General features: G+C 66.0%; 49 protein-coding genes and 3 pseudogenes. 23 read left to right on the top strand and 29 right to left on the bottom strand.

Features of this window, described 5'->3' with window-relative positions; all coding sequences use genetic code 11:
• Positions 1-64 precede the first annotated feature (64 nt).
• Positions 65-880, bottom strand: coding sequence for an RNA polymerase sigma factor SigF (locus NU1_RS13425; RefSeq protein ID WP_067521080.1), 816 nt, complete (start codon positions 878-880; stop codon positions 65-67).
• 491 nt (positions 881-1371) lie between these two features.
• On the opposite strand from NU1_RS13425, the gene NU1_RS43795 reads away from it, so the two are divergent.
• Together NU1_RS43795 and NU1_RS43790 are read left to right on the top strand one after the other, a co-directional pair.
• Complete coding sequence (locus tag NU1_RS43795; RefSeq protein WP_281221113.1) at positions 1372-1506, top strand: hypothetical protein; 135 nt, start codon at positions 1372-1374, stop codon at positions 1504-1506.
• A gap of 45 nt (positions 1507-1551) precedes the next feature.
• The gene (locus NU1_RS43790) at positions 1552-1686 is read left to right on the top strand and encodes a hypothetical protein (RefSeq protein WP_281221112.1); all 135 of its coding nucleotides are present in this window, start codon (positions 1552-1554) and stop codon (positions 1684-1686) included.
• 942 nt (positions 1687-2628) lie between these two features.
• Here the strand turns inward: NU1_RS43790 and NU1_RS13410 are convergent.
• On the bottom strand, positions 2629-3852 hold the full coding sequence (locus NU1_RS13410) for an RNA-guided endonuclease InsQ/TnpB family protein (protein ID WP_067521072.1): 1224 nt from the start codon (positions 3850-3852) through the stop codon (positions 2629-2631).
• Between the two features lie 108 nt (positions 3853-3960).
• Between NU1_RS13410 and NU1_RS40275 the strand changes: the two are divergent.
• A pseudogene (locus NU1_RS40275) lies at positions 3961-4196 on the top strand (IS200/IS605 family transposase); the annotation flags it as partial.
• 66 nt (positions 4197-4262) lie between these two features.
• On the opposite strand, the gene NU1_RS13405 reads toward NU1_RS40275, so the two are convergent.
• From NU1_RS13405 to NU1_RS13395, 3 genes are all read right to left on the bottom strand, one after another.
• Positions 4263-5225: an acyl-ACP desaturase gene (locus tag NU1_RS13405; protein ID WP_067521069.1), complete on the bottom strand. Its 963-nt coding sequence runs from the start codon at positions 5223-5225 to the stop codon at positions 4263-4265.
• 175 nt (positions 5226-5400) lie between these two features.
• Entirely contained in the window at positions 5401-7392 is a 1992-nt protein-coding gene (gene ligA / locus NU1_RS13400; RefSeq protein ID WP_157552186.1) for an NAD-dependent DNA ligase LigA, read from the bottom strand.
• A gap of 311 nt (positions 7393-7703) precedes the next feature.
• Positions 7704-9125, bottom strand: a complete 1422-nt coding sequence (locus tag NU1_RS13395) for a glyceraldehyde-3-phosphate dehydrogenase (RefSeq protein ID WP_371859788.1) — start codon at positions 9123-9125, stop codon at positions 7704-7706.
• Positions 9126-9387: 262 nt separating this feature from the next.
• Between NU1_RS13395 and NU1_RS13390 the strand changes: the two genes are divergently transcribed.
• From NU1_RS13390 to NU1_RS13380, 3 genes are read left to right on the top strand one after another with little or no spacing between them, the layout of a single operon-like run.
• Complete coding sequence (locus tag NU1_RS13390) at positions 9388-13395, top strand: non-ribosomal peptide synthetase (RefSeq protein ID WP_084521254.1); 4008 nt, start codon at positions 9388-9390, stop codon at positions 13393-13395.
• On the top strand, positions 13392-14090 hold the full coding sequence (locus NU1_RS13385; RefSeq protein ID WP_067521064.1) for a DUF6875 domain-containing protein: 699 nt from the start codon (positions 13392-13394) through the stop codon (positions 14088-14090). The genes NU1_RS13390 and NU1_RS13385 overlap by 4 nt, the downstream gene beginning before the upstream one ends.
• 38 nt (positions 14091-14128) lie before the next feature.
• On the top strand, positions 14129-15103 hold the full coding sequence (locus tag NU1_RS13380; RefSeq protein ID WP_067521061.1) for an alpha/beta hydrolase: 975 nt from the start codon (positions 14129-14131) through the stop codon (positions 15101-15103).
• A gap of 98 nt (positions 15104-15201) precedes the next feature.
• On the opposite strand, the gene NU1_RS13375 is transcribed toward NU1_RS13380, so the two are convergent.
• Entirely contained in the window at positions 15202-16038 is an 837-nt protein-coding gene (locus tag NU1_RS13375) for a PRC and DUF2382 domain-containing protein (RefSeq protein ID WP_245720104.1), read from the bottom strand.
• Positions 16039-16161: 123 nt separating this feature from the next.
• A complete protein-coding gene (locus NU1_RS13370) occupies positions 16162-17787 on the bottom strand; it encodes an MFS transporter (RefSeq protein ID WP_245720103.1) in 1626 nt (541 codons plus the stop codon).
• Positions 17788-17954: 167 nt separating this feature from the next.
• On the opposite strand from NU1_RS13370, the gene NU1_RS13365 reads away from it, so the two are divergent.
• Positions 17955-18341 (top strand): Rv0313 family protein, encoded by a 387-nt coding sequence (locus NU1_RS13365; RefSeq protein WP_067521058.1) that lies wholly within the window; start codon positions 17955-17957, stop codon positions 18339-18341.
• A gap of 198 nt (positions 18342-18539) precedes the next feature.
• On the opposite strand, the gene NU1_RS13360 is transcribed toward NU1_RS13365, so the two are convergent.
• A complete protein-coding gene (locus tag NU1_RS13360; RefSeq protein ID WP_067521056.1) occupies positions 18540-19151 on the bottom strand; it encodes a methyltransferase family protein in 612 nt (203 codons plus the stop codon).
• Positions 19152-19386: 235 nt separating this feature from the next.
• Here NU1_RS13360 and NU1_RS13355 point away from each other — a divergent pair, with 235 nt between their 5' ends.
• Positions 19387-19881, top strand: a complete 495-nt coding sequence (locus NU1_RS13355) for a DUF1579 domain-containing protein (RefSeq protein WP_067521054.1) — start codon at positions 19387-19389, stop codon at positions 19879-19881.
• A gap of 51 nt (positions 19882-19932) precedes the next feature.
• On the opposite strand, the gene NU1_RS13350 is transcribed toward NU1_RS13355, so the two are convergent.
• From NU1_RS13350 to NU1_RS13320, 7 genes are all read right to left on the bottom strand, one after another.
• Positions 19933-20133, bottom strand: coding sequence for a DUF6186 family protein (locus NU1_RS13350; protein WP_067521051.1), 201 nt, complete (start codon positions 20131-20133; stop codon positions 19933-19935).
• Positions 20130-20513 carry a hypothetical protein gene (locus NU1_RS13345; RefSeq protein WP_157552184.1) on the bottom strand — a complete coding sequence of 128 codons (384 nt, stop codon included), beginning with the start codon at positions 20511-20513 and terminating at the stop codon, positions 20130-20132. The genes NU1_RS13350 and NU1_RS13345 overlap by 4 nt, the downstream gene beginning before the upstream one ends.
• Before the next feature lie 45 nt (positions 20514-20558).
• Entirely contained in the window at positions 20559-21230 is a 672-nt protein-coding gene (locus NU1_RS13340) for a PAS and ANTAR domain-containing protein (protein WP_084521306.1), read from the bottom strand.
• A 105-nt stretch (positions 21231-21335) separates the two neighbouring features.
• Positions 21336-21593, bottom strand: coding sequence for an HPr family phosphocarrier protein (locus NU1_RS13335; protein ID WP_067521041.1), 258 nt, complete (start codon positions 21591-21593; stop codon positions 21336-21338).
• A 26-nt stretch (positions 21594-21619) separates the two neighbouring features.
• On the bottom strand, positions 21620-23692 hold the full coding sequence (locus NU1_RS13330; protein WP_067521039.1) for a PTS fructose transporter subunit IIABC: 2073 nt from the start codon (positions 23690-23692) through the stop codon (positions 21620-21622).
• Between the two features lie 11 nt (positions 23693-23703).
• On the bottom strand, positions 23704-24654 hold the full coding sequence (locus NU1_RS13325) for a 1-phosphofructokinase family hexose kinase (protein ID WP_067521036.1): 951 nt from the start codon (positions 24652-24654) through the stop codon (positions 23704-23706).
• Complete coding sequence (locus NU1_RS13320) at positions 24651-25418, bottom strand: DeoR/GlpR family DNA-binding transcription regulator (RefSeq protein ID WP_067521033.1); 768 nt, start codon at positions 25416-25418, stop codon at positions 24651-24653. Before NU1_RS13320 ends, NU1_RS13325 begins: the two co-directional genes overlap by 4 nt.
• A 145-nt stretch (positions 25419-25563) precedes the next feature.
• On the opposite strand from NU1_RS13320, the gene NU1_RS13315 reads away from it, so the two are divergent.
• A complete protein-coding gene (locus NU1_RS13315) occupies positions 25564-27270 on the top strand; it encodes a putative PEP-binding protein (RefSeq protein ID WP_067521031.1) in 1707 nt (568 codons plus the stop codon).
• 455 nt (positions 27271-27725) lie between these two features.
• On the opposite strand, the gene NU1_RS13310 is transcribed toward NU1_RS13315, so the two are convergent.
• Positions 27726-28490, bottom strand: a complete 765-nt coding sequence (locus NU1_RS13310) for an SDR family NAD(P)-dependent oxidoreductase (RefSeq protein ID WP_067521029.1) — start codon at positions 28488-28490, stop codon at positions 27726-27728.
• Between the two features lie 53 nt (positions 28491-28543).
• Between NU1_RS13310 and NU1_RS13305 the strand changes: the two genes are divergently transcribed.
• Genes NU1_RS13305 through NU1_RS13295 form a run of 3 tightly spaced genes read left to right on the top strand, consistent with a single transcriptional unit; the run spans position 28544 to position 30168 of the window.
• Positions 28544-28897 (top strand): ArsR/SmtB family transcription factor, encoded by a 354-nt coding sequence (locus tag NU1_RS13305; RefSeq protein ID WP_212761553.1) that lies wholly within the window; start codon positions 28544-28546, stop codon positions 28895-28897.
• Between the two features lie 51 nt (positions 28898-28948).
• Positions 28949-29812: a class I SAM-dependent methyltransferase gene (locus NU1_RS13300; RefSeq protein WP_212761552.1), complete on the top strand. Its 864-nt coding sequence runs from the start codon at positions 28949-28951 to the stop codon at positions 29810-29812.
• Entirely contained in the window at positions 29809-30168 is a 360-nt protein-coding gene (locus NU1_RS13295; RefSeq protein WP_067521025.1) for a PGPGW domain-containing protein, read from the top strand. The genes NU1_RS13300 and NU1_RS13295 overlap by 4 nt, the downstream gene beginning before the upstream one ends.
• On the opposite strand, the gene NU1_RS13290 is transcribed toward NU1_RS13295, so the two are convergent.
• Positions 30101-33235: an AfsR/SARP family transcriptional regulator gene (locus NU1_RS13290; RefSeq protein WP_067521023.1), complete on the bottom strand. Its 3135-nt coding sequence runs from the start codon at positions 33233-33235 to the stop codon at positions 30101-30103. The two genes, NU1_RS13295 and NU1_RS13290, sit on opposite strands and share 68 nt — an antisense overlap.
• Before the next feature lie 290 nt (positions 33236-33525).
• Between NU1_RS13290 and NU1_RS13285 the strand changes: the two genes are divergently transcribed.
• The 3 genes from NU1_RS13285 (at position 33526) to NU1_RS13275 (ending at position 36129) form a co-directional block, all read left to right on the top strand.
• Positions 33526-34725, top strand: coding sequence for a sensor histidine kinase (locus NU1_RS13285; protein WP_067521020.1), 1200 nt, complete (start codon positions 33526-33528; stop codon positions 34723-34725).
• Positions 34722-35381: a response regulator transcription factor gene (locus NU1_RS13280; RefSeq protein ID WP_245720117.1), complete on the top strand. Its 660-nt coding sequence runs from the start codon at positions 34722-34724 to the stop codon at positions 35379-35381. The genes NU1_RS13285 and NU1_RS13280 overlap by 4 nt, the downstream gene beginning before the upstream one ends.
• A gap of 136 nt (positions 35382-35517) precedes the next feature.
• A complete protein-coding gene (locus NU1_RS13275; RefSeq protein WP_067521015.1) occupies positions 35518-36129 on the top strand; it encodes a class I SAM-dependent methyltransferase in 612 nt (203 codons plus the stop codon).
• Positions 36130-36205: 76 nt separating this feature from the next.
• Here NU1_RS13275 and thpD read toward each other — a convergent pair whose 3' ends face one another.
• The 3 genes from thpD to NU1_RS13260 form a co-directional block, all read right to left on the bottom strand.
• Complete coding sequence (gene thpD, locus NU1_RS13270; RefSeq protein WP_067521012.1) at positions 36206-37090, bottom strand: ectoine hydroxylase; 885 nt, start codon at positions 37088-37090, stop codon at positions 36206-36208.
• Positions 37091-37226: 136 nt separating this feature from the next.
• On the bottom strand, positions 37227-38531 hold the full coding sequence (locus NU1_RS13265) for a sensor histidine kinase (protein WP_245720102.1): 1305 nt from the start codon (positions 38529-38531) through the stop codon (positions 37227-37229).
• Positions 38532-38602: 71 nt separating this feature from the next.
• Positions 38603-39328, bottom strand: coding sequence for a response regulator transcription factor (locus NU1_RS13260; protein ID WP_067521009.1), 726 nt, complete (start codon positions 39326-39328; stop codon positions 38603-38605).
• A 472-nt stretch (positions 39329-39800) separates the two neighbouring features.
• Between NU1_RS13260 and NU1_RS13255 the strand changes: the two genes are divergently transcribed.
• A complete protein-coding gene (locus tag NU1_RS13255) occupies positions 39801-40001 on the top strand; it encodes a hypothetical protein (RefSeq protein WP_067521006.1) in 201 nt (66 codons plus the stop codon).
• 16 nt (positions 40002-40017) lie between these two features.
• Here the strand turns inward: NU1_RS13255 and ehuA are convergent, their stop codons facing one another.
• From ehuA to NU1_RS42730, 5 genes and pseudogenes are all read right to left on the bottom strand, one after another.
• Positions 40018-40782, bottom strand: coding sequence for an ectoine/hydroxyectoine ABC transporter ATP-binding protein EhuA (gene ehuA / locus NU1_RS13250; protein WP_067521375.1), 765 nt, complete (start codon positions 40780-40782; stop codon positions 40018-40020).
• A 67-nt stretch (positions 40783-40849) separates the two neighbouring features.
• On the bottom strand, positions 40850-41527 hold the full coding sequence (locus NU1_RS13245; RefSeq protein WP_067521003.1) for an amino acid ABC transporter permease: 678 nt from the start codon (positions 41525-41527) through the stop codon (positions 40850-40852).
• Positions 41527-42249, bottom strand: a complete 723-nt coding sequence (locus NU1_RS13240) for an amino acid ABC transporter permease (protein WP_067521000.1) — start codon at positions 42247-42249, stop codon at positions 41527-41529. Before NU1_RS13240 ends, NU1_RS13245 begins: the two co-directional genes overlap by 1 nt.
• A 17-nt stretch (positions 42250-42266) precedes the next feature.
• On the bottom strand, positions 42267-43085 hold the full coding sequence (ehuB, locus tag NU1_RS13235) for an ectoine/hydroxyectoine ABC transporter substrate-binding protein EhuB (protein ID WP_169815054.1): 819 nt from the start codon (positions 43083-43085) through the stop codon (positions 42267-42269).
• Positions 43086-43435: 350 nt separating this feature from the next.
• Positions 43436-43639 (bottom strand): annotated as a pseudogene (locus NU1_RS42730) (hypothetical protein); the annotation flags it as partial.
• On the opposite strand from NU1_RS42730, the pseudogene NU1_RS44210 reads away from it, so the two are divergent.
• A pseudogene (locus NU1_RS44210) lies at positions 43589-43927 on the top strand (TetR/AcrR family transcriptional regulator); the annotation flags it as partial. The pseudogenes NU1_RS42730 and NU1_RS44210 sit on opposite strands and share 51 nt — an antisense overlap.
• Before the next feature lie 219 nt (positions 43928-44146).
• On the opposite strand, the gene NU1_RS43210 reads toward NU1_RS44210, so the two are convergent.
• A complete protein-coding gene (locus NU1_RS43210) occupies positions 44147-44686 on the bottom strand; it encodes a hypothetical protein (protein ID WP_157552180.1) in 540 nt (179 codons plus the stop codon).
• Positions 44687-45035: 349 nt separating this feature from the next.
• Here NU1_RS43210 and NU1_RS13220 point away from each other — a divergent pair, with 349 nt between their 5' ends.
• Entirely contained in the window at positions 45036-46211 is a 1176-nt protein-coding gene (locus NU1_RS13220; RefSeq protein WP_067520989.1) for a baeRF3 domain-containing protein, read from the top strand.
• Here the strand turns inward: NU1_RS13220 and NU1_RS13215 are convergent.
• On the bottom strand, positions 46205-47755 hold the full coding sequence (locus tag NU1_RS13215) for a PucR family transcriptional regulator (protein WP_067520986.1): 1551 nt from the start codon (positions 47753-47755) through the stop codon (positions 46205-46207). The genes NU1_RS13220 and NU1_RS13215 overlap by 7 nt on opposite strands.
• Positions 47756-48043: 288 nt before the next feature.
• On the opposite strand from NU1_RS13215, the gene NU1_RS13210 reads away from it, so the two are divergent.
• Positions 48044-48517 carry a (2Fe-2S)-binding protein gene (locus NU1_RS13210; RefSeq protein ID WP_067520984.1) on the top strand — a complete coding sequence of 158 codons (474 nt, stop codon included), beginning with the start codon at positions 48044-48046 and terminating at the stop codon, positions 48515-48517.
• Between the two features lie 56 nt (positions 48518-48573).
• On the opposite strand, the gene pucD is transcribed toward NU1_RS13210, so the two are convergent.
• The gene (gene pucD / locus NU1_RS13205) at positions 48574-50955 is read right to left on the bottom strand and encodes a xanthine dehydrogenase subunit D (RefSeq protein WP_084521250.1); all 2382 of its coding nucleotides are present in this window, start codon (positions 50953-50955) and stop codon (positions 48574-48576) included.
• Positions 50956-51159: 204 nt separating this feature from the next.
• Between pucD and NU1_RS13200 the strand changes: the two genes are divergently transcribed.
• A complete protein-coding gene (locus tag NU1_RS13200; protein ID WP_067520981.1) occupies positions 51160-51954 on the top strand; it encodes a GntR family transcriptional regulator in 795 nt (264 codons plus the stop codon).
• Between the two features lie 3 nt (positions 51955-51957).
• On the opposite strand, the gene NU1_RS13195 is transcribed toward NU1_RS13200, so the two are convergent.
• A complete protein-coding gene (locus NU1_RS13195; protein ID WP_067520978.1) occupies positions 51958-52956 on the bottom strand; it encodes an amidohydrolase family protein in 999 nt (332 codons plus the stop codon).
• Between the two features lie 434 nt (positions 52957-53390).
• On the opposite strand from NU1_RS13195, the gene NU1_RS13190 reads away from it, so the two are divergent.
• Genes NU1_RS13190 through NU1_RS13180 form a run of 3 tightly spaced genes read left to right on the top strand, consistent with a single transcriptional unit; the run spans position 53391 to position 57660 of the window.
• Positions 53391-54857, top strand: coding sequence for an amidohydrolase family protein (locus NU1_RS13190; protein WP_067520975.1), 1467 nt, complete (start codon positions 53391-53393; stop codon positions 54855-54857).
• A gap of 10 nt (positions 54858-54867) precedes the next feature.
• On the top strand, positions 54868-56292 hold the full coding sequence (locus NU1_RS13185) for a nucleobase:cation symporter-2 family protein (RefSeq protein WP_067520971.1): 1425 nt from the start codon (positions 54868-54870) through the stop codon (positions 56290-56292).
• Between the two features lie 6 nt (positions 56293-56298).
• Entirely contained in the window at positions 56299-57660 is a 1362-nt protein-coding gene (locus tag NU1_RS13180; protein ID WP_067520968.1) for a nucleobase:cation symporter-2 family protein, read from the top strand.
• The last annotated feature ends 11 nt before the right edge of the window (positions 57661-57671 follow it).

The following is a 57671-nucleotide window of genomic DNA, read 5'->3' as shown; positions in this document are numbered from 1 at the left end:
ATTTCATTTTCTCCTGGATAGTTGGATGTCGGGCTGTTCGCCGCGCTCAGCAGCGCCGCAATGTTCAGTCGAGTAACGCCTGCTCGCGCAACGCATTGAGAGTTCGAGCCAAGACGCGCGAAACCTGCATCTGGGAGACGCCGAGTCGTTCCGCGATATCGATTTGGCGCTGGGATTCGAAGAACCGCAGGATCAGCACTTCGCGTTCCCGTTCAGCGAGGGCTTTGATCAGGGGCCGCACAGTCAGGCGGTCCTCGATGACGCCATAGTCCGGCTCGTCGGCACCGAGGCTGTCGCGGACGGAGATCGGCGCGGAGTCGGCGTCATTGCCGACCGGCTCCTCGAGCGAGCAGGTGCGGTAGGCATTGCGAGCCACCAGCGCCCGGGTTACTTCGACACGATCGATGCCGAGCTCGTCGGCGATCTCCGTGGCGGTGGGCATGCGGCCGAGCTGTTGACACAGCAGATCGACGGCGGGGCCGATCGCCTGGTGAATCTCCTTGAGTCGCCGCGGTATTCGCACTGCCCAGGTGAAGTCGCGGAAGTGTCTGCGGACCTCGCCCATGATCGTCGGCACCGCGAAGGCCAGAAAGGGCGCACCGTAATCGGGATCGAATCGATCGACGGCGAGCACCACCCCCACCCGGGCGCACTGCAGTAGGTCCTCGGCATTCTCACCGCGCTGGGCGAACTTGCGGGCGATATGTTCGGCCAGCGGTAGACAGCGGCCGATCAGCTCCTCCCGCAACGCGATTCGATGCGGGTCGGTGGGGTCCAACGCGGCGAGTCGAGCGAACGATGGCTCGATATTGTCGTAGCTATCATTGCCACCGCGTGCATATCTCGGTCGAGTGGGCGTCGTTGTCGATGGAGTACTCATCGGTTCTGCCTCTAATCCAGCTGCAGTCGACAGGGTGGGTACACCGAACACCGGCGATGGTGAACGGGATCGGGGCCGCCGCGTATCGGGTGGCCCGGTTACGTGAAAGGCGAGGCCGACCATTGTCCGGCCGCCGATCGGCGCCGCGATATCGAGGCGGGGATCGGGCCCCGGACCGGGCCCGGCCACATTGCCGGGTGCGGCTGCTGCTGCGACGTCGCGGAGATGGCGGAGGTGTGCAGGTGAGGTCCCTGCGTCGACATGCGGCAGTTCGCGTGGGCGGTATTGCGACTCGAGTCGGTGTGGAGCACGAGTAGCTCGATGGTGACGATCATCGCGATCCTCGAAGCCTTCGCGCGGAACTGCTGCTGCTCTCAGTAGACACTGTTCGGGACATTGTGTCAACGCTGTAGGTCTACACTTGGGATCTACAGGATTACGGCTTCACCTCCGAAGACAAACCAGCGCAACAAGATCGGACACGGTCCGTCATGGCGACCTACCTGGACTCCCCCAACCTGCCCTTCAGCCTGCACTTCCCCGATGCCGAATCGCCCGCGGTCGCGGCCGCCGCCCGTGACTGGATCGCGCGCGGACAGATCTTCACCGTCACCCTCACCACGTAGACGGACACGGTCGAAAACCGCTACCTGATAGTGAATTTCGGTGCGGTGAGTTGCCTTACCGTGCACAACACCGATGCCCGCGACGATTCACAGGAACGGCGCATCACCTACGGCGCGGCCCTCACCGCCACCGGCGGCCTCGAGATCGAAACCCGAGCACTGTCCGCCCATACCGGTTGACGCGCATGATTACCGATGTCCGCCCCGCCAGCCCGGCGGGGTATCGATCGGACATCCCGGATCGGCCACGCCCATTAGGCCACGCCCCCGCAGGCCTCGCGTGGACACTCATATTCGCCTACATACTCGCCGGAATCGAGTCCAAGATTGCGGTGACGTGGTCGACGAATACCAAATGCCCCGGCGCCTAAACGACGACGAGCTCGGCGTTCGGGGGAGCGGCCGCGAGCCGTCGAGCATCCGCAACCGGCACGTTGGCGTAGGCCGCACCATGCCAAATATGTACGGGTACAGCAATATCAGCGAGGTCGAACCCCTACGGTCGAGCGAACATCACCGTCAAATCCCCGCGCCTCCCCGGCTGCCCTGTGTGAAAGCCACCCCGATATTGGCCACGATCTTCGCCGCCAACTCCTCATCCCGGCCGGACGATTGCGATCAGCCGCCGACATCTGCGCAATCAGCCCGGCGAGACCGCGCGGCTCCCGAACCACCCCCCCATCCGCGCCGCGACCGGGCGCGCCAGCAATGGAAACCGGCGCAATACCCGCAACCCTCCCCCACGCTTGCCATCACTCTCGTCCGCACTGGACACGCGCTTCTCGAACGAGGGCGGGCGAGCTGACCACCGCCGCACGGGTCACCCTGTCGGGCAAGCGATACGCGCACGCCAACGCATGGACCACCACCGGAAACACCGAGCATCGCGAACTGATCCAGCCGGAGCCGTCCGCCACCGCGCTCACGGTATCGACCCAATCCACGATCCGCCGACGCGGCAACATCGACGACACCCTATCCCGGCCGATCGATCGTAGTAACGCGCAACCCCGCCGCCATTGCGGCAGCATCGGCGAAATGCACAGCCTCCCATATGTGATCCGGACATCATCGTCCATGGCATGGGGTTGACTTCCTCCTGGTCCTGAAGGGCCGGGATTCCTACGCAGCCTCACCATGTCCGGTGGGGTCTGTTCGGGGGGTTCCTGCTTCACCGGCAACCGCTCCGGCGAGCCGGAGTCTCACATCGCCTCCACAAGCGTTTAACGACTCCGCAAGCCCTGCGGCGTCGATAATGTTCACCGCGGCGTTGTAGTCCCGATCCAGGACCACCCCACACACGCACACCCACTGCCGAACACACAACGGTTGACGGTCCCCGACCACGCCACACACGCAGCAGGTGCGGGTAGACGGGAACCATCGGTCGATCGTGGCGACAGTCCGCCCATACCGGGCGGCTTTCTCCTCCAACAACCGAACCAGGGTGGACCAGCCGGCATCATGGACCGACTTCGCCAACCTGGTGCGGGCCATACCCGCCACCGCCAAATCCTCCACGGCTACCGTTTGGTTCTCACGGATTAGCCGGAGGGCGAGTTTGTGGTGGTGGTCGAGCCGTGTTTCCCGCACCTTCCGGTGCAACACCGCGACCCGGACTCGTGCCTTTGCCCGGTTGGCCGACCCTTTCCGCTTGCGCGACAACGCTTTCTGGGCTCTGCTGAGACGACGTTGTTTGGCGCCGAGGTGCCGTGGGTTGGGGATCTTCTCCCGGGTGCCGTCCGACCGGGCGATCGTCGCCAAGTCGGTGAGCCCCAGGTCGATACCGGCGACAGTCGGTGAGGCCGGTAGCGGCGTCTGTTCGACCTCCACGACGAACGACACGTAGAAGCGGCCGTCCGGTTCGCGGAGCACCGTGACACTCGTCGGCTCCGACGGGAGCTCCCGTGACCACGCGAGTTTCACGTCCCCGATCTTCGCCAGGCGTACGCCCCGGTCGGTGACACCGAATCCGGTGCGGGTGAACCGAATCGACTGCCGATTGTTCTTGCGCGACCGGAACCGGGGTGCCCCTATCTTGCGGCCTCGTCGTTTTCCGGACAGGGAGTCGAAGAAGTTGCGGTAGGCGCGACGCGCGTCCTGGCAGGCCTGCACCAGCACCACCGAGGACACCTCCGCCAGCCACGCACGTTCCGGTGTCGATTTGGCGATCGTAACGACCCGCCTCTGCACATCGGTGTCGCTGATCTTCACACCTGCGGTATGGGCGACTTGCCGAGCACGTACCGCATCGTTGAACACCGTCCGCGCGCACCCGAACGACCGGGACAGCATCTTCTGCTGATCCCCGTCCGGGTAGGCGCGGTAACGGTATCGAACAAGCATTCGAATACCGTAGCAAGTAGGGCTATGGACCGTGGCTGTTTTCACGCTGCACGCACCCTTGGTCGTCGTTGTCGGCGCTCTTCGATATCGAAGCGCGCTGACAGTCGTCAACTGTCGAAGCTGGTGAACTCACGCAAGGGTGTCTCCTCGCGGCAGTTGCGCAACTGCGATACCGGATGCAGACTCACCGTGAGCACCTGTGGTCGCCGTCGTACTTCGCAGCCTCTTGCGGTGGCGCGCCCCTCTCGATCATCGCCCAGTATGCGCAACAGCAACGCCGCCCCGATCTAAAGGGGATCGGCTATCCCGACCCTGAAGAACCGGGCTTGCGCCGAAAATCATAGGTCAACTGGCCGAATAAGGAATCCGGCCAGTTGGCCCCTCGGTTCCCGATAGTCCTCGGTCCCCGATTACCCAGCGGCCGTGAGGGCACGCTCGGCTTTGGCCGCTTCGCGAGCCAGCAGGCGGTCGCGCTGTTCCTCGAACCGGATGACATCGCGTTCGAGTTTCTCGAGATATTCACCGAGTTCCTCGCGGCTTTGTTCGCCGCGTGCGGTGAAATCGGTGCGCTCGAACACCTTCCACGTTCGCAGGACCGGCCAGAGGACGTCGTCGAGGTGCTGCCGCAGGTCGTAGATGCCGTGTTTGACCATCAGCACGCCGTTGCGACGCCAATTGGGCATGCCGTGGCCGGGCATCGCGAAGTTCTGCACGACCTTGGTGATGGCTTCGATTGTCTGGTCGGGGGTGAGGTCGAACGCCGCGGCGGTCAGGTTGCGGTAGAAGATCATGTGCAGGTTCTCGTCCGCGGCGATACGCGCCAGCATGCGGTCGGCCACGGGGTCGGCGCACACCCGGCCGGTGCTGCGGTGGCTGACACGGGTGGCGAGTTCCTGGAACGTGACATAGGCGACCTGATCGAGCACACCGCCGTAGCCCTCGGGTGTGTTCACACCCTTGGTCATGTGGAGCATCCGGTCGCTCTCCAGGGCCACCGGGTCGACGCTCCGGGTGACCACGAGGTAGTCGCGCATGGCGATGCCGTGGCGGTTCTCCTCAGCGGTCCAGCGCCCGACCCAGGTTCCCCACGCGCCGTCCATGCAGAAGTTCTCGGCGATGGTGCGGTGATAGGAGGGCAGGTTGTCCTCGGTGAGCAGATTGGTGATCATCGCCACCCTCGCAACCTCCGACAGCCGCGATTGCGTTGGGTCCCAATCGATCCCGCCCATCGCAGCGAAGTTGCTACCCTCGTCCCACGGCACGTAATCGTGCGGATTCCAGTCCTTGGCCGTCGCTAGGTGCCGGTCGATATTCTGGCCGACGACCGGCTCCAGCGCGGTCAGCAGCTCCAATTGGGTCAAATCTTTCGCCATGCAAAGCCCTCCGATGTCGGTGAGAACAACTGCATATCCACAAACCGCTCAACCTAACGAGATCCCCCGCACCGCAGCGGCCGACGAGCACCCCTCGACACGACACGACGGTCTCGGCCACGGCCGTCACGCCCAACAATAGCCAGACCGGTCGTGTCCGCACGTGATAACAGGCCTAGATAACCTTGGCCGCTATCAGCAGGTTCCAGATCTCGCCCTGGTCGACGACCTCGACGCCGAGCTTCTCCGCCTTGGTCAGCTTGCTCTCGCCGACACCCGCACCGGTAATGAGCAGGTCGGTATTCGCGGAGACCGAGGACGCCGCTGTCGCGCCCGCCTTCTCGCACAGGCGTTGAAATGTTGGGCGGGCGACCTTTTCACCGGAGCGCGGGTCGCTGATCGCGCCGGTGATGACTACCGATTTGCCAGCCAGGGGCGCACCGGCCGCCACCACCGGGGGCAGGTCCTCCTCGCGCACATCCAGACTGACGCCCGCCGCTCGCAGCCGCTCCAGCTCCGGCCGTAGGCGATCCAGATGTGCGGCCAGGGAGGCGGCGACCTTCGGTCCGATATCCTCCACCGCCACGAGCCGTTCCTCGCCCGCGTCGGCGACCTCCTCCAGGGAGCCGAATCCCGCCCGGGCCAGGCGTGCGGCGGTGCCGTCGGAGGCCATCGGGATGGCCAGACCGATCAGCGCGCGGCGCAGGCCGACCTGACGGCTGGCGTCGATGGAGTCGATCATCCGCGCGGCCGAGACCTCGCCCATGCGGTCGAATTCGAGCAGCCGCTCCTTGGTCAGCGTGTAGAAGTCCGACGGATGCTCCAGAATGCCCGCCTCGGCGAGGCGTTCGATCCACACCTGCCCGATGGCGTCGATATCCGCCGCGGCCCGCGACGCCCAGTGGATCAACCTGCGCACCGTCTGTGCCGGGCAGGAAACGTTGGTGCAGAACAACTCTCGACTATTGCCCTGCTCGGTCACCGGCTGCGCGCACGAGGGGCAGGCGGTGGGCGGCACGATCTCGCGCTCCTCGCCCGTGCGTTTGGCGGCGTCGAGCACGCCCGCCACGAACGGGATCACATCACCCGCGCGGCGCACCAGGACGGTGTCACCGATCTTGATGTCGCGGGCGCGGATCACCTCCTGGTTGGCCAGTGTCGCCTTGGTGACCGTGGTGCCGCCGACGAATACCGGCTCGAGCCACGCGACCGGGACGATCTTGCCCGTCTTGCCGACGTCCCAGACCACATCGGCCAGCAATGTGGTCTTCTCCTCGGCGGCGAACTTGAACGCCAGCGCGCCACGCGGCGAATTCGAGCGGGTGCCCGCCGCGGCATAGGCATCACGGTCGGCCAGTCGCAACACCGCGCCGTCGAGGTCGTAGTCCAATTGATTGCGACCCTGCTCGATCGCGGTGATCGCCGCCTGCGCCTGCTCGGCGTCGGCGCAGTGCCGCATCTGCGCGCCCGTAATCCCGAGCGCCCCCAGGCTTTCCTCCAGATCGAGCGCGGTGCCGCCCTCGGAGGTGTCCAGGTCGAAACCGAAGAACTGCAGGCGTCGCTCGGCGACGGTGGCCGGGTCCTTCGCGCGCAGGGTGCCCGCGGCGGCGTTGCGCGGATTGATCAGCGGCTTGTCCGGGTGCGCGGTGTTGTAGGCGGTGAAGGTCGAGCGCAGCATTACCGCCTCGCCACGCACCTCCACCCGGCCCGGGACGTCGATCCGCTCGGGAACTCCATCGACCAGGGCACGAACCAGCATGGTCACATCGTCACCGGTGGTGCCATCACCGCGGGTCACCGCGCGCATCAGCCGCCCGTCCTCGAAGACCAGGGCCAGCGATAGGCCGTCGAGCTTCGGCATCACCACCACCGACTGGCCGGGGAAGCGATCGAAGAACGCCGCGACCTGTGCGGGCTTGGTCGCCTTCTCGAGTGACAGCATCGGACGCGAGTGCCGGATCGGCGCGTGCAGCACCGCGGGCGCACCGACCTGACCCAGCGGATTCGGGTCGGGCGCGAGGTCGGGATGCGCCTCGACGAGCCCCCGGAGCTCGTCCTCGATCGCGTCGTACTCGGCATCCGCGACCAGCGGCGAACCCTGGTAGTAGGCCTCGCGCAGCGCCACAATCCGGTCCGCGAGCTCTTGAATCTGTTCCCCAGTTTCCACGACCCAGACGCTACCGATACCGACCGACATCCACGTGAATGTCGACGCGGGCAGCGGTCGATTCGCCGACGCGGCGAAGGCCCCTGCCGAGCAGGGGCCTTCAGCGTTCAGGTGCCGACCTACTTCTCGGCCACGCGGGGCCGAGCGGGTAGCCGGGAAACCACCACACGTTCCGCGACCGAAGCACCCGTCATTCCGGCGCGCTTCTCGGCCGGGATCCACACTGCGCGGCGTCCGAGTGTGGATTCCGGCCAAAAGCATGCCGGAATGACGAGGATCATTGCGTGCGGGACTTCTGCCCGGGCGCTTGGTTACCCCCGCGCGGACGTTGTGAGCACCGGAGCGGCGGTGCGGTCCGGCCGCGGGTAGGTCGGGTATTCGATCCCCGAGATGTACTGCACCGTCCGGACCACCTGGCAGGAGTAGCCGAATTCGTTGTCGTACCAGACATAGAGGATGGCGGTGTCGCCCTCGACAATGGTGGCGTTGGCGTCGATGATCGACGCCGCGCGGGAGCCGATGAAATCGCTGGAGACCGCGTCCGTGGCGGCGGTGTAGTCGAGGTTTCGGCTCAGCGGACCGGCGAGGGAAACCTGACGCAGGTACGCGAGGACATCGGTCTTCGTGGTCTCCTGCCGCAGTTGCAGATTCAGGATGGCGACCGAGACGTCGGGGGTGGGGACGCGGATCGAATTGCCGGTGATCTTGGCCTTGAAGTCGGGCATGGCCTTCGCGACGGCGGAGGCGGCACCGGTTTCGGTGAGTACCAGGTTGAACGGCGCGGATCGGCCGCGGCGGTCGGCCTTGTGGTAGTTGTCCAGCAGGTTCTGGTCATTGGTGAACGAGTGCACCGTCTCCACGTGACCGCGGACGATGCCGAACTCGTCATCCATGGCCTTGAGCGGCGGGACGATCGCGTTGGTTGTGCACGAGGCGCACGAGAAGATCTGCTGCGACAGGTCCAGGTCGCGGTGGTTGACGCCGTGCACGATATTGGGCACGTCGCCCTTGCCGGGCGCGGTGAGAACGACTTTCGCGATACCGGGGCGCAGGTGCTGCGCGAGGCCGTCACGGTCGCGCCACCGACCGGTGTTATCGATCAGGATCGCGTCCTTGATCCCGTACTCGGTGTAGTCGACGGTCGTCGGATCATCGCTGTAGATGAACTTGATGACATTGCCGTTCGCGATGATCGTGTCATTGGCGGTATCGACCTTGATCGTGCCGTTGAACTGGCCGTGCACCGAATCCCGGCGCAGCAGCGACGCGCGCTTGGTCAGATCGTCATCGCCGCCCCTGCGTACCACCACGGCACGCAGGTTCAGCCCATTGCCGGAGCCGACCTTCTCGATGAGCAGGCGGGTGACCAGACGACCGATGCGGCCGAAACCATAGAGCACGACATCTCGGGGCCCCTGGGGCTCTGCCTTATTGCCGTTGGTCACGTCATCCAGGACCGTGACAGTGAAGTCGCGGATCGACAGTCCGCGGTCATCGGCGCGATAGGCCGCGACCAATTGACCGAGATCGATCTTGCAGGGTCCCAGATCCAGTTCGCTGAGCACCCGCAGAATGGGCAGCGTCTCGTGCACCGACAGCTCTTCGCCCTCGATCTGACGCGCGAAGCGGTGCGTGCGCAGGATGCTGATCACCGACTTGTTCACCAGTGACCGGCTGTGCAGCAGGATCGTGACGCCCTTGCGCCGATACAACGTGCCGATGATGGGAATCATCGCCTCCGCGTCGGCTTCCTGAGCGTTCCAGCGGTCAAGTTGTTCGGTAGTCAACACACGTCCTCGGGTTTCCTGGATTCGTTCGCCGTAGTGATGCTAATGAGGGCCGCGATATCACCGAGACCGGCCACCCGGTCGTGAGGTCGACGGCGGTGTGTGCTGACGGCCGGGCCCCGGCGGTTCATCCCTGATCGGGCTCGGCGGATGAAGTAGGTTGCAACGGACAGTTCGATCAACGCTGTTCGGGGGGTAAGGAGGCACGGTGCCGCGGGCCGATACAGACCCGGTCGAGTCACGATCCGCGGTGCGGACGGCACCCGCCACCGCTGCCGCGGAGACCGGCCTGCCACTGTCGGCTACGCAATTGCGCTGGTGGGTCGCCCAGCAGCTGTATCCGGAAGTGCCGAATACCGTCGCCATGTATCTGGAGCTGCGCGGTCCGCTGCGTGTGGACCTCATGCGGGAGTGCACCGCGCGGGCCGCGTGGGAGTTGCAGTCCCCGCATCTTCGGTTCCGACTCTCCGGTGGGTATCCCGAACAGTTCCTGGACCCCGACGCGTTCGCCCCGATGGGTTATGAGGATCTCACCGCCCGCCCCGGTCCGGCCGCCGTCGCGATCGCGCTCGAATGGATGGAGCGCGACCACAGCTCGCCGCTGAACCTGCTCACCGACCGGCTGACCGCCGCCACCGCTTTCCACGTCGGACCAGATATCCATCTGCTGTACCTGCGCAGCCATCACATTGTGGTGGATGGCATCGGCGCCGCGGTGGTACTGCGGCGCACCGTCGAGTTGTACACCGCCGCACTGGGTTCGGTGGCCGAACCAGCAGAGGATGGCGAGTCGGGGACCTCGTCGCGGAGCCCGTTGACGATCGCCGAACTACTCGCAGAGGAGCGCGCCTACTCCGATTCGGTGCGGGCGCGGTCCGATCGCGAGTACTGGTCGGAGCAGCTGGCGGGTATTACCGAGCCGGTACGACTGGCCGGACGATCGGCGGTCCGCCCCCGCCCGCCGCACCGGGTGGCGGCGACACTGCCGGAACGGACCGCCGATCGCCTGAGCGCCTGGCGGCACGACGGCGGTCATACGTTTCCGGAACTGACCATCGCGGCTTTCGCCTGCTACCTGGCCGCGATGGCCGATACCGACGAGATACTGCTGTCGCTGCCGGTGGCGGCACGACCGACGGCGGCGTTGCGGCGGTCGGCGGGCTCGGTATCGAATGTGGTCCCGCTGCGGCTGCGCGGTCTTCGCGATGCCACCGCGGCGGAGGTGGTCGAGCAGGTGCGGGCCCGGGTGGTCGGCGCACTGCGGCATCAGCGCTGCCGGTATGAGGACATCCTGCAGGATCGAGGTGAAACCCTCACCGCGCGAGGCAGTTTCGGCCCGGTAGTGAATTTGCTCGGAGCCGTAGAACCATTGCGCATGGGGACCCTCACCGCGCACGTGCACCTGCTGGCATTGGGACCGGTAGAAGATCTGCTGGTCAACGGCTATCAGCTCGGGCCCGACGAGCAATCGATCACCATAGGCATGCAAGCCAACTCGGAGCTGTACTCCGAGGCTGCGCTCGCCGCACATCACCGGCAATTTCTGGCCTACCTCGATCGCTTCCTCGCCGAGCCGCGACAGCCGGTACGGACATTGGATCCCGATCGCGTCCTGCCGGTCACGAAGGCGTCGCGAACCGACCGACTACTACCGGATCTCTTGCGCACCAGGCTGACCGGTGACCACAGCGCCGACTCCCCCGTCGGTCCGCAGTTGGCCCTCGACCGGGTCGCGGTCCAGGATGGCGTCCACACCTGGACCTATCGCGAACTGGACGAAATGTCATCACGGTGGGCGCGCGAGCTGATCGAATCGGGGGCAGGGCCGGGCACTTTCGTGCTGGTGGCGGTGCCACGGTCGGCCGAATCTGTACTCGCGATGTGGGCGGTGGCGAAGACCGGGGCCGCCTTCGTGCCGGTCGATCCCGCCGATCCGGCCCGACGAGCGGCAACGGTCGCCACGAACTCCGGCGCGCGCTGGGGTTTGACCGTGGCCACCGTCCGCGGTGAACTCCCACCGCAACCAGTCTGGCGGTCCCTCGATGATCCGGGGACCCTCGCGCGGGTACAACGACGGTCCGGCGCGCCGATCCGGGACGACGAGCGGATCCGGCCGCTGCACCCCGATCATCCGGCCTATCTCATCTACACCTCGGGCACCACCGGCACCCCGAAGGGTGTGGTCGTCAGTCACCGCGGACTCGGTCCGCTCACCGACCACATTGTCGAACACTATGGGGTAGACCGGGATTCGCGGGTGCTGCACGCGCACGCTCCCTCCTTCGACGCGCATCTGCTCGAATTGCTCGCCGCCTTCGCGGGCGGGGCTCGGCTGATTGTCGAACCACCCTCGGTGGTGGCGGGAGCCGAGCTGGCCGGGTTGTTGAACGACGCCGCGATCACCCATTTCCTCACCACCCCCGCGGTATTGGCGACCCTGACCCCGGCGCAGGTGCTCCGATTGCGGGTCGCGGTGGTGGGCGGCGAGGCCTGCCCCGCCGACCTCGTCCGCCGCTGGGCCCCCGCGCTGCGATTGTTCAATGGGTACGGCCCCACCGAAACCACTGTCATGGCAACGCAATCACCGGCATTGACCACCGACGGACCGGTGCCGATCGGTCCGGCGCTGCCCGGGGTGCGGACACTGATTCTCGATAGCCGACTGCGCCCGCCGCCGCCGTGCGGACAGGGCGAGCTGTACCTGGGCGGTCCCGCTGTGGCACAGGGCTATCTACATCGGCCCGGTGCCACCGCTGAGCGCTTCGTCGCCGATCCCTTCGGCACCGGCGAACGCGTCTACCGCACCGGCGATCTCGTCCGCTCGGCGGCCGATCATGCCCTGGAATTCCTCGGTCGGGCCGACGATCAGCTGAGCGTGCGCGGCCGTCGTGCCGAACCAGCGGAGGTGGAGGCCGCGCTGACGACGCTGCCCGGGATAACGCATGCCGTCGTCACCACCCACGACGGACCGCACGGGCTCCGGCTTATCGGATATATCGTTGCCGCCCAGGGAAACAAGCTCGACCACGCCGATCTCACCCGCCGCCTGCGCGAACTGCTGCCCGCCACACTGGTGCCCGCGCAACTGGTCGAGCTGGAACGACTACCGGTCACCGCGCACGGCAAGATCGATCGAGCCGCCCTGCCCGCGCCACCGATCGTGCAGCGGCCCTATCGCGCCCCTGAATCCGAACCACAGCGCCTGGTCGCCGACCACTTCGCGGCACTGACCGAGACGACGCGCGTCGGCCTCGACGACGATTTCTTCGAACTGGGCGGCAATTCCCTGCTCGGCGTGGCGCTTTCGGCCGAGCTGGCCGCCGCGACCGGGCTGCCGGTGACGGTGCGCTGGCTCTACACCGCCCCGACCGTGCGAGAACTCGCCGCGCGCATCGCCGACCACGATGGCAGCACCGCCACCGATGACGCCCTCGGTGTTGTGCTCACACTGCGCCGCAAAGGATTCCGTCCGCCGCTGTTCTGCGTGCACTCGGCCGTCCCGCTGGCGTGGTGCTACGCGGGATTGGCCCGCCAGGTCACCGACCGGCCCGTCTACGGCCTGCAAGCCCTGACGTTGACGGGTGAACCGCGCGACGGCGCCAGCATCGACGATCTCGCCGACGGCTATGTCGAACAGATCCTGCGGGTGCAGCCCGACGGGCCCTATCATCTGCTGGGCTGGTCGCTGGGCGGGCAGATCGCCCACGCCATCGCCGTCCGGCTGCGCGAGCGCGGCGCGCGAGTCGCGACCCTGGCCATGCTCGACAGCGTCGTCTTCCCCGACTCCATGTCGCCCCCGTCGACACCGCGCATGCGGGATCTGCTCACCCACCTGCTCGGTGACGAACCCGAGGACGGTGACGCGCTCGCGGACCTCACCGCCGAGGCGGCGGCCGCCGAATTGGCGACCGCCGCAGCCTCCTTCGGCACCGGTCTGACCGCCGAGCAGCTGACTCGCCTGCATCGCTGCTACGCCGACGGGGTGCGCCTGTCGCACGGCTACCGCCCCGGTGTCTTCGACGGTGATCTGCTGTACTTCTCGGCCACCCGCGGCGTGACCGAACTGCTCGGAGCGCAGCTGTGGCGGCCCTACGTCACCGGCGCGCTCATCGAACATCCCGTCGAGACCGTCCACGCCCAGCTCGTCAATGCCGACGTCGTCGCCGTCATCGGTCCGGTTCTCGACGCGCACCTGCGGCGGGAGGACCTCCGATGAGGACCGGACCGCGCACCGGCGTGCACTGGTGGAATGTGTACGCGGACCCCGAGCAGTGGAAGCGGCAGGGGCGGGCGGCCGAAACGCTACTGCGGTGGATGGACGATTATCTGCCCCGCCCACATCCGGAGCTGGGGCGGCCGGGAGCGGTGTGCCCGTTCGTGCGCAACAGTGCGGCACAGCAGCTCATCTGGGCGGGATCGGCCGGGGGCGGCGACGCGTTGTCAGCGCAGCGCATCAACCACACCCTCGACGACGCGTTCGAGCTGTACTGCGGGCTTATGCGGGAAAGCCCCACGGACGCACGGCGTTTGACGCTTGTCACCGTCTTTCCGGAGCTGACCCGCTACGACATGATCGATGCCGTACACCGGGCGCGTAAGACCCAGGTGGTGGCGGAGGGACTGATGCTCGGTCAGTTCTATCCGGGCTGTCCGGTGCCGGGACTGTGGAATCGCGACTTCCATCCACTGGACGCCCCGGTGCCGATGCTGGTGCTGCGTCCGATGATGAGCACCGACTTCCCCTTCCTGGTCTCCCGCGCCGACTGGTTGTACGCGTATTTCACGCGGTTGGCACCGGACCTGCCCCGCAACCTGCGCTGGGCGATTGCCGACCGAATGCTGGTCGACGGCCCGGATGCGGATGCGATCACCGAACTCCGGGTGCATTCCGCCGACGAACACGCCCGCTGATCACCGAAAAGCGACCTCGGTCGGGGGATACTCCACTCATGCACCGGTTGCCACGCTGCCTGATCGTCCTGATCGCCGCATTCACTGTGCTGTTGCCTGCCCCGGCGACCGCGGAGCCCGGCGGTTCCGCGATTGTCGAGGTGCGCCCACTCGGTGGTCGCCAGTTCGAGGTGGTCGTCTACTCGGCGGCGATGAACCGGGCTTTTCCGGTGTGGGTATCGCATCCGGGTGGGCCCGCACCCGCGCTGTATCTGCTCAATGCGGTCGACGGCGGCGAAACGGGCGGTCCATGGACCAATCGCACCGATGTCGCGCAGTTCTTCGCCGATAAGCCGGTCAATGTCATCCAGCCGATCGGTGGCCGCGCCTCCTACTACAGCGACTGGGTGGCCGACGATCCGGCGCTCGGCCGGAACCGGTGGTCCACCTTCCTGACCGCCGAGCTGCCGCCGCTACTGGAAAACCATTTCGGTATGACCGGCCGCAATGCCATTGCCGGCACCTCGATGTCGGCGACCTCCGCACTCAATCTCGCGATCGAGGCACCCCACCTGTATCAGGCGGTGGGCTCCTACAGCGGATGCCCGCGCACCAGCGACCCGCTGGCCCGCGCCTACGTGCATTCCCAGCTGGGGTTCTTCGGCGCGAACGCGGGCAATATGTGGGGCGCGTCGGACAATCCGGCCTGGGCGGCACACGATCCGATCCTCAATGCCGACCGGCTGCGCGGCACGGCCCTGTATATCTCGGCCGGCAACGGTGCGGCGGGAATCCACGACACCCTCACCGACCCGTCGATCGGCGGTGATGTCGGTCGGCTGGCCGATCGGATGGCCGTGGGCGGCACCATGGAATCGATCGTGCGGGCGTGCACCGCCTCCCTCACCGACCGGCTGGCCGCACTCGGTATTCCGGCCCACGTGGTGCACCGCGACGGCACCCACGCGTGGCCGTACTGGCAGGACGATCTGCACGATTCGTGGCCAGTGTTCGCCGCCGCCCTCGGCGTCTAGAGCCGTAGTCGGGTTCGGCCAACGACAGTCGGGGTCGGACAACGACGGCGTCCACCGGGAGTTGAGACTGCCGGTGGACGCCTGCCGGGAGGACGCGACTACCGTTTGCCCTCGGGGTCCTCCTCGATACCTTCGGTTTCGAAGCGTTCCTTGCGCACGGTGCCCGACATGGTCTGAGTGTCCTCGACCTCGTCGACGGCCAGGCGGACCCGCTCGACCGGCACGGATTCCTTGCCGAGCGTCAGGTGGTCCTCGCGCAGTGTCACCTCGCGTTCCTCCTCACCGATATCGGCACGCCCGACCATGTCGGGGTCGGTGATCGGTTCGCGTTCGATGCGGACCTCCTCGTGCGTGGTCGGCACCGTGATGGTCTGCTCCTCGGTGACCGCGTACTTGCGCAGCCGCGCCTTACCGCTCGTGGTGCGCTCCCTGTTCACCTCGAGATGTTCCGCCGAGCGGATCATCTCCTCATCGGTCGTCATCGCCCGCTCGCCGCGACCCTGCTGGCCGGTGGTTTCGACGAAGGCGTCCCATCCGGCTCGGCGCGGGTCGACGCGATAGTGGGTGAACAGCTGCTCTTCCTCGTCGACGCTGATGTCGTGGTCCAGCGTGATGTGCGGGGCGGATTTCACCTCGTCCTTGTCGACCTGCAGTTTCAGCGCGTCGGACCCGGCGGCGTGTTGGGCGCCGACCAGCGGGACAAGGGAGTCGTCGTGGAAGAAGCCGGTCGATACCGCGGCCCAGGTCGGCGAGCCGGAGGTGTTGTCGATATAGATCTGCTTGACCTTGCCGATCTTGTCGCCACTGCGGTCGTACACGGCATTACCGATGATCTCGTCGAGTAGTCCGGTCAGGATTCCTCCTCGATACTTCGGTATTTGCTGAAGCGGATGTGGAACGACATCTCGCGCGATACGACCGCTCGGTGCGAACAATGGGACGATCGCGCGATTGCGGATGCCCGGCCGGTCCCGATGAGCAGAACCAGCTACACAGCGGCAACTACCCGCTGATATTTCCGGCAAACATCTCGCGAACCAGTTCTGGTTTGTTCGTCTTCATCGCCGCTCCGCCGATTCGGGCAGCGCTAACGTGAGCACACCCATGGCGATCGCCACCGCCGCGATCGCCGCGAACATGGTGACACTGCCTCCCAGGGTGTGCGCGCGGAAGAACACCGCACTCAGCAGCGCCAGCCCCAGCGCGTTTCCGATCTGCTCGATGGTCGGGAGCAGGCCCGACGCCGCGTCCATCTGCCGCTGCCTCAGGCCGGAGAGCATGATCGGTTGCAGTGGTACGAAGAACATTCCAACGCTCGACCCCGCCAGGAAGACCGGCCCGATGACCAGGGCGGTGGATACGACACCGTCGGTCAGATATAGATAACCGGCCCCGATCGCCACCCAGACGCCGTAGGTGGTGATACCCGCCGTCAGGGTGCGAACTCCCCAGCGCCGCACCAGTATCGGCGAGAGGAGCGCACCCGCACAGACGCCGACCGCGAAGGGCGTCATCATCAGCCCGGTACGCCAGGGCGAGAACCCCAGTTCGTCCTGCAGGGTGACCGAGATCGCGAATACGAAAGCGGTGAACAGGCCGAAGAATACGGTCACCAGCACGGAGCCGATGGCGAAACGGCGGTCGGCGAACAGGTCGAACCGCACCAGCGCACCACTGCCGTCGCGTGCCTTCCGACGCTGCTGGGCGCAGAACGCCGCCGCACCGCCGACGGCGACGCCGATCAATGCCAGAGCCCCTGGCCGCCAGCCATTCTGCTGGATATCGGTGAGAGCGTAGAGCAGGACGAACAGACTCACGGTGGACAGCGCCACCCCGCCGAGATCCAGCCGTTCTCGCTGCGCCGGACGGCCCAGCCGCAGATAGCGCAGCACCAGCGCGAACGCGATCAACCCGAGCGGCAGATTGATCAGGAAGATCGCATGCCAGCCGAGCCCGAAAAGATCGGCCGTGACCAGCGCTCCGCCGAGAATCGGCCCCAGCATTCCGGCGAACCCGGCCATGGCGCCGTAGATGGCGAAAACCTGCGGGTGTCGGCGGCGCGGAAAACTGGCGGTGGCAATGGCAATGGTCTGCGCCGCCATGCCGGCGGCGGCAATGCCCTGCAGCACCCGCGCGGTGACGAGTTCGACCGCGCTGCCCGACATCCCGCACCACACCGAGGCGACCGTGAAGGCCACCACCGAGGCCAGGAACATGGTGCGCCGCCCCACCAGCTCACCGATTCTGGCCGCGGTGAGCAGTGTGCACGCGAAAGCCAGCGCATAACCCGATACCACCAGCAACTGCGCCTGCCGCGATGCCGCCAGGTCCGCGCTGATACTGGGCAGCGCGGTAATCACGATCGTGCCATCGATCATCTGCATGAATACCGCGATCAGACAGCCGGTGAAGGACAGCCATGCGGCCCGCTCGCCGCCCGCGGTCTCGGCACCTGCCGCGTCCGCCTGGGCAAGATCCCGGCCATCGGCGACAGCGTCGTCGGCGACGAATTCCCCGGAACTCTGCGGTGAGTCGATTCCGCCAGCATAACGGCAGCGGAGACCGCTATCTGCGATCGAGCGCGCTGCGAGTCGAAGACGACGACGCCGCCGGGCCGGGTCGAGATCGATACCAGCGCAAGTACCCGGCCGCCATAGCCGTTGCGGCGACGCGAACAGTCCCAATCCGCGAAAACCTCACGCCGTCACGGGCATACGACCACTTCCGCAGTTGAGAGCCGCAAGATCGCGCGAGTGGGGGAATCTCTGCCGCCGAAGTCGACGTGGCGAAGTCGCGATTGGGCGAGGACACTGAGGGCGTAGCGCCCACTTCGTCCCCAGGAGCACATGAGATGGCAACCAACGGGCCTTTCGGGATCGATCCGGAGGAATTCGAACGCGCGCTGCGCGAGGCGGGGATCGAACTGCAGAACCTGATCGGTAAGGCCGGGGAGTACATCGACCGCGGCACGAGCGCCAATGCACTGGCATCGCTGCTCGGTCAGTTCGTGCAGCCGGAACGCCCGCACGCCACGCAGCCCGAAGGCGAGACCACCGGTGAGACCGGTAGCGGGGTGTGGGCGATCTACACCATCGAGGAGGACGGCGGAGCCAGGGTCGACCAGGTCTTCCCGAGTGAGATCGAGGCCTTGCGCGCGCACCGCGACAATACCGACGAGCGTCGCCGCGTGCGGTTTTTGCCCTACGGCGTCCCCGCGAGCGTGCTGGACGCGCCCTGACGGTTCGCCGTCATGAGCTGTGGCGTACGGACATCCGAGCACGCCTGACGCATCCGCACGTCACCTCGAGGATCGCCGCTGTCGCGCAGGCCGGGGAAACGGCTGCGAGATTCGTTCCGCCACCCTAGCTTTCGACCATCCCACCAATGCGGTGTGGCCGAGTGACCACTACGGCGTGGTCGTCGACGTCGGGATCGGTCAATAGATCACGGGGAAGAATCGTTTGGTGTGTCCGATGTAGATCGAATACCGGTCGCCGAACGCCGTTCGTAGCACGCCCTCCTCAGTTCGCGCTCGCCAATCGTGTGCCACCACGATAAGCAGGACCGCGACGATGAATCCGACCCTCGGAACGACCAATAGGGTGCTCGCGAAGGTGCCGATAACGCCGGTGTAGATCGGATGGCGAATCAAGGTGAACGGCCCACCGGTCATCAGTTCATGATCCGAGTCGATCTCGGCTCGCAACCGCCAGGATCCGAAGACCATGAATGTCCACACAATCAGCGCTATCGACGCCACCGCGAGCACGATCCCCGAGATCGCGGACCAAGGCGCCGGATCGATAATGAGAGGACCGGCGAGACTCGGGCGGACAACCCACGCGGTGAAGACCGCGTAGTAGACCACCATCGCGATGATCGCCGACGCGACCGCCGCGTCGGCGCGGGGCGCCGTGGTGACGGCCGATTCCACACGTGCCGGCGGACGTGTCCGTAGCCCGATCAGCATCCGTCCGAAGATCACCAGCAGCAGTACGGAATGAATCGCGCCGACGATCCCGATATCGATGGAACGGTTGAAGGCCATCGTTCCCCCTCAGACAATTACGATTCCCCCCGCCCGGATCAGATATTCCAGGGCAGATCAATCGATCGTCGCAGCGTTGTCGCGATCCTGTCAACGGCTGCAACATCTTCGAATGCCGGACCGGGTGGATCGGAAAGTGGAGATCATCGTGAGATTCCCGCACGGCAGGCCGGGCGGGAGGTGAAAGATGGGGGTCGGTAAGGCATCCGACAACTTTGACTCTTGTGAGGACGATATGAAAGAAGCCAAGCCGCAGGTCGAACACGAGTGGCTACATAAGCTCCTCGGTGACTGGACATTCGAAGGCCGGATGGATATGGGGCCGGGCAATCCGCCGAAGCAGGCCACCGGCACGGAGCGGTTCACATCGCTCGGCGATTTCTGGGTCCGTTCGGAGGGGTTTGGCCCGCCACCGGAGGGGGCTCCCTCGACCTGGAGTCTCACCCTCGGCTACGACCCGAAGCGCGAGAAATTCATCGGCACCTGGATCGGCTCGATGATGCCGAACATGTACGTGTACGAGGGGGTGCGCGACGGCGGCGGTAGGGTTTTGACCCTCGACGCCGCCGGGCCGTCCATGACCGACGAGAACAAGACGGCCCGGTATCAAGACATTATCGAGTTCGTCGACGACGACCACTGGGTGATGCGGTCACAGGTGCTCGGCGAGGACGGGGCCTGGAGCCAGTTCATGGAAACCCACTATCGGCGAGCGACATCCAGCCGTTGAGCCCGCTGCCTCCGGTAGGTTCTCGACCTACCGGGGGTGTCCGGTCGTCTCCTATCGCACCAGGAAGTGCCAGCCGAGCCAGGCCCACCCGAGCACAGCGACAATCCGCACCGTTCGAATTCCGATCACGTAGGTGATCGTCTCCGCCAACGACGCGACCGTCTCACGGCGCAGCCGCGCGAACACCAGCGCGCCGAGTGCGGCAGCCAGCAGCACCACGAATCCGGCAATGATTACCGTGCGCTCGCTCATCTCGACACCAGCCACCAGCCGACGCCCAGCCAGATCAGCCAGCCCACGAAGCGCAGCGGCAACTGCTCGAGCCCAGGATCCAGCAGCGTCGACAGGGTCGGGTGTTCATCGCTCGGATGCATCCAATCCGGTTGCCGTACATAGGCATACGCTTCCCAGGCGGCGAATGCGAGTAGTAGCGGCGACCAGAGGGCCAGACCCCGCCGCACCCGGGGCGTGCCGGGTGACCTCGTCGGGTTCCGCCGAATCGCCAACACCGATATCACGACGACGGTGACCAGCACCCAGGTCGCCGCCGCCGCGCTGAACGGCCGTGTGCTCGCGCCGCCCGCCGCCAGCAGCACACCGCAGACCACCAATGTCACCGACCGCCTGGTCACAATCACAGAATACGACCGGACGGGTGTGGCGGTGCTTCGACGAGCTCAGCGATGCAGATTGAGCAGCAATTGATCGAAGCGGGCGCGGGTGCCGCTGGAGACGGCCGGGGCAATCTCGCGCATGCGGTCGACCAGCCGGACCGCCAGCTCACGCACCTTGATCTGGGTTTCCTGTGACCGCCAGGTCAGCACCCGGAACGCCTGGTCGGCGGAGACCCCGTACACCAGCATGAGCATGCCCTTGGCCTGCTCGATCACCGCGCGATGCTCGACCAGCGACGGCACGATCTCGTCGAGCGCCCGTTGGCATTGACCGTCCAGGGCGTCGGTGACATCGATGAAGTAGCCCTCGGTGCCGATAACCTCGCCCGCATCGTCGGTCAGGGGCTGCGACACCACGATGACGTGATGGGTGTGCCCCTCACGGCCGGTGATGCGGTGGCGGCTGGAGAAGGGCGCGTGGTCACGCACGGAGGCGACGAGTTCCGCCTCGACCCGGCCACGGTCCTCCGGATGCTGGTGTGACAGCAGTAATTCCGTCGTCGGCCGCACCTCTCCCGGCGAATAGCCGTAGAGCGCGGCGACCGCGTCGGACCATTCCCAGCGTTGGTCGGCGAACCAGAACCGAAACGCACCGACGCTTTCGGGCACCCCGGCGCCCACCACCTGCTCGACACCGTCGAGCTCATCGGTCACAGGATCTTCTGGCTGGGCCACCGTTGCAGTATGCGCCGCCCGCCGTCTCAGTCCCAATAGTTCGCGATTTCGATGACCGTGCCGACCGGTACGGGCTGGCCATGGGCACGCGGGAAAGACCGGGTGTCAGGCGTCGAGGTCGTTGGCGACGAGTTCCGCGATCTTGTCGAGGGTGGGTTGGTCGTCGCAGCTGACAATGACCTCGGTGCCCTTGGCGGCTCCGAGGGTCATGAGCATGAGGGCCGACCCTGCGTTGACGGGGACACCGCCAGATACCGCGATGGTGACGGGGAAACCGGCGGCCTGCACGGCCTCCACGATGATGGCGGCGGGGCGGGCATGCAGACCTTCGGCGGAGCCGACGATGACGGTGACCTGAGGCATGGTGAATCTCCTTGTTCGCGAGAGGTTTATACGGTGACGGGGACGGCGGGAGTGGGGGCGGCGGTACGACCGATTGTCTTCGCCGCCGTGACGCATGCCGCCGCGGTGAGGGTGCCCGCGAGCAGGGCGAGAAGGAACCAGCCGATATGGCCGATGGCGAAGAAGACGAAGATGCCACCGTGCGGTGCGCTGAGGGTGGTGCCACCGGCCATGACGAGGGCGCCGGTGACCGCGCCGCCCGCCATCATGGCGGGGATGACGCGCAGCGGGTCGGCGGCGGCGAAGGGAATCGCACCTTCGGAGATGAAGGATGCGCCGAGTAGCCATGCGGCCTTGCCGTTCTCACGCTCGGCCATGGTGAACAGGCGCGGGCGAAGAACGGTGGCGAGGGCCATGGCCAGCGGCGGCACCATACCGGCGGCCATGACCGCGGCCATAATGCGCAGCGACGCCGGATCATTGACACTGAGACCGGCGGCGGCAAAAGAATAGGCCGCCTTGTTGACCGGGCCACCGAGATCGAAGCACATCATCAGGCCCAGGATGACGCCGAGGACGATCACCGAGGTGCCGGACAGACCATTGAGCCAGTCGGTGAGCCCATTGGTGACGGCCGCGAGTGGTTTGCCCAGGACAATGAACATGAGCATGCCCACCGTGAGCGAGGCGAACAGTGGGATGACCACCACCGGCATGAGGCCGCGCGCCCACTGCGGGACAGCGAGTTTCGAGATCCACAGGGCCGCGAATCCGGCGATCAGGCCGCCGACGAGGCCGCCGAGGAAGCCCGCGCCCACGAAGACGGCCACGGCTCCGGCGGTGAATCCCGGTGCGAGACCGGGCCGGTCGGCAATGGCGTAGGCGATGTACCCGGCGAGCGCGGGGACGAGGAAGCTGAACGCCAGTGACCCCAGCTGGAATAGCACAGCGCCGATATAGGTCGAAAGACCGCCGTCGGGCAGTGCGGTGAGCGAATTGTCCAGCACGATCGTCTTGGCATTGTCGGCGATCTCGTAGCCGCCGAAGAGGAAGCCGAGCGCGATGAGCAGGCCACCCGCCGCGACGAACGGGATCATGTAGCTCACGCCGGTGAGCAGGATCTGGCGCAGTCTGGTGCCCCAGCCGAGCGAACCGGATGATGATGCGGCGGAGGATGTCTCGCCGGGTGAACCGGAGACACGGGATGCGGCGGGGTCGGCGGCGGCGCGCAGGGCCTCGCCGATCATGACATCCGGTTCATTGATCGCGCGTTTGACACCGGATTCGACCACCGGTTTTCCGGCGAAGCGCTCGCGGCCTCGCACCCCGACATCGGTGGCGAAGACGACCGCGCTCGCGGTGGCGATGATTTCGGGATCCAGCGCGGTGCTGCCGGATGAGCCCTGGGTTTCGACATGCACGGTGATTCCGGCGCGTTCCCCGGCCGCGACGAGGGAGTCCGCCGCCATGTAGGTGTGCGCGATTCCGGTCGGGCAGGCCGTGACGGCCACAATGCCGCGGGGCTGCGGCCGATCCTTGGTTTCGGCCGATGGCGCGGCGGTTCCGGGAGATCGCGTCGGCCCGGAATCGGGTTGCGGTCCAGTAGATCCGGCGGCGGGGGAAGCCGCGCTGATACTCGGATCGGGCCGCGGCGATTCAGTGCTCTGCGGGGTCAGCACGCCGTCGATGAGCGCCAGAACCTCCTCGGTCGTGGCGGCCCCGCGCAGCGCCGCGACGAATTCCGGCCGCACCAGCGACCGCGCGAGCGTCGACAGCACCTTCATGTGCTCGGCCCCGCCGCCCTCCGGTGCGGCGATGAGGAAGACCAGGTCGGCGGGCCCGTCCGGAGCGCCGAAATCGACCTTGGGGTTCAGCCTCGCGAAGCCGAGCGAGGCGCTGGTGACCGCCGCCGACTTGCAGTGCGGAATGGCGATCCCACCCGGAAGCCCGGTGGCGGACTGGCTTTCGCGGGCGAGCGCCGCATCACGCAGGGCGACGGCGTCGCCCGCGCGGCCCGCGGCGGCCAGGCGCTCGGCCAGGGCGGCGATCACATCCCGCTTGGTGGTGCCGAGATCGGCATCGAGGGTGATCAGTTCGGCGGTGATGATCGGAGCGGCCATCGCGGTGTCCTTCAGCGGCGGGGCAGGGAGTTCAGGGCCGTGACGGACACGGCATCGAGATCGATATGTCCGGGACCGGGCAGGCCGGTGCCGGGCAGGGTGACGGCGGCGGTGCCGTAGGCGACGGCACGGCGCAGGCGATCGGCCGGAGCGTCGCCGTCGAGATCGGCGAGTAGGTAACCGGCGAGCGCGGAATCGCCCGCGCCGACGGTGCTGCACGGGGTGATATCCGGCGCGGTCGCGTGCCACGCCCCCTCCGCGGTGACCAGTACCGCGCCCGCCGCACCGAGGGTCGCGAGGACGGCGCCGACGCCGCGGTCGACAAGCTGCCCGGCGGCGCGGACCGCCTCGACCGGATCGTGCAGCCGTTCGACGTCGGCTCCGGTGAGCTGGGCCAGTTCGTCGCTGTTCGGTTTGATGAGCGCCGGTGCGGCCGAATCCACCTGTCGGGCAAGGGCCGCGAGCGGCGCGTCCGAGGTATCGACCGCGATCCGGGGGCCGCGCAGGCGCCGGAGCAGTTCGACATACCAGTCGGCGGGCACACCGGGTGGCAGCGAGCCGGACAGTACGAGCCACGTCGCGGTGGTGGACAATTCGGTGAGCAGTTCGGTCAGTGCCCACAGCCGTTCGGCATCGAGGGGTGCGCCCGGTTCGTTGACCTTGGTGGTGGTGCCGTCGATTTCGGTAATGGCGTAGTTGGTCCGGATGGGACCGCCACCCGGCGCTATGCGATGGTCGATCCCCGCCTCCGACAATGCGCGCGACACCGGATCGCCCGCGCTGCCGGGCAGTATCGCCACCGTCGCGACACCCGCCGCGGCAACTACGCGGGATACATTGACGCCCTTGCCACCGGCCTGCGTGGTAGCGGCCAGTGCGCGCTGCACTCCCCCGCGTCGCAATGGTTCGGCGAGGGTGACGGTGCGGTCCACGCTCGGATTGGCCGTGAGAGTTACGATCACGTCGTCACCACCTCGATGCCGTACTCGGATAGTTCATTTCGCACCGACGGCGGCACTTCCGTATCGGTGATCAGCACATCGAAGTCGTTGACCGAGGCGAAGCGCACGAAATCCTCGCGGCCGACCTTGGTGGAGTCGGCGACGACCACGACATGGTGGGCGGCGGCGACCATGGCGCGTTTGACCGCGGCCTCATCGGGATCCGGTGTGGACAGTCCGTGCCCGACGGTGAGCGCGTTGGTACCGATAAAGGCCACGTCGACCCGCAGTTCGCCGAGCATGCGCAGAGTTTCCGGACCGACCGCTGCCTGGGTGATACCGCGTACCCGGCCGCCGAGCAATTGCAACCGCACCGCGGCATAGCCGGATAGGCGGGCCGCGATCGGCACCGAATTGGTCACCGCGACGAGATCCTGGTCAGCGGGTAGATGCGCGGCGAGCCGTGCGGTGGTGGTACCCGCGTCGAACAGCACGCTGCCACCGGCGCGGGGCAGGAATTCCAAGGCCGCCTTCGCGATTCGGTCCTTCTCGGCCGCGCGGCTGTGTTCGCGCTCGCCGGTGCCCAACTCGATGGCGGTGAGCGCCGCGGCCGGTACCGCACCGCCGTGGACCCGGCGGACGAGCCCCATGCGGTCGAGTACCGCGAGGTCACGTCGCACGGTCTCGGTGGTGACGCCGTATTGCTCGGACAGGTCGGCGACCGAGACGCGACCGCGTTGCCCGACCAGTGCGGCGATGGCCCGCTGCCGCTCCTCGGCGTACATTCCAACCTCCAGAATCGATGTTGCTTTATGTTGTTTTATGCCTGTATGTGTTGTTTTGTCAAGGATATGTCGTAGCCTGGATAACAGCGCACCGGTCGGGCGGCCGATCGCGTTTCGCACGAAGACGGCGTGAAGGAGAAGTCCCGTGTCCCTATCACTGCAGGAGAATGCCGGATCCGTAGTGCTCACCGGTATACCGGCGGTGGCCGGGGTGGTCGCGGCGGTGACGATTCGGCCGGTGCCGCGCGTTCGGATCGCCACCCCATCGACGGTCATTCCGGAGTCCGATCGGGCATCGGAGGCCGATACTCTTCGCCGGGCCGCCGAGGTGGTGGCTCAGCGCTTGCGAGAACGCGCGGCCACGGCCACCGGTGCGGCGTCGGAGGTGCTGGCGGCTACTGCGGCCATGGCCGTCGACCGCGGCTGGCTCGAGTCGGCGGAGCGACTCATCGCGACCGGAACCCCCGCCGCCACGGCGGCCGACACGGCCTTCGATGAGTTCGCCGTGGTATTCACCCGGCTCGGCGGCATGATGGCCGAACGCGTGACGGATCTGCGCGATATCCGCGATCGGGTGGTGGCCGAATTGGCCGGGGCGCCCGAACCCGGCATCGCACTGCCCGACCGGCCGTCGATTCTGCTCGCCACCGACCTCGCCCCCGCCGATACCGCCGGGCTCGATCCGAATCTCATTGTCGGACTGGCCACTTCACTGGGCGGGCCGACCAGTCACACCGCTATTATCGCCCGGCAGCTGGGCATTCCCTGCGTTGTCGCGGTCACCGGACTCGACGATGTGCCCGCCGGGGTCGATGTCCTCCTCGACGGTGCGTCGGGCCGTATCGTGGTCGACCCGGACCCCGAGGTCGCCGCGGGTGCGGCCGCCGGACATCGTGCCGCCGCCGCGCGCGCCGCCGCCTGGTCCGGCCCCGGGGCCACCGCCGACGGGCATCGCGTCGAACTGCTGGCCAATGTGCAGGATGGCGCGAGCGCCCGCGCGGCGCGCCACACCCCCGCCGCGGGCATTGGCTTGTTCCGCACCGAATTGTGTTTCCTGGACCGCGAATCCGAGCCGAGCATCGACGAACAGGCGGCCATCTACCGCGAGGCCCTCGACGCCTACCCGAGTACGAAGGTCGTGATCCGCACCCTCGATGCCGGTTCCGACAAACCGCTGCGCTTCGCCGCCCACCCCGAAGAGGCCAACCCCGCCCTCGGTGTCCGCGGTATCCGCATCGCCGCCCGCGACAGCGGAATCCTCGATCGCCAACTCGACGCCATCGTCTCCGCCGCCTCCGGCCGCGACACCCCACCATGGGTCATGGCACCCATGATTTCCACTGCGGCGGAGGCGAAATCATTCGCCGCCGCCTGCCGCCTGCGCGGCCTGATCCCCGGCGCGATGATCGAAGTCCCCGCCGCCGCCCTACTCGCCGAATCCATCCTCGACCACGTCGACTTCGTCTCCCTCGGCACCAATGACCTGGCGCAATACACCATGGCCGCCGACCGCATGTCGCCCGACCTGGCCGCGCTCACAGACCCATGGCAGCCCGCGGTACTGCACCTGGTCGCCCGGGTGGCCGCAGCCGGACGCGCACTCGACAAACCGGTAGGCGTCTGCGGCGAGGCCGCCGCCGACCCGCTATTGGCTTGCGTACTCACCGGATTCGGCATCACGTCCCTATCCGCCGCCGCACCGGCGGTAGCCACCGTGGGCGCAACCCTCGCCACGGTCACCCGCGACGACTGCCGCCGCGCCGCCGCAGCCGTCCTGTCCACGTCGGATCCCGATGCGGCGCGTACCGCGGCACTGGAAGTCCTTGGTGCCCAACGCCATATCAACGGGTAGTTGCGCGATATCGACGATGGGGTGCACGGCCTACCAGATCAGCCCGCCAGCGCCCTGGCCGCCTGTAGGGGTGGACGCCGAAGCACCTGAGCACCTGAACGCCTGACCAGAGGCCCGCAGCGCAGCGCAGCTCCCCCGTCATTCGGGCATGCTTTAGAGCGCAGCGCAACTCCCCGGTCGGTCAGGCCGGTAGGCCCGTCGGCCGATAGGCCACGAGACGTGCGGTACTTCCGGCCACCCGCTCATGGAGCGTCGAAGGACGGGTTGTGGCGTTGAACTGCGTCAGCCCGGGCAGCGAGGTCGCTGGCAAGGTCGAACCAGCAACATACTCACGCACCTCGGCATCCTGTCCGGTTTGTTCGCGGAGTTCCGGGGCCGAGCACGCCTGGACGCTCAACGATCCCCGCCTGGCACACTTGTTACGAGACGCTCGCTCAGTCCTTCCTCTGGGGCGATCAGGTTAGTTCGAGGCCGCCATCGAGCGTGAGGACTTGGCCGGTGAGCCAGGTGGTGGCGGGATCGGCGAGGCGCAGGATCCAGGGGGCGATTTCTTCGGGCTCGCCGCGGCGACCGAGCGGAATGCGGTTGGTCTCTTGTTCTTTGATCTGGTCGACCATGGAGGTGGGAAGTCCGGCGGCGCTCAGGGCTTCGCTTTCGGTGGGGCCGGGAGCCAGCGCGTTGACTCGGATGCCGTCGGCGGCGAGTTCTACGGCCCAGCTGCGGGTCAACTGCTCGAGGGCGGCTTTGGACGCGGCGTAGTGGGCGGCGCCGGGGAGGGGGCGGTGGCCGTAGGTGCTGGAGATGTTGATGATCGAGCCGGTGGTGTGGCGGAGGTGGGGTAGAGCGGCGTGGGCGAGCAGGCTCGGTGCGGTCACGTTCAGGGCGAACAGGTCCGCGATGCCCTCGGCGGTGGTGTCGGACAGCGGCATCACCCGGGTTGCACCGGCATTGTTGACCAACACGTCGACGCGGCCCCAACGGTCGGTCGCGGTGTCGATGATGGCCTGCGGCACACGCGGGTCACGCAGATCGGCGGAGTGGGTGGCGATGGCGGGATGCGCTGCGGCCGTGGCATTCAGTGCGTCGCGGCGGCGTCCGACTCCTAGGACATGGGCTCCGGCGTGCGCGAAGGCGTGCGCGGTCGCGCGGCCGATACCCGAACCCGCGCCGGTGACGATGACAACCTTGCCGGTGAAGTGATCGCGTACCGGTGTAGCCATACCAACTCCTTGTTCGACGTTCGTAGAACATCGAACATACTAGGATGGTCACTATGAAGCAGGCGCGGCACCCGAAACCGGGCGAAATGGTGTTGACCGAGGTGACCGCGGCACTCAGCGACCCGATCCGCGTGGGATTGGTGCGCGTACTGGCCGATGGTCGCGAGCGCGGATGGGGCGAGCTACGGGCGCCGGTGGCGAAATCCACACTGAGTCATCACCTTCGGGTGCTGCGCGACGCGGGCATCACCCGCACTCGGCAGGAGGGCACCCGGTGCTTCGTGATGCTGCGGCGCGAGGATCTCGATGTACGGTTCCCGGGGCTGATGGCGGCGGTGCTGGCCGCAGCGATCGCCGATGATGTCGGCACCCAGGTCGGCGTGGGCGAGGGCGATTCCACCCGCTGACACTTCCCGGTGCGCCCGGCGCGGGAGCGCCGACAGGTTCGTGTGCGCGATATGACAGGTCCGGTGTGGATCGTCGACGGCATGAATACGGTCAATGTCGAACAGGATCGGGTCTGGAACGGCGACGACGGAATCCACTGGGCACAGTGGCATGAACGCTATGACGCCATGGCGGAACCGTCCAATACGCACCTCTTCGAGGCGGCCGAGATCGGTTCCGAGGACCGGGTACTCGATATCGGTTGCGGGACGGGGCAGACCACGCGATTGGCGGCCCGGCTGGCCCAGCGCGGCCACGCCGTCGGTATCGACCTGTCGGAGCCGATGCTGGTCCGTGCTCGACGCACAGCGGCCGAGGAGCAGATCGGCAGTATCACCTTCGAACAGGGCGATGCGCAGGTATTTCCGTTTCCTTCATCAGGATTCGAGGTGGCGATCAGCCGGGCGGGGGTGATGTTCTTCGACGATCCGGTCGCCGCCTTCGGCAATATCGGCAAGGCCCTCGTACCCGGTGGCAGGCTGGCATTCCTGTGTCATCGGGATATGGACCATGACGCGAATCCCGTCCTCGCCACGCTGGCCGAACACCTCCCGCTCCCGGATCTGGCCGAGCGGGCACCCGGCGTCGTGGCCTTCTCCGACCCAGAGCAGGTTTCGGACGTACTCGATGCGGCGGGCTTCGTCGCGGTGCGCGCCTATCCCATCACCTACCGGACCGCGCTGGGACGAGATGCTTTGGACGCCACCGATTTTCTGTTCCGAGCCCAGCTGCGCGCCTTCCTCACCGACATCGATGAGGGCGCACTGGCGCGGGCGCGAACGGCGCTCGTCGAGGCATTGCGCCCCTTCGAAACCGACGGTGCCGTACACCTGCCGGTCGGCGGCTGGATCTACACAGGAAGGACTTGCCGATGACACCGCTGGACACCGAACCGAACGAGGCAACCGCGCAGCGGGTCGTCGCACGCCGTGAACGGCATCGGCGACGGTCGCTGATCGTTCGGATACCCGTCGCTCTGGCCGGTGCGCTCCTGGGCATCGTCGGCGTGCCATTGCTGCTGATTCCGGAATTCGGGGTGCCCGCGGTGCTGTTGAGCCTGCGCCTGCTCGCGCTGGAATTCGCCTGGGCGACACGCGCGCAATCCTGGATCGAGCGGAAGTACAGCGCGTTTCGGCGCTGGTTCGCCGAGAGATCGATGACATTCAAGGTAGGTGTGACGCTGGCGGTGCTGGCAGTGGTGGTCCTGGCGGTGCTGGAGTTCGTTCGGTAGTTCCGAGCGCGATCGCGACGGCGCCCATGGCGGTATCGCGATCGCGCCCACGCGTGTAGGCAGCGGTGTAGCGCTGATCGCCGAGGGTGTCACGCAGGGTGTGCGTCAGTCCGGCTAGGTCGAGATCGCGGGCGTCGAGCGCGCCGTGGATGGTGTGCGCGATGGCAATGAGTTCGACCGCGCCGGTCGGATCGGCGGTCAGGGCACACCAGCGCGCCAGGCGGGCGGCGACAACCGCGCCGAGCGAGGTGCCCGATGCTGTCACAGCTACTTCGAAGGCAGCGGCGAGCTCGTCACGGACCGTGCCGAGATCACCGATGTCCATGGCGAGATCTGCTCGGGCACAAGCCAACCGAACCCGGTAGAGCGGTTCGATGCAGGGCATACCCGCGAATCCGGCGGCAGCCAGCCCCAACCGCAGATCCGCCTCATTCGGATCGCCGTCGCGGCGCGCCAGTTCGGCGAGAGCGAGTTGAGCGAAGGCGAGATAGTCGCTGCCGGACGCGGCTCCCACGCTGGCCAGTAATTCTTCCAAATCGGCTCTGGCCCTGCCGATATCACCCATGGTGCCGCGCAGTTCCGCGATCCGGGCCTGCTCCAGCACCGCCTTGTCACCGGGGTCGAGTTCCCGCGACAGGGCAATGACTTCGTTGAGATCGTGGATGGCGGAATCGAATTCGCCCGCGCCGGCCCGCAGGTCGGCCCGGATGGTGAGCGCCCACGAGAGTCCGGCGCGATCATCGACCGACCGGAATCCGGCAATGGCGGCCCGCACATGCGACCGCTGCCCGTCGAGGTCGCCCATCTCGCCGCACAGTGCCGCACGCAGCAATCGCAGCATGGCGTCGGTCCAGCCATCGGGGTGCGGTGCCCGTCGATCGAGCACGGCCAGACCCGACTCGGCGCCTTGACGAGCGGCGGCGAGGCAGGGCTCGATCAGGGCAACCAGCGGATGCTCCGCCGCCGCGAGCGCCTCGGCGGCGGCGTCGGCGATATCGATACCGGACCAGATCCCGGCCGCGAGCAGGCTCAGCGCCGTGGTGGCCGCGCGGGCGTCGGACGGCGCGGCCCCCGGTATTTCCAACGCCAGGCGTGGGCCGTCCATCATGGCCTGCCGATCGCCCCTGATCAGCCAGTACGTCCCGAGCGCCGCACACAGTCGGACGGCGGCCTCCGCGTCGCCGACGGCATGGGCGTAGCGCAGCGCGGCCGAGAAATTATCCCGCTCGCCATCCAGCCGCCGCAGCCAGGGCAGCTGACCGGGCCCACGCAACCGCGGTTCGGCACGTTCGGCAAGTTCCTGGAAGCACGTCGCGTGCGCCCTCTGGGTCTCCGTGAGTTCCGCTGCGTCGGAGAGCTTTTCGAGCGCGAAATCACGCACGGTGACGAGCATCAAATAGCGCTCCCCGTCGAACTGCAACAGTGATTTGTCCGCCAGTGCCGCCAGCCGATCCACGGTCGCCCCCGTCACCGCCGCGGCACTGTCCACGTCGACAGCGCCGTGGAAGACCGCCAGGCGGCGGGCGATGGCCTGCTCCTCGCAATCCAGCAGATCCCAACTCCACTCGACCACCGCGCGCAGTGTCCGGTGCCGTGGCTGCGCCGCCCGGTCCGGCCGCGCCAATAGCCCGAATCCGGGCTCGAGTCGAGTATTCAACTCCCGCAGTGGAATCGAGCCGACCCGCCCGGCCGCCAGCTCAATGGCCAGTGGCAGCCGATCCAGTCTCGAGCACATATTCTCGACCAGGGCCGACGTCTCCTCGTCGAGCCGGAAGCCGGGCCGGGCCGCGGCGGCCCGATCGGCGAACAGTCGCACCGCGGCCGCCAGTGGCAGTGGCGGCACCGCGCAGACCCGCTCACCGGCCAGACCGAGCGGCTCACGGCTGGTGGCGATGATCCGCAGTGCCGGGCACCGGCCGAGCAGCTCATCGACCACCGCGGTGGCCTCGTCGAGCACATGCTCGCAGTTGTCCAGTACCAGCACGGTTTCGGTACCGCCCAGAGTTTCCGCCAGGCGTTCTATCGGATCGCGCGGCGGCTCGAGCAGACCGGCCGAACCGATCCCGAGCGCAGTGGTCGCGGCGCGCACCACCTCGCCCGGACCGTGCACGGCCGCCAATTCGACCAGCCACGCCCCATCGCCGACCACGGCCGCCGCGGCCAGCCGCGTTTTACCGACTCCGCCGGGGCCGGTCAGGGTAATGAGCCGGTCGCTGTCCAGCAGTGCCCGCAGCCGACCCAACTCCGGCTCGCGGCCGATGAAGCGGGTGCGGGCGGCGCGCAGATTGCCGCGCACTGTCCGAGCCGACGATTCCCCGCGGACCACCGCCAGATGCGCGGCCCGCAGTTCGGGCCCGGGGTCGGCACCGAGTTCGTCGGCGAAGGCGGCGCGGATCTCCGCGAAGGTCGTGAGCGCTTCGGCCTGCCGCCCCTCGGCGTGCAGGGCCCGAATGTACAGGGCCTGCAACCGCTCCCGGAACGGGTGCGCGGCGGCCAACGGCGCCAGCTCGGCGGCGACACCAGCGGGCCTGCCGACGGCGAGGGTGGCGGCGGCACTGTCCTCCATCGCGCACAGTCGTCGTTCCGTCAGCCGCTGGTGTGCGAAATCCGGTAGCGTGCCGGGCAATTCACCGCGCCACAGGGCCTGTGCCCGCACGAGGAGCCCGAGCGCGTCCTCGTAGCGTCCGTCCGACAACTGCCGCGCACCCTCGGCCGCCAGACGTTCGAATCGCTTCGCGTCCACCGCATCCGAGGGCAGATCGAGGACATAGCCACCGGCCGTCGAGCGCAGGCAATCACCGGGCAGGACCTGGCGTAGACGTGAGATGAGCGAATGCAGCGCATTCGTCCGATCGCCCGGTCCCGCCGTCGGCCATACGGTGTCGGCGAGCGCCTCGGTGGGCACCACCCGACCGACGTCGAGGGCGAGGCGGGTGAGCAGTATCCGCAGGCGGGTGCCACCCACCGGGACCGGCTCGGATCCCACCGCCAACTCGAGCGGACCGAGTAGCCCGATACCTACGCACTCTTCCATGTCGCGGCGATTCACAATGGTAGGTGCCGACATCTGCTGGAACTCCTCTATCGGATGTACGCCTATGTTCAGGATGCGGGTGCCGGGCATGCTGTCAACCCGAACCCCGCGGTCCGGGCAGCCGGTCGGACGGTTCCCCGGTCCCGGCTACCTCGTCGATGTGTCCTCCGGTCGTGGCCATGGTTCCCAGGATTACGGTCGCGGACGTGCGGGTCGTCGGACAGAAGTTGTCGGCTCGCTACGCAATCGGGAGTACGCCGACATCCCGCGCCTGCGCTCGGCAACGGATGCGGTACCGAGATCGGGCACCGTAGGGTGAGATCATGTTCGCGTGGCGTGACGGATCCGTCCGAGATCTCCTTCGGTTGCGTCGCATCCTGATCGATGTCGGGTTCGGCGTCTTCGTCACCGGTGCCGTCGTCGCGCTGACCATTCTGGCCAGACCCGACGGAGGTGGTGGTCGGCCGGAGATCATCTCTTACATCCTGGCCGTCGCCATGGGGATTTCGATGCTGGGTCGCCGCCGGTGGCCGGTGGGGGTGCTGCTGTTCACCTGTATCGGATTGGCCGCCTACTACGTGCACGGCTACCCGCCCGTCGGCATCGCGGTGCCGATGGCGGCGGCACTGTTCACCGCGGCGGAAGCGGGCCACCTGCGGGTGGCCGTCGCCAGCGCTTTCGGTTTGACGGCATTCATTACGCTCCGCCAACTCTGGGACAGCGGTACCACCTATCTGCTGTGGTACGAGCTCCTCGCCGCCCTGATTCTGATGAAGGCGACCATCGCGGTCGGCGATACCGTCCGCTCCCGGCGTGGCTGGCAATACGAGGCACAGCAGCGGGCGGAACTCATGCTGGCCGAACAGGAACAGGAGGCGCGGCGACGCGTGGAACACGAACGGGTGCGCATCGCCCGGGAAGTGCACGACGTCATCGCCCACACCCTGACCGTCATCTCCATCCAGTCGAGCGTGGCCGCCGAAGCACTCGCGGACGCGGCCCCGTCGGAACCGGTTCAGCAGGCCACAGCGGCGATCGGCACCATCAAACAGAGCAGTAGAGAGGCCCTGCGTGAATTGCGCTCCACCCTGGGGACATTGCGTTCGGAGGACGGACAGCCGCGCGCACCCCTGGCCTGCCTGGCAGGTCTCGAACAGATGGTGACGGCGACCGCCGAGGTCGGCCTGTCGGTCGATCTCGAGGTAGAGGGCACGCCCCGGCCGGTGTCGGCGATCGTGGAGTCGGCCGCCTACCGAATCGTTCAGGAATCGCTGACCAATGTGCTCCGCCACGCGAAGGCCGATAAGGCGACCGTTCGTATCCGGTACACCTCCGATTCGCTCGATATGCGGGTCGCTGACAATGGCCGGGCACAACCGCCGGTATCCGCCCGCGCCGGTAGCGGATTCGGTATTCAGGGCATGCGAGAGCGAGTATCACTCCTCGGCGGATCCTTCTCGGCGGGCCCGAACCCGGGCTCCGGCTTCGTCGTCGCCGCATCCCTGCCCGCGGCGGGTGCCTGATGATCAGAGTCGTACTGGTCGACGACCAGCACCTGGTACGTGCCGGCTTCCGGTCGCTCTTGGAGCGAGTCGAGGATATCGAGGTGGTCGGCGAAGCCGAAAACGGTGCGCAGGCACTGGAAGTCGTCGTGGCGGAGCGACCGGATGTGGTCCTGATGGATATTCGGATGCCGGTCCTCGACGGGCTGCAGGCCACCCGGCGCATTGTGGCGGACCCGACTCTGACCGCTGTGCGCATTCTTGTCCTCACCACCTACGACGATGACGAGTTCGTGTTCGAGGCGATCCGCGTCGGTGCCAGCGGATTCCTCCTCAAGGACACCGAACCCGACGAGCTGCGGCGGGCGGTGCGCGTCGTGGCCGCCGGCGATTCGCTGCTCTCCCCCGGCGTCACCTCCCGGGTCATGCGGGCCGCCGCGGGTCATTCGTTGCGCGCGAACGAGGCGACCGAACGCCTGCATGTCCTCACCGAGCGAGAGCGCGAGGTCCTCACCCACGTCGGAGCCGGGCGCAGCAATGACGAGATCGCCGCCGACCTCTATATGAGTCCGGCCACCGCGCGGACGCATGTCAGCCGAATCATGACCAAACTCGAGGCCCGCGATCGGTCGCAACTCGTGGTGATCGCGCATCGTTGCGGCTTGGTCGGGTACTGACCATACGAGAGCGTTACCGAACATCGTGTCGGCGATGACGTGGTTCGGTCCCGAATCACGCTAGAGTTCAGTTCGGTGTGCCGGGAAGCCTGGTCGGCGAGAGAGACGTAGCCCCCTCGATTCCAGGAGCAGCGCCGTGCCATTCACCGACAGGCTCATTATGCAGTTCGCGCACCCGCGCGGGCCCCTTGGAGCTCTCGCCGGGGTGATCATGGCGCATCGGTCCGAGAATGTCAGCCGCGGGCGGTGGGCCATCGACAGACTCGCGCCCGCGCCCGACGCGCGAATACTCGAGCTCGGCTACGGGCCCGGCGTCACCCTGCGCGACATCTGCCGACGGGTGCCAGACGGTCATATCGTCGCCGTCGATAGCTCCCCGGTCATGCTGCGCCAGGCCGGCCGCCGCAATCGGCAGTTCATCGCGGCCGGACGCCTCGATCTCCGACTCGGCGACGCGGCCGCTCTCGATCCCGAAATCCAGGACCTCGACCTGATTTATGGTTTCAACGTCTGGCATCTGTGGGATGACGGGATTGCCGTCATTACCGACCTGGCCGCCCGCCTGCGGCCGGGCGGGCAGCTGGCGCTGGCCTATATGCGACCGCCCGGCGGCACCATTACCCATGGCCAGGCGGCCACGCGATTGGCCATCGAATTCTCCACCACGACCCTCATCCATATCGAAACCCAATGGATGTCCCACAAGACACCAGCCGTCCTGGTGACAGCACGACGACCCCAGAGCTGACCTCGACAATCACGCGCGTCGATTCCGGTGAGCCACACCACCGCTGCCCCGGGGCCCCAGCTACCGGACCGGAGCGCTACCGGACCGGAGTGAAATCCCGACTGCCGATATAGGTGGGCCGCGGGGCATCCGCCGCGAACGGTTCGACCAGGGTGTTCTCCACACTGTTGAAAACCAGGAAGATATTGGACCGCGGGAACGGGGTGATGTTGTTCGCCGACCCGTGCATGAGATTGGAGTCGAACAGCAGGGCCGAGCCCGCGCGGCCGGTGAACTGGGCGATCCCGTGTTTGTTCGCCAGTTCGGTGATATCGGCCTCGGTGGGCACACCGAATTGCTGCTGCCGCAACGACTCCCGGTAGTGCTCGGTGGGAGTGACGCCCTGACAGGGCACGAAGGTGCGGTGTGAGCCCGGCATGACCATGAGGCTGCCGTTGTAGGGGTAGTTGTCGGTCAGCGCGATAGACAGGCTCACCGCGCGCGGCGCGGGCATACCGTCCTCGGCGTGCCAGGTCTCGAAATCGGAGTGCCAGTAGAAGCCCGTGCCCTGGAAGCCGGGCATGAAGTTCACCCGACTCTGGTGGATGTACACCTCGGATCCGAGAACCTGCCGCGCCAGACCCACGATCCGGCTTTCCCGCACCAGATCGCCGACCCGGGCGCTGAGCCGGTGCACCTCGAAGATGGAACGCACCCGGTTCGCGGACTTCTCGATAATCAGCCGATCGTCGAGCCACAGATCCGGATCCTTGGTCAGCCCCACCACCTCGTCGGTGAGATCGGCGACCTCCGTCGGATCCAGCAATGCGTCGATCATCGCGAAACCGTCCGCGTCGAAGCTCGCCAACGAGTCCGATTCGATCGTGCCCCACACGGTGGCGTCGGACCGCTCGATATGCGCGACCGGCTCGGCGGTTCGGGTCGGATAGCGATCAACGATCAAGTTGTCGGACAAGGCCATTCGATTGACTCCTATCTCACCCGCAGTCCATGCAACCGTTGAGCGGACGAATCCGCGGTCCGCTCAACCCTCCCAGATTGGCGAATGAACTTTGAGCTAAACCGATTCAATAGTTTGCGGTTTTATGACGACAGGTTCACCCATCGACGCCGTCATTGATCGGCAGCCGCACAATGAACCGCGCACCACCGCCCACACGATCCTCGCAGTAGACCCGGCCACCGTGTGCCGCAACCGTTTCGGCGACCAAAGCCAGACCGATTCCGGTGCCGGTCGCCGATCCGCGGCCGACGCGGATCGTGGCGAACCGCTCGAAGATGCGGGTGCGGTCGATGACCGGCACACCCGGCCCGGCATCGTCGACCATGACGACCGCTTCGTGACCTTCACGGCGAACGGTGACCGCGACCGCCCCGCCCGCATGGCGTTCGGCATTGTCGAGCAGGTTTGCGATCGTGCGCTCGAGCTCGAGCCGCCGTCCGCGAATCATCGCATTGTCGACCACGGTGAGCAGTTCCGGCGGGTACTGCCGCGCGGCGAGCGTATGGGTCAGCAATTCGCCGACCGACAGCCGCTCGACATCGCCACGATGCACACCGGCGTCGACGCGCGCCAATTCCAGCATATCGTCGATCATCTGGCGCAGATGATTCAGTTCGTCGCTGATCAGCTTCAGCGCTCGCCGGGATCGATCCGGCAGTTCGTGCGCGCGCTTATTCATGATTCCGACGGCCGTGACCAATGTCGTCAACGGGGTACGCAGTTCGTGGCTGACATCGCCGACCAGTCGGCGCTCACGTTCGATCCGCTGTTGCAGGGAATCGACCATGGTGTTGAAGGCGTCGACGGTGGCCGCCAAATCGCGATCGAGTGTGCTCGGCAATCTCGTATCGAGCTTCCCCGAGGCGATCAGCGAAGCCGTATTGGCGAGCTGGTGCAGGGGTTTGAGCACCCGCCGACTCGCCCAGACGCCGAGCAGAGCACCGATCGAGGTCGCGACAATCGCACAGCCGACCAATAGATTTCGCAGCATCCGCAGGGTCGAGTCGAGTTCGGTGATGGGCGTGAACTCATAGAAGACGTCACCCTGGTCGTTCAGCGCGACTCGGACGCGCAGGTACGGCTTTCCCGCAATGGTCACCCGCTGCGTCGCCGCGGGCTCGGCGAAGTCCGCGGGCACCAGCGCATCGGTCGCCACGGCGGTCTCGCTATCGAGCCACTCACCTCCCCACCACAAGAGCAGAATTGTCCCATCGGGCGGTTCGATGGCCGCGAGTGTCTCCTCCCCGACCTGTTCCGATCTCGCGACATGCGTGCGCAGCACGCCGACGTGTGCATCGGCCAGGCGCTCAGCGGACCGCTCGCGCTGGTCGTCCATATAGCCACGACCGATAGTGAAGACCGATACCGCCAATACCAGCGACACCAGGCTGGCACTCACGGCGAACGCAAGCACCACCCGACTGCGCACACTCTGTGGACCCAACCGGCACTTCGGGTTTCGCCGCTCGCTCACCGCCGTCCGTCGAACCGGTAGCCGAGTCCGCGCACCGTCACCACGATCCGCGGACTGGAGGGATCCTTTTCGATCTTGGTACGCAGCCTGCGCATATGCACATCCACGATGCGCTGGTCGCCGAAGAAGCCTCGATCCCACACTCTTTCGAGCAGCATCTCGCGGCTCAGCACCCGTCCCGGGGACTCCGACAGTTCGCACAGCAGCCGGAATTCGGTCAGTGTCAGATGCACCTCCTCGTTACCGCGACGCAACATGCCGCTCTCCCGCGACAGCACCAGCGGAGGTATCGAATCGTCGTCCAGCACAATGTCCGGTCGACCCGAATCCTGCGGGATATCGTGCTCGTAGGCCAATCGCGCACGCCTGCGCAGGGCCCGCATTCGGGCGGTGATCTCCTTGACCTCGAAGGGTTTGGTGACGAAATCATCGGCACCCGCCTCCAACGCGGCGACCACATCATGGGTATCGTCGCGCGCACTCACCACGATGATCGGCACATTGTGATCGCGGCGAATCTCGCGGATACAGGTGAAACCGTCCATACCCCCGAGCATCAGATCGACAATCATGACGTCGGGAGCTCCCCCACGCCGCAAGGCCGCGAGCGCGACTTCCGCCCCGCCCGCCTCCGACACCTCGTACCCCTCATCCTCCATAGCCAGCCGCAATGCCTCGCGGATCCGGTCGTCATCCTCGACAATCATCAGGTTCGCACCCATGAACCATCCTCACTGTCACACGGACGAAACCGCTCCATCACGTGCTCGATGGGCGGACCGCAAGAGCATGGAATACCCGCTCCCGCGCCGGAGAAACGTCGAACTCCGGACTTTCCAGACATCGCCGACCTGCGAATCGTCATGCGATCGCAAAGAGTCTCGACATGTAGCCGCAAAGGTGGCCGCCCACCATCGATTACGTGATGCAGAGCCGACTGTTCCGGCATACACCCAGCCGTGCAGCCAGATGCGGCGGGCCGGTGACGCAGGAGGGCGAGGTACAACCCATCGCGACCACCCGGATTCTCATTCGGGACAGCCTCGTCTGCACACGGGATCGGTCACCGGAAGCGAACGGAGATCGGCGCGGTGCGCCGCCGCGAAGGACACCGTGCCGCACCGACGACAATGGCGTCGTCCGCCGGCCGGGTACTCCGCCAACGCATCTCTCCGACCTCCGCAGCATATTCCGGTGACCGATCCCATTTCATCCGACGATGTTCACGTGCGTCTGCGCTTCCCCGAAGGTGGGGCCGTGGTCGAGTACCGGGCCCCCGCCTCGGTCGCGCGTCGGCTCGCCGATGAGCTCGGTAGACACGGGGTCGTCGTCACCATCGATGACGATGTGCACGCCATGCTCACCGATCTGCCGACCACCGACCTGTGGCGGTGAGCGCTGCCCGACGGGCTCAGTCGCGTTCCAATACCGCGTGCAGGAATGAGCGGGTTCGATCGTGGGAGGGGTCGGTGAAGATCTGCTCCGGCGCCCCCTCCTCGATCACCCGGCCGCCATCGAGCATCAGCACACGATCGGAAACAGTGCGCGCGAAACGCATCTCGTGGGTGACGCACAGGAAGGTGATATTCGTCGACGATGCGATATCGGAGAGCAGGCTCAGCACCCCGGTCACCAGTTCCGGATCGAGCGCCGAGGTGACCTCGTCGAGCAGTAGGACCTCCGGGTCCATCGCCAGGGCTCGCGCGATCGCCACGCGCTGCTGCTGACCGCCCGACAGTTGGCCCGGTCGAGCATCGACCTTCTCCCGCAGTCCGACCATGTCGAGCAGGCTCAGCGCCTTCTCCTCGGCCTCATCCCGAGACTTGCCCAGCGAACGTATCGGTCCCTCGGTGATATTGCGCATCACGGTCATATGCGGGAAGAGGTTGAAGTGCTGGAACACCATCCCGACCCGGTGCCGCCGCTTCCGCAGATAGGCCTCATCGGCGGGCACCAACTTATCCCCGCGGCGCATATGACTCAGTGACTCTCCGGCGATCTCGATAATGCCCGAGGTCACCCGCTCCAGCGTCATAACCAGGCGCAGGATGGTGGTCTTACCCGAACCGGACGGGCCGATCAGCGTGACGAACTCTCCCGGTGATACCGCGAAATTCAACTCCGCCAGGCAGACCGTGTCGCCGTAGCGCTTCGTCACATCGGCGAATCGCACCATCGGCGAATCGGATTCGGGCGAGCCGGTCGCCACGCTGTGGGAGGACGACGCGGGTACAACCGAGCGATCAGAGTGTTCCGACACGACGTTCCAACTTTCGTACCAGTAGCGAGCACGGATAGCTCAGAGCGAAGAAGGTGAGGCCGATGGCGAACCAGGCCTCGGGGCCCGCGCCGCCGGCGGAGGCGGCGTAGACGGTCTTGACCTGATAGACCATGTCGAGGACAACGATGGCGGACAGCAGCGGCACTTCCTTGAACATGGCGATGGTGTAGTTGCCGAGAGCGGGCAGCACCCGTGGAATCGCCTGTGGCAGCACCACACCGGTCCAGATCCGGGCACGCGGCATATTCAGCGCCGTGGCCGCTTCCCACTGGCCCACCGGTACCGCCTCGATACCCGCCCGGTAGACCTCGGAGGTGTAGCAGGCGTAGTGCACGCCCAGTGCGGTCACACCGACGATCAGGCGTTGTGTATCGGTTGAGAACCCGCCCAGCAGTTCCGGACGCACCACCCAGTAGAGGACGAAGATCTGCACCAGCAGTGGTGTGCTGCGCACGAATTCGATGAATGCCCACAACAGTTGGTCCACGACCGGAATCTCGAACTGACGCACCACCGCGAATATCAGCCCGAGCGCGTAGGCGACCAGCGACCCGAGCAGCGTGAACTGCACCGTGACGAGTAACCCGTCCCAGATGTAGGGGAAGGCTTCGAAGAACCTGTCCCAGCGCCACTTCTCCATCACAACCCCATCCGTGCCAGGCTGCGCCAGCGGCTCGGCGGTGTCCGTCCCGCTCTGCGCGAGGCGATCTTCTCCAGCACCCGCATGATGACGGTGATGGCGACGGCGATGAGCAGATAGACGAAAAGTTCGATCAGATAGATCACACCGAGTTCACGCGAGAACGCGGGCACCGCGCGCAATTCGTCGGCCTTCTTGAAGATCTCGGGCACGGCGATGAAGCTCAGCAGCGCTGTTCCCTTCAGCAATTGGATGAAGAGGTTGTTGAACGACGGCAGCATCTCGACAATCGCCTGCGGCAGCACTACGCGCCGAAGGCGCTGCGACGGTGTGAAATTCAGGGCGACGGCCGCGTCGAGCTGCCCCTTCGGCACCGATCCGATCGCACCGCGCACGATCTCGGCACCGTAGGCGCCGTGATTGAGACCGAGGACCACGATGCCGATGAGTAGCAGCCCTTGCGCGGTGGCACCGAGCGATATCCCGAGGAAGATCGGTACCGCCACGGCGAAGAAGAACAGCTGCACCACCTCCGAGCTGCCCCGGAAGCCCTCCACATACGAGCGGGCGACAAACCGCACCGCGCGCCGAGACGACATCATCGCCATTCCGGCGGCGAAGGACAGCACCACGGTCAGCGCGATTCCGCCGACCGTGGCCCACAGGGTGAATGGCAGCCCGGCGAGTATTCGTTCGATATAGATGGAAATGTTGTCGGACACGGTGCTTTCCGCGGCCGTCAGGCCGTGCAGTACTGCTCGGTGGTCATGGACGCGTCCGGCTCATTGGCGGCGGTCAGGCCGAACGGCTCCACCAGCCGCAGCCACTCGCCACTCTCGTGCAGCGCGCGCAGTTCGCGATTGAAATCCTCACGGAACTCGTCGTCACCGATACGGAAGTTGAAGGTGCCCACATCGGGTCGCTCGCCGTACTGGAACGACGGCGTGACCTCGAGATTGGCGTCCGGGTTGTGTTTGGCCAGCCAGGTGGCGGTCACGTCGAGAATCGCGCCGCCGTACACATCACCGTTGCGCACCGCCCGCAGGATATCGTCCTGCTTGGCCATCGGCTCGATGAGCTGCGATGGCACGCCGGAGGATTCGGCGTAGCCGTTCTCCACCGCTCCACCCAGGGTCGCCATCCGGACGTTCTCCCGGGTGATGTCCTCGAACCGGTTGATATTGCGCGGATTGCCCTCCGGCACCATGAAGGCCGAACCCACCTGGTAGTCCGGGACAGCGAATGCCGAACTCTCACAACGCTTCGGGTTGATGAACATCCCGGCGGCCACGAACGCGTAGTTCTCGGCCCGCAGCCCATCGATCAGTCCGTCGAAATCGGTGACCACACCTTCGACCTCATCGATTCCCAGGTTCTTCAGCACCGCGCGCGCCACCGTCGGCGCATACCCGGTCAGCTCGCCCTTCTCGTCCAGAAACGCCCATGGCGCCTCATTGGCGAACCCAACCTTGATCTTGCCCGAGGATTTCGCATCCGCGTAGGTCACCGCGGCGGCATCGTCACCGCCGAGGCCACACGCGGAGACCGCGAGGGTCATGGCGGCGACTCCAGCCGCCGCGATCCATCGATTCCATCGACTCGAACTCGATTTGCCGAATCCCATTACGCACACCACTTTCCGCCGATGAACGGCCACCGCACCGGGTCTCAGGCTGACAAATGAAGTTTGAAGTTGACAGTCAGCCGCTTTGCGATTGTATTACGACATTGACAGATATCCGGAAATGGCGCCGCGTTTTCCGAGTTATACGAACCAGGCATCAGCCATGCGGCACAACTGTTTATGGGCCGACGGCGTGGGCATGACCGAAACGAGACAGTGCCCATCGCCGACTCGCTCGGGGCCGCGCACCGGTGGCAGTCGTCTCCGCGACCTCGCCTCCGGTCATCAGCCAATCGACCGCCCAACAACAGCAGCCCGGCGAACACCAGCGCGTAGGCATTGACCACCCAGCCCAGGCCCGCCGCGCCGAACCCCAGCGCCGACCGGATGGATGGCAGCGCCACATTCACCACCGAGACGTCGAGCACCACCATGAATTGCGCGGCGCACACCACGGCACCCTGTCTCACCTCGAAGAGCTCAGCCATCAACGCTGGGCGCGGCGACTCGCCGGACTCCCCCAGCCACCACCGCCACGAGCGATCATCGAAGCCTTTCTCGCCGAAGCGCTGCCGACCGACGAAGCCAGCCGCGCATTCCACCTCGTCGGCACGTCCTACGCGATACTGGCCATGACCGATCCGGAATTCGCGCACCACCCCTTCGTCGCCGGTATCGACCGGCTGGAAAATCAACTCGCCGAGGCACTCTCACGTGCGCGGGCCGACGGTGAACTTGTCGACGGAGTCGAAATTTCCCGCGGGGCGACACATCTGGTTACCCTCTGTCACGGACTGGGTACCAGCGTGCTCATCGGCCACCACACCCCCGAGACCGCCACACCGCGGTCCTGGACCTGCACCTCGACAGCATCTTCCGCGGGCCGCGACCATGACCCCACCGTTCGCATGATTATGCCGCGCAGCCCCGTTCGAGGCTGCGCGGCACGACCGCCGCACCGCAGCACCGGTGCTGAAAGCGGTGTACAGCGACGGTCAGACGACCGTCACATTGAGCACCTGGTAACTACCGGCGCGATAGCCACCCACAATGCAGCCGGTTACCGCCGCGGGACTGACTTCGGGAGGGCCGGTCAGCACCTGCAGCGTCTTGCCCGAACCCAGGCCACCCACGATCTTCAGATGATTGGTCGCCTGCTGGCCCAGAGTCCATTCCCAGGTGCCGATCACATGACTGTTCTGGCCGTTGTCCCAGATCACCAGCAGGTCGGCCCGGCCGCCACGGCTGCCGTAGCAGGTAGCCGCGGGTTCGAAGGTGGTCCCGATGACCGTTCCGACACCGATATCGGTGGGACCGCCGTGGCAGGCCACCAGATGGCCACCGATATTGCTACCCACCGGTGCCTGTGAACTGCCCGTGAGGCCTGGTCCGTTCGCCTGCCAGGTGAGCGTGCCGGCCGCGCAACCACCGGTGTCCAGTCCATCGGCCGATGCGGGTCCGGCAGCGAACGCCGCGACGGAGGCCAGCAAAGCCGCAGTTCCGGCCACACCGAGAGCACTTCGGATCTTCGACATGTCCTGCACCTCTCTCGAGATCATCATTGATCGAGCTGGAGCGGCAACATCAACATCGTCTGATTCGAGGGTAGGACGGGCGCCGATAGTTCATTGCGCAATCGGATAAATCGGCGATATCGGACCCTGCGAACCCGCGCTACGCGACATTCCCTCCTCGATGAAATTCACACTGCCGGCAATTGGTCAGCGATCTGCCGTACAACGTGATGTGGGCCGAATAGGTCCGGCTGCCCCTCATGTCGTGAGCGCCGTTCGGCAATTACCCTGGGTGATATCCGCCCGAGTTAGTGCGCTCGACGGTGTTCTACATCGGGATCGATGAAACAACTCAACGTGAGGACGGCCGATGTTCACTCAGTCCGACCTATTCACCCTGGTCAATGCCGCACCGGCACGCGGTGTATCCATCTATATGCCCACCCATACCGGCGGACCGGAGACTCGGCAGGACCCGATTCGCTTCAAGAATCTGATTACCGAGGCGCACGGGAAGCTGGTCGCCGCGAGCCTCCGCAAACACGAGGCCGATGAACTGCTGGCCCCGGCAAACGCACTCATCGACGACGACGCCTTCTGGCGGCATCAGAACCAGGGGCTGGCGCTGTTCCTCGGCGCCGATGGCAGCCAGTACCGGTACACGGTGCCGCTGGCCTTCAGCGAACAGGTACACATCGAGCCGGACTTCTATGTGAAACCGCTACTGCCGCTGCTGGCCATCGACGGGGAATTCGCCGTTCTCACCATGACGGCCGATGCCGTGCACCTCTACGACGCCGCCAAATACACCATGGTGGAGGACCGTAGTGCGGAACTGCCGGGCGGCGCGACGGACGATCTCGACGACGACAAGGAGACCCGCGTACAGGGCAGTCCCGCGGCGCGCCCGCATACGGGCGGCTACAGCAGCGCGACCACGCAGGCATACGGCGAAACCCCGCCGGATTGGCGCAAGACCGCACTCGACGAATGGGTGGGCAAGGTTGCCTCCGCGGTCGACCGGCACCTGGCCGACCGGGCGATTCCGCTGGTCCTCATTGCCGATCCGGAACTGACCGGGCAATTCAAGAAGCGGACGAACCTCGGGGAGCAACTGGCCGGAACGGTCGAAACCAACCCCGCCGCACTCGATATCGAGAAGTTGCACGCGACCGCCTACGAGGTGGTGCGGCCGAGATTCGAAGCCGGACAGCGCGCCGCCCTCGAACGCGCCGCGCAGTTGCTCGCGGACGGACCGACCAAGGTGGCGGTCACTATCGGCGAGGTCGTGCGCGCGGCCTTCCAGGGGCGCGTCGACGCCCTGCTGCTCACCGCCGGCGCGGAGGAATTGGGCCGCTTCGACGAAATGACCGATGCCGTCGAAACCCATTCGGAGCCGGGCACATCGGTGGTGGACCTGACCGAGTACGCAACTGTGCGCACCCTGGAAAACAAGGGCGACGTCTACATCCTGCAGCCGGAGGAGATCGCGGGCCTGTTCGAGAGCCAGGTCGCACCGACATCCATTGCGGTCCTGCGCTATTGACGGTCCAGTTCCGTCCGGTTACCGCCGGATTGTTCCCCCAGGGCAAGGGCTAGAAAGAAGTCGACGCGGTCCGCCAGTTGAGAGAGGTCACGGCCGGTGAGTTCTTCGATTCGCTGGATGCGGTAGCGCAGTGTGTTGACGTGAATGTGCAGCAGGTCGGCGCAGGTCGTCCAGGCGCCGGACGCGCGGAGGAATGCCTCGAGGGTGGATACGAGGTCGGTGCGGTGTTGCCGGTCGTAGGTGTGCAGTGGGGTGAGCAGGCGTAGCCGGAATATTCGGCGTACTTCATCGGGGACGCTGTACAGCAGCAGGAGGTGGGTGGCGAGTTCGTCGTGGCTGACGACGCGCACGGGTTGGGGACCGGCCACGGCGGAGCGGCACGCATAGCGGGCTTCCTCGACCGCTCCACCCAGGCCCTCGCGGTCCGCGGAGCCGCTGATCCCGAGGGAGAGTTCGCCGCCCCTCAGACCGGCCGCCAGCACGTCGACGACGCGACGGATCTCCGAGATGGCATCGCCGTCAGCGGGTATGAGCGCGATAGCTTCGCCCCCGATGACGCCGACCGCCGCGACTCCTCCGGCGAACTGGTTTCTGCTGGACAGGATTTCACGAAGCACAATCGGAAGCTCACCCGCACGCAGGCCCGCCGACACCGCGGCCGCCACAGCGATGAAATGCCGACTGGATCCGAGGCCGGTGAAGTCGAGACGCGAAATGACCTCCGCCGGTTCGGCTTCGCGGACGATCATGTCGATCAGTTCCTGCGCGATCCGGTCCGCAGCGGTTTGCTGGTTGGCTCGCGCGCGCTCCAGCGACACCACGGCCGCCAACTCGCGCAGGACCGTGCGCCGCTCCTCCGGCCAGTCGGCGCAGTCGCCCTCACAGATCAGAAACCAGTCGGCCACCCGCGAAGCGCCCTGTTCGTTCACCGCGAACACCGAGTACGGCGTCCCCGTATCAGCCAGGATCAGGGGCAGGCGGTGGCTGCCGAGGGCCGTCCCGAACTGCTCGGTCAGCGGCATCGGAAGCCCGGCCACTACCCGCCCGGTGCAGGACACCACCGAGCACCGTATGCCGAGATCGCGTTCGATGAGTCCGAGTACCGCGTCCAGCCCACTGCCCGCGACGACGTGGCGGTGCCGGTCCAGTACCGCACTGAGACCCGCGGACCGACCGGCGGAGAGACCGCGGTTGACCTGCTCGGTCACCGTCGCGAAGGGGACGGCCTCCGACACCTGGAACAGGGGCACTCCATGATCGCGGCATGCCTCGACGACATCGAGCGGTATCTCCCCGTACCGTGCCCGGCCCGCGACTATGCCGGCCACGCCGGACCCGGCCAGCACCCGCACGAAAGATGCGCTGTCGGAGGCGTTTCGCCGCCAGTGCAGTCCGGTGATCACCAGTTCGTCACCGGACAGGTAGCGGCCGGGGTCCAGGAGATCGGTGGTCACCACCCAGCGCACGCGGCGGTCGAGTTCTTCTTCGCCGGTGAGGAGTTCGAGACCCAGATCTGCCATGGCGAGCACGGAGCGCAATCGCACAGTTGCCAACGCTAACAGCCACCGCATTTGGACATACCCACAAATGTAGCGATGCGAGCCGGGGCATACTTTGGGTTTCTCGTTTCTAGCTGCGAATTCCCCGGGACGGTGTACTTACCTTCGGTGCGGAAATCATTGGGCAAGAACTGAGTCCGAGTTTCCACTCGTCTGCCCGACGGATTGTCCGTCGAACCGCGCCGAGCGAAGTCGCCGTTGCCGACCGCGGGCGCTTCCATCTATCGCCCTTTCGCTCAGTTCTTACCCTCTCCGAACAAGGAATACGGCCTCATGCGCGTACACGTGAACGTCAATGGCTCACCGGAAACCGTCGACGAAGTATGGGAGGGCGAGAGTCTGTTGTACATGCTGCGGGAGCGGATGGGCCTGCCCGGCTCCAAGAACGCCTGCGAGCAGGGCGAATGCGGCTCCTGCACCGTGTATTTGGACGGCACCGCCGTCTGTTCCTGCATGGTGGCGGCAGGCCAGGCCGAAGGGCGCTCGGTGCGAACCGTGGAGGGCCTCGCGACCGGAGGCGAACTGGACCCGATGCAGCGGGCGTTCATCGACGCCGGTGCGGTCCAATGTGGTTTCTGCACACCGGGTCTCATTATCCAGGCACACGATCTGATCGAACGCGACCCAGACCCATCCGAGGTGGAGATTCGCGAGGCGCTGGCCGGAAATCTGTGCCGCTGTACCGGTTACGCCAAGATCCTCGACGCTGTGCGGTTGGCCGCGCAACGCAAGGCGGCAGCTGAATGACCCGAAGGTCGCGGATCTGTCATCAGGACAGGTCCGCGACCCCTGGTTCGGCAGCTTTACAACACCTTGTGCAACGCAATCTCATTGGGGTGTACCGGTACCCGCGGCAGATCCAGTCCGGTGGCGTCGCGGAGGGCGTTCATGATCGCCGGGGTGGACGACAGCGTAGGTGGCTCGCCCACCCCGTTGAGCCCGTACGGCGAGTCCGGGTGCGGAAATTCGAACAGCTCGATCGGCATGGGCGGCACATCGAGGATGGTCGGAATCAGATAGTCGGTGAATGACGGGTTTCGTACTCGCCCGAGGTCGTCCACGAGGATCTCTTCCATCAGCGCCAAACCGAGACCCTGTGCGCTACCGCCTTCGATCTGACCTTCCACGGCCATCGGGTTCATGGCCCTACCGACGTCCTGGGCGACGGCAAGCTCGACCACCCGCACCAGCCCGAGTTCCACATCGACGTCGACCACGGCGCGGTGAGCACAGAACGAGAAGGCGATATGCGCGTTGCCCTGGCCGCGTTCGGGGTCGATGGCCTCGGTCTTCCGGTGGCGATACACGAAAACCCGCTCCAGGGTTTCCGTGCCGACCAGCTCGGCGATCGCTGCCACCGGGGCGCCGCTCGCGGCATCGATGACGGCGTCATCGCGCAGCGCTAGTCCGGTGGCGTTGCGGCCCAGGGAATCCGCTGTGCGCCTGAGGATTTCCTGCGCGAGCTGACGGCAGGCGCCCTGCACCGCACCACTGGACATCCAGGTCATTCGGGAGGCCGACGCGGAACCGGCATCGCCGATCCGGGTGTCGGCGGGCAACACCACGACCTGGGTGACGCCCAATTCTGTGGTGGCGATCTGCGACTGAACCGTCGTAATCCCCTGTCCGCATTCCGAAGCGGCGGTGTGGATGGACACGACCGGCTCGTCGGCGGCCACCGACAGCGTCACTCGTGCGGTAGAGATGTCATCGACCCCGCCCGAGTACCCGGTCGCCTTGACACCCACCGCATAGCCGACCCCACGGCGAATGCCTTCGCCGTGCGTCGTATTGCCCACGCCACCGGGTAACAACCGCAGATCTCGACTCCCCTCCTCCGGCTTCGGCATCGGCCGGTTCCGCAGCGCGTTCAACAGCTCACGGACCGGGGCGGGTCCGTCGACCTCCTGGCCCGTCGGAAGAATAGTTCCGGTGGTCATCGCATTCCTCAGCCGCAGCTCGAGCGGATCCATATCCAGCTCACGCGCGAGCTTGTCCATATTGGATTCGCAGCCGTAGGCCGACTGCACGGCACCGAATCCGCGCATCGCGCCGCACGGCGGGTTATTGCTGTAGACGGCGAATCCATCGATCTGCGCATGCGGGACTTCGTAGGCGCCCGCCACGAAATACGCGGCATTGGCAATGACGACCGGCGAGGTGGAGGCGTAGGCGCCACCGTCGAGCATGAGGCGCGCCTTGACATAGACGAGCTTCCCGTCGCGCGTCGCGCCGTGCTCGTAGCGCATCTTGGCGGGGTGCCGATGCACATGCCCGAAGAAGGATTCGTAGCGGTTGTACACCATTTTCACGGGCTTACCGAGTCGCAGCGCGAGCATGCAGGCGTGGACGTGCACCGAGAGATCTTCCTTGCCGCCGAAGGCGCCACCGATCCCGGCCATTGTCAGGCGGACCTTGTCCGGAGGTAATGCCAGGCAGGGTGCCAGCTGTTCGAGATCCTTGTGCAGCCACTGTGTCGAGACGTAGAGCTCCACGCCACCGTCCGGGGACGGCAGGGCCAGACCGGATTCGGGTCCGAGGAAGGCCTGGTCCTGCATGCCCACCTCGTACTCACCGGTGACGACGACCTCCGCGTCGATGCGAGCCCGCTCCATATCACCATGGCGAATCTTGACGTGCCGCACCAGATTCGAGTCATCGTGCACGGCGCGCGTCCCGGGTGCGAGCGCGAGTTCGGCATCGGTGACCGGCTCCATCACCTCGTAGTCGACCGCCACCAGCTCGGCCGCTCGGCGGGCGGTCTCCGGGTTATCGGCCGCCACCAGCGCAACCGGTTCGCCCTGATACCGGACCTGGTCGATGGCCAGTACCAGCTGGTCGGCGACCTTCATGCCGTAGGTCTTCGCCCCGGGAACGTCCTCGTGGGTGAGGACCGCGTGGACCCCATCGAGCGCTGCCGCCTTACTCACGTCGATGGATCGGATACGCGCGGCGGCATGCGGGCTCCGTACCGTGGTCGCCCACACCATGCCCTCCATCCAGAGGTCCGAGGAGTAGGCGAACTCGCCGGTGACCTTCAGCGCGCCGTCGGGCCGTCGTGCCCGGGCCCCGACGCCCTGTCCTTCTCGGGTGCGCGCATCGCGCACCAGGGTCGGCGTGGTGACCTCCGCGCGAGCCTGCGCCCGGACGTTCGAGTTGTGAAATGCGTTGGGCGATCTACCCATTGGGGTGACTCCTTGAATGCGGGGCGCAGCAGACGCCGAGAGCTGACTCCGAGAGCCAGTCCCTTCCCGCTCAGTGGCCGCCACCCCCGCGACCGTCGGCGCATCCCGACCGGAACTCGAAACCCAGTGAACACGGGCCGATAATGCCCTGTCAACATTACATGTAATATGGCGAGGGTCGCCGCATCAGGAGGAACTCACCCCATGACCGAGTCGCCAGCCCCGGAGCCCACCTCCGCCGCCGCGCTACTCACCGACCGCACCTACGAGACCCTCAAGTTGGCGATCTTCCGCAACCAACTCGCACCCGGTACGGCGCTCAGCGTCCCCGAACTGGCACGCCAACTCAATGTGAGCCGCACGCCCGTACGCGAGGCGGTGCAGCGCTTGATCTACGAGGGACTGGCCAAGCACGTATCCCATCGCGGCGCCCAGGTGAGCAGGGTCGATATCGCCGATCTCGGCGAGCTCTATGTGGTGCGCGAACTCCTGGAGGGGCTCGCCGCCCGATTGGCTACCGAGCGCCTCGACGCGGCGGGGCTGTCGACACTCCGGGATATCATCGCCGACCACGAATGCGTACTGAGCGATGGCGCGGATCAGGCCGCGCATATCGAACTGGATATCCGATTCCATCGAACGATTCGTGAGATCGCCGGAAACCCGCATCTCACAGCCGCTTTGGAACCTATCGCCGGTCGCTCGCACCTCGCATTGCACTCGCTGTGGCGCGGTGCGCAGGCACCGCGCTTCGCGCTGGATGAACACACCAGCATCGTCGACGCGATGGCAACCGGCGATCCGGAACTGGCCGAACAGGCCGCGCGGCAGCATATTTCCAGGCTGCGAGTGCGGCTCTCCCAGGCCACCGCCCGAGACGACCCCGCGGGCGACGAACCGAGCCGACGAAAGTTCTCCCTCCTCGTCGGCGATGATGTGCTCGCCGATCCCAAAGGGCGCGAGCCACAACGTGCCCGCGCCCTCGGAACCGCTCGCTAGCGGTTACTTACCAGCGGCGTCCAGCGCCGCCTCCTCCGCCCAGGCCGACGGCGTGTAGTCGCTGTAGTGGTCGGCGTGGGAGTTCGTGGCCGAGGCCTGCGGCACCTCGCCACGCAGGTACGCCTCCGCTTCGGCCTTGTCCTTCGGCGGCGGAGTCGGGTGCAGGCCGAGCAATTTCGCCATATTGTTGCCGAGATAGCCTTCGAGGTCGTCTTCGGACAGATTCAGCCCCTGCGGCGGCTCGTGGCACAGGACCTCGAGTTCGCGCGCCCACATTCCGGGTTCGTTCGGCGGCGAATCGGTGCCGAACACCATTTTGCTCTTCTTCATCTCCTTCGCGAATTCCACGATTCGCGATTGCAACAGCCATCCGGACTCGCCGATGACGTTGACGGAATCCTGAATCATCCAGAAAGCCTCGAAGCAATAGACGCCACCGGTTTGAATACCGAAGTGCCCCAGAATGAAGTTGACACCCGGGAACTCTCGGATGATCGGATAGAACTGCGTGGGAATGGAGTACGGGCCGTCACCGGTGTGGATCAGCACCGTCACACCGAGCTCGTCACAGACGCGCAGAGCGGGACGCAGCCAGTCCAGCGCCCGGTCCGGGCGGTAGGAGTGCATGTTCGCATGCAGCTTCATCATTTTGTAGCCGTGTTCCCGGACATGGAACGCCAGTTCGGCGGCCCCGTTCTCAGGGCCGAACCGGGGGTTGTAGATGAAGTTGCCTACGAAGCGGTCCGGGTAGTTCTGTACCAGCGAGGTGACATACGCCTGGTAATCGCGAATACCCTCACGGCCGCTGCGATTACCTTCACGCCAGGCCGTATTGCCGGGCGGCGGCATAATGCAGCTGACGTCGACACGGCGCGGCTTGCCATTGAGCCAGAAAGGGCCATCCATCATTTTCAGGGTGCGTTCGCCCGTGAATGGTTCACCGGTATGGCGCCAAGCTTCGTCAACGAGGTTGGTTGGATGAACATGCGTATCGATGATCATCGTGATTCTCCTTGATCAGGTCGAGAGGACTTCCCCGGCCGCGAATCACCGCACCTACGGGCCACCGAATTCGCTCGGCGGCGGGCCGGCCCGACTGCTGGCTCGATGGCACCGAGTTCAACACAACCGAACCGACGTGTCAACAGATTGCATGTAATTATCCCTCAGCTACGTTCCACATATACGCAGGTCACAGCTTCAAGCGCGTACCAAACCAGTCTTGATCAACAAAACTCGGGCATTGACAAAGGCATTCTGCTCCGGTTTACATGTATGGGCTGCTCAGTTCCGCTGGAACAGGCCGCGACGCCGGTGACCTCCCGACCTGGGTTAAACCGTTCGGCGGACTCCAGGACCCTGTCCTGGCTGGGAGTTCGATCTCCCCTCGCCTACGGATTGAGGCGGCTCGGCCGCCTGGGAAGGCTCGGGCGGCCATGACGCCAACAGCCACTAATCACTGCGATCTTCTACTCACCGGCGGGACCGTCGTCACCGTCGACGATGCCGGAACCGTGTACACCCCTGGAATTGTGGCCGTCACCGGATCACGAATCATCGCGGTCGGCCCCGAAACCGAAGTCCCCGAATGGCATGCGGATACCGTGATCGACTGCCGCGGCCGGGTGGTACTTCCGGGTCTGATCGACGGCCACAACCACCTCTACCAGGCGCTGGCACGCGGGCTCGGCGAGGGAATGTCGATCGTCCCCTGGCTCTGTGAGTTCATGTGGCCGTACTCGATTGCCATGACCCGAGAAGACGCCATCGCCGCCGCCCGGCTCGGGGCGGCCGAGGCGCTCCGTGCGGGTACCACGACGGTTATCGACAATCATTACGCCCCAAACGATTTGACGACAACGCTCGCTATCGCGGACGTCATCGAGGAGTCCGGGCTCCGGGGTGTGGTCGCGCGAGGCGTGATCGGCGAACGCACCGCGATCGCGGCGCGACGGGGCCAGCCCGCCGGGTTGTTCCGGTACAGCGCCGCCGACGAACTGTCGATCATGCGAGAAGCGATCCAGCACCGTCCGCGCGGATCGAAGGTCGAGGTGTGGCCCGCTCCGCTCAATCTCACCTATGTCGACCAGGACCTGGTACGCGGATGTGTCGAGCTCGCAAGGGAATTCGACACTCGCTGGCACACGCACTGCTGTGAGAGCAGCAACGATCCACTCAGCTATCTCGACGCCTACGGTGTCCGGCCAGTGCAATGGCTGGCCAAGGCCGGGCTGCTGGATGAACGAGCGACACTGGCCCATGCCATCTGGCTCGATGACTTCGAGGTGGAGCAGCTCGCCGTGGCGGGCGCGAGCATCGCACACAATCCCGCATCGAACGCCTACCTCGCCTCCGGCACCGTCCGGCTGCGCGACCTGCGCGACCAAGGCGTCACCGTGGCTGTCGGCAGTGACGGACCGAGCTGCGGCCACCGCCAGGACCTCTTCGAAGCAATGAAGCTCTCGGTCTTCGCGCAACGCCTATCCACCCTGGACCCGACGGTCTGGAGCGCCGAGGAAGCCCTCCAGCTGGCCACTCGCCAGGGTGCCGAATACGCCGGAGTCGACGCGGGCATTCTCGAGCCCGGGCGTCTCGCCGACATTATTGTCGTCGACTTCGACCAACCACACCTTCGACCACTGCACCGCGCCGTCAGTTCACTGGTCTATTCGGCGCGCGGCTCGGACGTCGAAACCACGATCGTCGGCGGACAAATCGTCTACCAACACGGGCGATGCCTCCTCATCGACGAGGACGCCGCCATCGAACAGGCCCAATCCCGGGCCGAACGATTCATCTCCCGCGCCGGAATGGCGGCATTGTGCACGCCCCGGCCGCAGGGGATCGCTCCCACAGAGCCGCGGTCGATATCGATCGACCCAGCACATCGCACCGCCGGCTGAGGAAGTAGCAATGAGTATCTTCACCCGAACACGTAGCCGGTCGACGAAACCCCGACATCCCGTCGATACGGTCCCACCGCTACGTCACCTGATCCCGCTCGGCCTACAGCATGTGATCGTCGCCTACTCCGGCATGGTCACGCTACCGCTGGTCATCGGATTGGGTGTCGGCCTATCCCCGGCGCAGATCACCACACTGGTCACCGCGAACGTATTCGTCAGTGGCATAGCGACATTGCTACAAACCCTCGGCCTGTTCAATATCGGTGTACGGCTGCCCATTGTCATGGGTTCCACCTTCACCGGCATCACCCCGGCCATTATCGTGGGCTCGGAATCCGGCCTACCGGCGGTCTTCGGCGCGACCATCGTGGTCGGCATCATCACGTGGATCATCGCACCCTGGTTCGCCCAATTGACGCGATATTTCCCGCCGATCGTGACCGGTACGACCATCGCCATTATCGGCTTCTCCCTGCTGCCGAAGACGGCCAACCTGATCGCCGGATCGGAGTCGGCGCCCAACCACGGCGCACCTGTCCGATTGGCGCTCGCGGCCGGAACCATTGTGCTCGTGGTGGTTCTCGAGCGGCTCGCACGTCCCGCCATCGGTCGATTCGCCATTCTCATCGCGCTGATCGTCGGGACACTGGTGGCCTGGCCGCTCGGGCTGACCAACTTCTCCGCGACCAAGTCGGCACCGATATTCGGTGTGGTGGAACCCTTTTCATTCGGCGCACCGATATTCGTTCTCTCCGCGATCTTGCCAATGCTCATCGTGCAGGTGGTCAATATGGTGGAGTCGACCGGTGACACCATCGCCGTCGGCCAGGTCGTGGGCCGCAAGGTCGGTCCACCCGAAATAGCCCGGGCACTGCGCGCCGACGGTGTGGGCACCGCGATCGCCGGAGTCTTCAGCTCCTTCACCTTCGTCACCTTCGGCGGCAATGTCGGCCTGGTCAGCATTACGCGGGTCATGAGCCGATACGTGGTGGCCACCGCGGGAGCGATTCTCGTAATCATCGGCCTGATGCCGAAACTCGGGGCCGTTGTCGCATCCCTGCCCGGACCGGTACTCGGCGGTATCGGGGTAGTCATGTTCGGCACATTGGGTGCGATCGGCATCAAATTCATGCTGGAGGCCGATTTCTCCAACCCCCGCAACCACCTCATTGTGGCGATCTCATTCGGATTCGGACTCATTCCGGTGGGAGCGCCCGACTTCTACGACCAATTGCCAGGACCGATGCAGACCGTGCTGTCCAGTGGTATCGCGGCGGGCGGTATCGCGGCCTTCCTGCTCAACCTCCTGCTCAACGGTGTGCCGCGCGAGCAGCCCAAAACCGTCGCACCGGTTGGCGCCGACAGCCCGACCGATCCGACAACGGGGACCGACGGCACCGGCGATTCGCCCGAACCGCGTCCCGCGAGTTGAGGAATCATGTCGGACAAGCAATCCCGGGACCTCGGGTCGGATACCACCGGTACCGCCGCCGTCGATGAACGTCCGCCGTTCACGCACCTGCTGCTGCTCGGTATGCAGCACGCGCTGGTGATGTACGCGGGGGTCGTGGTGGTCCCGATTATCGTCGGCACGGCAATCGGGCTGTCCGACTCGCAGATCGCCGATCTGGTCAGTATCGATCTCATTCTCGCCGGAATCGGCACCCTGCTGCAGGCATTGGGGTTGTGGAAGTTCGGGATTCGCATGCCGCTGGTGGTCGGTGCCGCCTCCAGCGGAATCGTGCCGATGGTGCTGGTCGGCCAGAGCCAGGGGCTCGCAACGGTGTACGGTTCGCTACTCGTCGCGGGTGTGATCTGGATACTGGCCGCACCGTACTTCAGCATGCTGCTGAGGCTGTTTCCCTCGGTGGTGACCGGCACTGTTATCGCGCTGATCGGGCTCACCCTCATCCCGGTGGGTCTGCGACTCGTCGCCGGGTCCGATCCGAACGATCCCGACTACGGTCAGCTCGGCCATATCGCGCTGGCCGCGTTCACCATGGCGTTGATGGTGGTGTTCCGGCGGGTGTTCAAGGGTCCGCTCGGTCAGCTATCCATCCTGTTGGCGCTGGTGATCGGCTCGATCACCGGATGGTCAGTGGGGATCGGGAGCCTCGCAGGCGTCGGCGAGGGACCCATTGTGGGCATTATGGGGCCGATGCATTTCGGCCCCCTGCAATTCCATCTACCGTCGATCCTGCTGTTCCTCATTATTGTTTTCGTACTCATGGTCGAGGGTGCGGGACAGGGCCTGGCCGTCGGCCAGGTGGTCGGTAAACCGGTGGGCCCCGACGAAATTGCCCGACTGCTCCGCGTCGACGGTCTCATGACCGCGATCAGCGGTGTGTTCAACGGTTTCGTCTACACCACCTTCGGCCAGAACATCGGGCTGATCGCTTTGACGAAGGTCCGCAGTCGCTATCCGGTCGCGATTGTCGGCGTAATCCTGTTGGTACTGGGCATTATCCAACCGGTCGGGCGGGTGGCCGCCGCCCTGCCCGCACCGGTGATCGGGGCGGCCGCGATCGTCACCTTCGGGGCTTTGACCGTTTCCGGCATTCAAATCCTGTCCCAGGTCGACTTCAACCGTTCCAGCAATCTCATGATCGTCATGCTGTCGCTGAGTGTCGGGCTGGTCCCGGCTTACGCGCCGAGCTTCTACCGCCAGCTGCCCACCTACGCCGAGATGTTCTTCAAAAGCGGTGTCGCTACCGGCACGGTGCTCGCGATCGCACTCAATGTCGTCTTCCACAGCAGGTTCCGCCGCGCCCGCGCCGGCGAACCGACGCCGACCGTCTAGGACTCCGCTCC

It is taken from the genome of Nocardia uniformis NBRC 13702 (assembly GCF_001613345.1).
Lineage (GTDB): Bacteria > Actinomycetota > Actinomycetes > Mycobacteriales > Mycobacteriaceae > Nocardia > Nocardia uniformis.
The sequence above is the reverse complement of the archived record's forward strand: the minus strand, read 5'-3'. Positions and strand labels throughout refer to the sequence as shown.

Bases quoted from the DNA above. Each gene is read 5' to 3' on its own strand.
- NU1_RS13425 (WP_067521080.1), bottom strand. From the start codon at position 880: ATGAGTACTCCATCGACAACGACGCCCACTCGACCGAGATATGCACGC.
- NU1_RS43795 (WP_281221113.1), top strand. From the start codon at position 1,372: ATGGCGACCTACCTGGACTCCCCCAACCTGCCCTTCAGCCTGCACTTC.
- NU1_RS13410 (WP_067521072.1), bottom strand. From the start codon at position 3,852: ATGCTTGTTCGATACCGTTACCGCGCCTACCCGGACGGGGATCAGCAG.
- NU1_RS13405 (WP_067521069.1), bottom strand. From the start codon at position 5,225: ATGGCGAAAGATTTGACCCAATTGGAGCTGCTGACCGCGCTGGAGCCG.
- NU1_RS13395 (WP_371859788.1), bottom strand. From the start codon at position 9,125: ATGATTCCCATCATCGGCACGTTGTATCGGCGCAAGGGCGTCACGATC.
- NU1_RS13385 (WP_067521064.1), top strand. From the start codon at position 13,392: ATGAGGACCGGACCGCGCACCGGCGTGCACTGGTGGAATGTGTACGCG.
- NU1_RS13380 (WP_067521061.1), top strand. From the start codon at position 14,129: ATGCACCGGTTGCCACGCTGCCTGATCGTCCTGATCGCCGCATTCACT.
- NU1_RS13365 (WP_067521058.1), top strand. From the start codon at position 17,955: ATGGCAACCAACGGGCCTTTCGGGATCGATCCGGAGGAATTCGAACGC.
- NU1_RS13360 (WP_067521056.1), bottom strand. From the start codon at position 19,151: ATGGCCTTCAACCGTTCCATCGATATCGGGATCGTCGGCGCGATTCAT.
- NU1_RS13355 (WP_067521054.1), top strand. From the start codon at position 19,387: ATGAAAGAAGCCAAGCCGCAGGTCGAACACGAGTGGCTACATAAGCTC.
- NU1_RS13350 (WP_067521051.1), bottom strand. From the start codon at position 20,133: ATGAGCGAGCGCACGGTAATCATTGCCGGATTCGTGGTGCTGCTGGCT.
- NU1_RS13335 (WP_067521041.1), bottom strand. From the start codon at position 21,593: ATGCCTCAGGTCACCGTCATCGTCGGCTCCGCCGAAGGTCTGCATGCC.
- NU1_RS13330 (WP_067521039.1), bottom strand. From the start codon at position 23,692: ATGGCCGCTCCGATCATCACCGCCGAACTGATCACCCTCGATGCCGAT.
- NU1_RS13320 (WP_067521033.1), bottom strand. From the start codon at position 25,418: ATGTACGCCGAGGAGCGGCAGCGGGCCATCGCCGCACTGGTCGGGCAA.
- NU1_RS13310 (WP_067521029.1), bottom strand. From the start codon at position 28,490: ATGGCTACACCGGTACGCGATCACTTCACCGGCAAGGTTGTCATCGTC.
- NU1_RS13305 (WP_212761553.1), top strand. From the start codon at position 28,544: ATGAAGCAGGCGCGGCACCCGAAACCGGGCGAAATGGTGTTGACCGAG.
- NU1_RS13300 (WP_212761552.1), top strand. From the start codon at position 28,949: ATGACAGGTCCGGTGTGGATCGTCGACGGCATGAATACGGTCAATGTC.
- NU1_RS13295 (WP_067521025.1), top strand. From the start codon at position 29,809: ATGACACCGCTGGACACCGAACCGAACGAGGCAACCGCGCAGCGGGTC.
- NU1_RS13290 (WP_067521023.1), bottom strand. From the start codon at position 33,235: ATGTCGGCACCTACCATTGTGAATCGCCGCGACATGGAAGAGTGCGTA.
- NU1_RS13285 (WP_067521020.1), top strand. From the start codon at position 33,526: ATGTTCGCGTGGCGTGACGGATCCGTCCGAGATCTCCTTCGGTTGCGT.
- thpD (WP_067521012.1), bottom strand. From the start codon at position 37,090: ATGGCCTTGTCCGACAACTTGATCGTTGATCGCTATCCGACCCGAACC.
- NU1_RS13260 (WP_067521009.1), bottom strand. From the start codon at position 39,328: ATGGGTGCGAACCTGATGATTGTCGAGGATGACGACCGGATCCGCGAG.
- ehuA (WP_067521375.1), bottom strand. From the start codon at position 40,782: ATGGTGCGATTCGCCGATGTGACGAAGCGCTACGGCGACACGGTCTGC.
- NU1_RS13245 (WP_067521003.1), bottom strand. From the start codon at position 41,527: ATGGAGAAGTGGCGCTGGGACAGGTTCTTCGAAGCCTTCCCCTACATC.
- ehuB (WP_169815054.1), bottom strand. From the start codon at position 43,085: ATGACCCTCGCGGTCTCCGCGTGTGGCCTCGGCGGTGACGATGCCGCC.
- NU1_RS43210 (WP_157552180.1), bottom strand. From the start codon at position 44,686: ATGTCGAAGATCCGAAGTGCTCTCGGTGTGGCCGGAACTGCGGCTTTG.
- NU1_RS13220 (WP_067520989.1), top strand. From the start codon at position 45,036: ATGTTCACTCAGTCCGACCTATTCACCCTGGTCAATGCCGCACCGGCA.
- NU1_RS13210 (WP_067520984.1), top strand. From the start codon at position 48,044: ATGCGCGTACACGTGAACGTCAATGGCTCACCGGAAACCGTCGACGAA.
- pucD (WP_084521250.1), bottom strand. From the start codon at position 50,955: ATGGGTAGATCGCCCAACGCATTTCACAACTCGAACGTCCGGGCGCAG.
- NU1_RS13200 (WP_067520981.1), top strand. From the start codon at position 51,160: ATGACCGAGTCGCCAGCCCCGGAGCCCACCTCCGCCGCCGCGCTACTC.
- NU1_RS13195 (WP_067520978.1), bottom strand. From the start codon at position 52,956: ATGATCATCGATACGCATGTTCATCCAACCAACCTCGTTGACGAAGCT.
- NU1_RS13190 (WP_067520975.1), top strand. From the start codon at position 53,391: ATGACGCCAACAGCCACTAATCACTGCGATCTTCTACTCACCGGCGGG.
- NU1_RS13185 (WP_067520971.1), top strand. From the start codon at position 54,868: ATGAGTATCTTCACCCGAACACGTAGCCGGTCGACGAAACCCCGACAT.
- NU1_RS13180 (WP_067520968.1), top strand. From the start codon at position 56,299: ATGTCGGACAAGCAATCCCGGGACCTCGGGTCGGATACCACCGGTACC.